This is a genomic window from Accumulibacter sp. (assembly GCF_029255145.1).
Lineage (GTDB): Bacteria > Pseudomonadota > Gammaproteobacteria > Burkholderiales > Rhodocyclaceae > Accumulibacter.
The window spans coordinates 1-46,425 of sequence record NZ_JAPUVQ010000107.1 but is presented as its reverse complement, the minus strand read 5'-3'; the positions used below and the strand labels follow the sequence as shown (position 1 = coordinate 46,425).

33 protein-coding genes and 2 riboswitches are annotated in these 46,425 nt (G+C 65.0%); of the genes, 11 read left to right on the top strand and 22 right to left on the bottom strand.

What is annotated here, in order from left to right; genetic code table 11:
- Positions 1 to 372 precede the first annotated feature (372 nt).
- From Q1L50_RS11120 to Q1L50_RS11110, 3 genes are all read right to left on the bottom strand, one after another.
- Complete coding sequence (locus Q1L50_RS11120; protein WP_300338597.1) at positions 373 to 960, bottom strand: Fe-Mn family superoxide dismutase; 588 nt, start codon at positions 958 to 960, stop codon at positions 373 to 375.
- Positions 961 to 1,446: 486 nt separating this feature from the next.
- Entirely contained in the window at positions 1,447 to 2,862 is a 1,416-nt protein-coding gene (pntB, locus tag Q1L50_RS11115; RefSeq protein ID WP_300338594.1) for a Re/Si-specific NAD(P)(+) transhydrogenase subunit beta, read from the bottom strand.
- Positions 2,863 to 2,874: 12 nt separating this feature from the next.
- On the bottom strand, positions 2,875 to 4,470 hold the full coding sequence (locus Q1L50_RS11110) for a Re/Si-specific NAD(P)(+) transhydrogenase subunit alpha (RefSeq protein WP_300338591.1): 1,596 nt from the start codon (positions 4,468 to 4,470) through the stop codon (positions 2,875 to 2,877).
- A gap of 636 nt (positions 4,471 to 5,106) precedes the next feature.
- Here Q1L50_RS11110 and gltB point away from each other — a divergent pair.
- The 4 genes from gltB (at position 5,107) to glmS (ending at position 14,636) form a co-directional block, all read left to right on the top strand.
- Positions 5,107 to 9,771 (top strand): glutamate synthase large subunit, encoded by a 4,665-nt coding sequence (gltB, locus tag Q1L50_RS11105; RefSeq protein ID WP_300338602.1) that lies wholly within the window; start codon positions 5,107 to 5,109, stop codon positions 9,769 to 9,771.
- Between the two features lie 2 nt (positions 9,772 to 9,773).
- Entirely contained in the window at positions 9,774 to 11,216 is a 1,443-nt protein-coding gene (locus tag Q1L50_RS11100) for a glutamate synthase subunit beta (protein ID WP_300338588.1), read from the top strand.
- Between the two features lie 224 nt (positions 11,217 to 11,440).
- On the top strand, positions 11,441 to 12,799 hold the full coding sequence (glmU, locus tag Q1L50_RS11095) for a bifunctional UDP-N-acetylglucosamine diphosphorylase/glucosamine-1-phosphate N-acetyltransferase GlmU (protein WP_300338586.1): 1,359 nt from the start codon (positions 11,441 to 11,443) through the stop codon (positions 12,797 to 12,799).
- 7 nt (positions 12,800 to 12,806) lie between these two features.
- Entirely contained in the window at positions 12,807 to 14,636 is a 1,830-nt protein-coding gene (gene glmS, locus Q1L50_RS11090) for a glutamine--fructose-6-phosphate transaminase (isomerizing) (protein WP_300338584.1), read from the top strand.
- 59 nt (positions 14,637 to 14,695) lie between these two features.
- Here glmS and Q1L50_RS11085 read toward each other — a convergent pair whose 3' ends face one another.
- The 6 genes from Q1L50_RS11085 to metH all read right to left on the bottom strand — a co-directional run bounded on the left by Q1L50_RS11085 (position 14,696) and on the right by metH (position 26,666).
- Positions 14,696 to 15,349, bottom strand: a complete 654-nt coding sequence (locus Q1L50_RS11085; RefSeq protein WP_300338582.1) for a DsbA family oxidoreductase — start codon at positions 15,347 to 15,349, stop codon at positions 14,696 to 14,698.
- A 136-nt stretch (positions 15,350 to 15,485) separates the two neighbouring features.
- A complete protein-coding gene (locus tag Q1L50_RS11080; RefSeq protein WP_300338579.1) occupies positions 15,486 to 16,181 on the bottom strand; it encodes a hypothetical protein in 696 nt (231 codons plus the stop codon).
- Positions 16,182 to 17,404: 1,223 nt separating this feature from the next.
- Positions 17,405 to 19,822, bottom strand: coding sequence for a serine protease (locus Q1L50_RS11075; protein ID WP_300338576.1), 2,418 nt, complete (start codon positions 19,820 to 19,822; stop codon positions 17,405 to 17,407).
- A complete protein-coding gene (locus Q1L50_RS11070; RefSeq protein WP_300338573.1) occupies positions 19,819 to 21,642 on the bottom strand; it encodes a serine protease in 1,824 nt (607 codons plus the stop codon). The genes Q1L50_RS11075 and Q1L50_RS11070 overlap by 4 nt, the downstream gene beginning before the upstream one ends.
- A gap of 187 nt (positions 21,643 to 21,829) precedes the next feature.
- Positions 21,830 to 22,927 (bottom strand): UDP-N-acetylmuramate dehydrogenase, encoded by a 1,098-nt coding sequence (gene murB / locus Q1L50_RS11065; protein ID WP_300338571.1) that lies wholly within the window; start codon positions 22,925 to 22,927, stop codon positions 21,830 to 21,832.
- Positions 22,928 to 22,952: 25 nt separating this feature from the next.
- Positions 22,953 to 26,666 (bottom strand): methionine synthase, encoded by a 3,714-nt coding sequence (gene metH / locus Q1L50_RS11060; RefSeq protein WP_300338568.1) that lies wholly within the window; start codon positions 26,664 to 26,666, stop codon positions 22,953 to 22,955.
- A 68-nt stretch (positions 26,667 to 26,734) separates the two neighbouring features.
- Positions 26,735 to 26,816, bottom strand: a riboswitch (SAM riboswitch).
- A 216-nt stretch (positions 26,817 to 27,032) separates the two neighbouring features.
- Here metH and Q1L50_RS11055 point away from each other — a divergent pair.
- Entirely contained in the window at positions 27,033 to 27,941 is a 909-nt protein-coding gene (locus Q1L50_RS11055) for a DMT family transporter (RefSeq protein ID WP_300338565.1), read from the top strand.
- Between the two features lie 89 nt (positions 27,942 to 28,030).
- On the opposite strand, the gene Q1L50_RS11050 is transcribed toward Q1L50_RS11055, so the two are convergent.
- The 10 genes from Q1L50_RS11050 to rapZ form a co-directional block, all read right to left on the bottom strand.
- Positions 28,031 to 29,230 (bottom strand): hypothetical protein, encoded by a 1,200-nt coding sequence (locus Q1L50_RS11050; protein WP_300338562.1) that lies wholly within the window; start codon positions 29,228 to 29,230, stop codon positions 28,031 to 28,033.
- Between the two features lie 62 nt (positions 29,231 to 29,292).
- Positions 29,293 to 30,018, bottom strand: coding sequence for a hypothetical protein (locus tag Q1L50_RS11045; protein WP_300338559.1), 726 nt, complete (start codon positions 30,016 to 30,018; stop codon positions 29,293 to 29,295).
- Positions 30,018 to 30,560, bottom strand: a complete 543-nt coding sequence (locus tag Q1L50_RS11040; RefSeq protein ID WP_300338556.1) for a hypothetical protein — start codon at positions 30,558 to 30,560, stop codon at positions 30,018 to 30,020. Before Q1L50_RS11040 ends, Q1L50_RS11045 begins: the two co-directional genes overlap by 1 nt.
- Complete coding sequence (locus tag Q1L50_RS11035) at positions 30,557 to 30,835, bottom strand: DnaJ domain-containing protein (protein ID WP_300338553.1); 279 nt, start codon at positions 30,833 to 30,835, stop codon at positions 30,557 to 30,559. Before Q1L50_RS11035 ends, Q1L50_RS11040 begins: the two co-directional genes overlap by 4 nt.
- Before the next feature lie 90 nt (positions 30,836 to 30,925).
- Positions 30,926 to 31,312 carry a TfoX/Sxy family protein gene (locus tag Q1L50_RS11030; protein ID WP_300338550.1) on the bottom strand — a complete coding sequence of 129 codons (387 nt, stop codon included), beginning with the start codon at positions 31,310 to 31,312 and terminating at the stop codon, positions 30,926 to 30,928.
- Between the two features lie 10 nt (positions 31,313 to 31,322).
- Positions 31,323 to 32,162 (bottom strand): methylenetetrahydrofolate reductase [NAD(P)H], encoded by an 840-nt coding sequence (metF, locus tag Q1L50_RS11025; protein WP_300338547.1) that lies wholly within the window; start codon positions 32,160 to 32,162, stop codon positions 31,323 to 31,325.
- A gap of 7 nt (positions 32,163 to 32,169) precedes the next feature.
- Positions 32,170 to 32,526 carry a phage holin family protein gene (locus tag Q1L50_RS11020; protein ID WP_300338545.1) on the bottom strand — a complete coding sequence of 119 codons (357 nt, stop codon included), beginning with the start codon at positions 32,524 to 32,526 and terminating at the stop codon, positions 32,170 to 32,172.
- Positions 32,527 to 32,550: 24 nt separating this feature from the next.
- The gene (gene ahcY, locus Q1L50_RS11015) at positions 32,551 to 33,960 is read right to left on the bottom strand and encodes an adenosylhomocysteinase (protein WP_300338600.1); all 1,410 of its coding nucleotides are present in this window, start codon (positions 33,958 to 33,960) and stop codon (positions 32,551 to 32,553) included.
- 105 nt (positions 33,961 to 34,065) lie between these two features.
- Positions 34,066 to 34,138: riboswitch (S-adenosyl-L-homocysteine riboswitch) on the bottom strand.
- A gap of 87 nt (positions 34,139 to 34,225) precedes the next feature.
- Positions 34,226 to 34,600 carry a NusG domain II-containing protein gene (locus Q1L50_RS11010; protein WP_300338544.1) on the bottom strand — a complete coding sequence of 125 codons (375 nt, stop codon included), beginning with the start codon at positions 34,598 to 34,600 and terminating at the stop codon, positions 34,226 to 34,228.
- A complete protein-coding gene (gene rapZ, locus Q1L50_RS11005) occupies positions 34,600 to 35,484 on the bottom strand; it encodes an RNase adapter RapZ (RefSeq protein ID WP_300338541.1) in 885 nt (294 codons plus the stop codon). The genes Q1L50_RS11010 and rapZ overlap by 1 nt, the downstream gene beginning before the upstream one ends.
- Positions 35,485 to 35,567: 83 nt before the next feature.
- Between rapZ and Q1L50_RS11000 the strand changes: the two genes are divergently transcribed.
- The 3 genes from Q1L50_RS11000 (at position 35,568) to Q1L50_RS10990 (ending at position 39,205) form a co-directional block, all read left to right on the top strand.
- Entirely contained in the window at positions 35,568 to 36,758 is a 1,191-nt protein-coding gene (locus tag Q1L50_RS11000; RefSeq protein WP_300338540.1) for a M20 aminoacylase family protein, read from the top strand.
- A 304-nt stretch (positions 36,759 to 37,062) separates the two neighbouring features.
- Positions 37,063 to 37,743 carry a response regulator transcription factor gene (locus Q1L50_RS10995; RefSeq protein WP_300338538.1) on the top strand — a complete coding sequence of 227 codons (681 nt, stop codon included), beginning with the start codon at positions 37,063 to 37,065 and terminating at the stop codon, positions 37,741 to 37,743.
- Positions 37,712 to 39,205, top strand: a complete 1,494-nt coding sequence (locus Q1L50_RS10990; protein WP_300338535.1) for a sensor histidine kinase — start codon at positions 37,712 to 37,714, stop codon at positions 39,203 to 39,205. Before Q1L50_RS10995 ends, Q1L50_RS10990 begins: the two co-directional genes overlap by 32 nt.
- Before the next feature lie 76 nt (positions 39,206 to 39,281).
- On the opposite strand, the gene Q1L50_RS10985 is transcribed toward Q1L50_RS10990, so the two are convergent.
- Positions 39,282 to 40,193 (bottom strand): LysR substrate-binding domain-containing protein, encoded by a 912-nt coding sequence (locus Q1L50_RS10985; RefSeq protein WP_300338533.1) that lies wholly within the window; start codon positions 40,191 to 40,193, stop codon positions 39,282 to 39,284.
- Positions 40,194 to 40,310: 117 nt separating this feature from the next.
- Here Q1L50_RS10985 and Q1L50_RS10980 point away from each other — a divergent pair, with 117 nt between their 5' ends.
- From Q1L50_RS10980 to tkt, 3 genes are all read left to right on the top strand, one after another.
- Positions 40,311 to 41,393, top strand: coding sequence for a class 1 fructose-bisphosphatase (locus Q1L50_RS10980; protein ID WP_300338531.1), 1,083 nt, complete (start codon positions 40,311 to 40,313; stop codon positions 41,391 to 41,393).
- Positions 41,394 to 41,466: 73 nt separating this feature from the next.
- The gene (locus Q1L50_RS10975; RefSeq protein ID WP_300338529.1) at positions 41,467 to 42,342 is read left to right on the top strand and encodes a phosphoribulokinase; all 876 of its coding nucleotides are present in this window, start codon (positions 41,467 to 41,469) and stop codon (positions 42,340 to 42,342) included.
- A 60-nt stretch (positions 42,343 to 42,402) separates the two neighbouring features.
- Positions 42,403 to 44,478 carry a transketolase gene (tkt, locus tag Q1L50_RS10970; RefSeq protein WP_300338526.1) on the top strand — a complete coding sequence of 692 codons (2,076 nt, stop codon included), beginning with the start codon at positions 42,403 to 42,405 and terminating at the stop codon, positions 44,476 to 44,478.
- A 49-nt stretch (positions 44,479 to 44,527) separates the two neighbouring features.
- On the opposite strand, the gene Q1L50_RS10965 is transcribed toward tkt, so the two are convergent.
- A complete protein-coding gene (locus Q1L50_RS10965) occupies positions 44,528 to 45,172 on the bottom strand; it encodes a LysE family translocator (RefSeq protein ID WP_300338524.1) in 645 nt (214 codons plus the stop codon).
- Positions 45,173 to 45,761: 589 nt separating this feature from the next.
- Positions 45,762 to 46,289 carry an ATP-binding protein gene (locus Q1L50_RS10960; protein ID WP_300338521.1) on the bottom strand — a complete coding sequence of 176 codons (528 nt, stop codon included), beginning with the start codon at positions 46,287 to 46,289 and terminating at the stop codon, positions 45,762 to 45,764.
- Positions 46,290 to 46,425: the final 136 nt, after the last annotated feature.

Here is a 46,425-nt window from a genome sequence, read left to right as displayed (position 1 = left end):
GAAGGGACCCTACTTTGTTCGTGCAACCGAAGAGCGGAGGATCGGGGGATTGCCCAATGGCTAGCCACCCCGGAGACGATCAGGACGCTACAGAGGAAGCTGTATGCCAAGGCCAAGCAGGAAAACGCTGATGTTTGGCACTCAAGAATTGAGTGCCCAAGCTCGACAGACTCAGTCGCGCTGGACAACAGTACACGAGGGACTGCGCATGCCTTGGCGTGAAGAACATCGGAAAGCCGTGTGCGGGAAAATCGCATGCACGGTTTGATGAGGGAGGGCAGGTGAAAGACTGTCCTCTACTCTACCTTTGTTCCCGCATTGTTCTGCGGCGAACGCCAAGAAGCAGGGGGGCAATCTGCCCCCCAACGCCGACTAGTCGGCGAAGTTTTGCTCGGCGAAGCTCCAGTTGGCGAGTTGGCTGAGGAAGGTCTCGACGAACTTGGGACGCATGTTGCGGTAGTCGATGTAGTAGGCATGTTCCCAGACGTCGATGCACAGCAATGCTTTGTCGCCGGTGGTCAGCGGTGTGCCAGCAGCACCCATATTGACGATATCCACCGAGCCGTCTGCTTTTTTCACCAGCCAGGTCCAGCCGGATCCGAAGTTGCCTACCGCCGACGCCTGGAACGCCTTGCCGAACTCGGCGCAGGAACCCCACCTGGCGTCGATGGCCGCGGCCAGCGCTCCGGTGGGCGCGCCGCCCCCGTTGGGCTTAAGGCAGTTCCAGAAGAAGCTGTGGTTCCAGACCTGGGCCGAGTTGTTGTACACCCCGCCCGCCGGCGCTTTCCTAATGATTGATTCGAGGTCAAGCGCCTCGTACTCGGTACCCTTGATCAGGTTGTTCAGGTTGGTGACATAAGCCTGGTGGTGCTTGCCATAGTGGTATTCCAGGGTCTCCCTGGACATGTGCGGCGCCAGGGCGTCAAGAGCAAAGGGGAGTTGCGGCAGCTGATGTTCCATTGGTGTTCTCCTTGAAGGTTGTTATAGCTTGCGATCGAGCGCAGCGAGCAGTTGCAGCAGCAACTGCGGCAAACGACTTTCGTGCTGGCGCCGAAGCTCCGGATTCTATTCGGGGCTTGCCCTGCTGGCAATGCCGCCCGCAGCCAGCGGGTCGCATCGCCTGTTTGGCGCGGCCAAGGTGGCGCAGGGTTTTTTCGTGGCGAGGACGCGTGATAGGTGGCAACCCTGACCGAAACGGTGACGGATTGCTACCACAACCGACAAGGCACATTCCCGGTCGCCCGCGAATACGGCTGGCCGACCATCCGCCACCGACCGTGCCGCGCGGCTTCACCCCCGAGTCGTGTCCTCTTGCGGCGATCAACCTGGGCCGAAGCAGGCCAGAACCAACGCGTGTTACCAGAGTTCGAGCTGTGCGTGGCTCGGCAGAAAAGACAACGCCCGCAGCTGCGGGCGTTGCGTCAGGCGGGGTCGCTTCCTCCGAGATCAGGCTTTCATCGCCATCAACACCTCGTCCAGCATCTTCTTCGCGTCGCCAAAGAGCATGCGGTTGTTTTCCTTGTAGAAGAGTGGATTGTCCACCCCGGCGTAACCCGAGGCCATGCTGCGCTTCATCACGATCGAGGTCTTTGCCTTCCATGCTTCGAGTACCGGCATGCCGGCAATCGGGCTGTTCGGATCGTCTTGCGCCCCCGGATTGACGATGTCGTTGGCGCCAATGACCATTGCCACATCGGTTTTCGGGAAGTCCTCGTTGAGCTCGTCCATTTCGAGAACGATGTCGTAGGGGACCTTGGCCTCGGCGAGCAGCACGTTCATGTGGCCTGGCATGCGGCCGGCGACCGGGTGGATGCCGAAACGGACGTTGACCCCCTTGTCGCGGAGCAGACGGGTGATCTCGTAGACCGTGTGCTGGGCCTGTGCGACCGCCATCCCATAGCCCGGAATGATGATCACGTTCTTGGCGTCGAGCAGCAGCTCGGCTGTTTCCTGCGCCAGGATCGGTTGCACTTCCCCTGCCGGTTGCCCATCGCCTGCTGTTGCCGGCGTACCTCCGGTCGTTCCGAAGCCGCCAGCGATGACGCTGATGAAGTGGCGATTCATCGCCGCGCACATGATGTACGAGAGGATCGCACCGCTCGATCCGACCAGCGCCCCGGTGACGATCAACAGGTCGTTGGAGAGCATGAAGCCGGTTGCAGCGGCAGCCCAGCCCGAGTAGCTGTTGAGCATCGAGACCACCACCGGCATGTCGGCGCCGCCGATGGCCATCACCATATGCACCCCGAAGGCCAGCGCAATGACGGTCATCACCAGCAGTGACAGCATTCCTTCGCCGACCGAATCGGCGTGCAGGAACATCCGCCCGAAGAAAATGACCACCAGCAGTCCGGCGAGGTTGATCCAGTGGCGTCCGGGCAACAACAGCGGATTGCCCGAGATCTTGCCGGACAGCTTGCCGAAAGCGACCACCGAGCCAGAAAAGGTCACTGCGCCAATCAGGATGCCGACGTAGATCTCGATCTCGTGGATCGATTTTTCGGTACCGGTCAGGTGCGAGGCTGCCACCGGGTCGATGTAGTTGGCGAAGCCGACAAACATCGCGGCCAGGCCGACCATGCTGTGCATCAGCGCGACCAGTTCGGGCATCTGGGTCATCTGGACGGTGCGCGCGGCATACAGGCCAACATTGGCGCCGATGACCATCGCGGTGATGATCCACGCGTAGGCGCTAGCGCTTACGTTCGGGCCAAAGACCGTCGCCAGAACGGCGATGGTCATGCCGATCATGCCGTAGAGATTGCCGCGTCGCGCCGTCTCCTGGTTGCTGAGCCCGCCAAGGCAGAGGATGAAAAGGATTGTCGCTCCAATATAGGAGGCGGTTGCCAAGCTTTGAGACATGTTGATCAACTCCTATTTGCGGAACATTGCCAGCATGCGCTGGGTGACGGCGAAACCACCGAACATGTTGATCGTCGCCAGGATCATGGCAATGATCGCCAGGACTCGAATCCAGCCGTCCGGCCGGTCGAGGCTTATCGCTTCCATCGGCGGTGCGATCTGCACCAGCGCACCAATGGCAATAATGCTGCTGATCGCATTGGTGACGCTCATCAGCGGGGTGTGCAGCGCTGGCTTGACGTTCCAGACCACCATGTAGCCGACGAAGCAGGCCAGCACGAAGACCGTGAAGTGGTTGAGGAAGGCCGCCGGAGCGCCGGCACCGATGAACCAGAAGAACAGTGCGGCGACGCCAAAGACGACGGCCGCCTTCTTGGCGGGCGACGGCGCGCTAGCCGCTCCGTGGCCATGCGACTTGGCTGCCGCAGGGGGGGCAGCCTTGGCGGCTGCGGGTTTGGCCGGCGCGGCGGACAGCTTGGGCGCCGGTGGCGGCCAGGTGATGGCTCCCTCCTTGACTACGGTCAGTCCGCGAATGGCTTCGTCGTCCATATTGACGTCGATGATGCCATCCTTGGTCTTGCACAGCTCTTCGGTCAGGCGAAACAGGTTGGTCGCGTACAGCGTCGACGACTGCTTCGCCAGACGGCTGACCAGGTCGGTGTAGCCGATGATGGTGACGCCGTGCTTGACGACGACCCGCCCCGGTTCGGTAAGCTCGCAGTTGCCGCCCTGCTCGGCCGCCATGTCGACGATGACGCTGCCGGCTTTCATCGACTGCACCATCTCGGCGGTGATCAGCTTCGGCGCGGGTTTGCCAGGGATCAGCGCGGTGGTGATGATGATGTCCGCATCACGGGCCTGCTTGGCGTACATCTCGCGCTGGGCTTTCTGGAAGCCTTCACTCATCACTTTGGCATAGCCGCCCCCACCGGAGCCCTCTTCCTCGTAATCGACCTTGACGAATTCGCCGCCCAGCGACACCACCTGGTCGGCCACTTCGGCACGGGTGTCATTGGCGCGGACTATGGCGCCCAGACTGGCGGCAGTGCCAATCGCGGCCAAACCGGCGACGCCGGCACCGGCGATGAAGACCTTGGCCGGCTGCACCTTGCCGGCAGCAGTGATCTGTCCGTTAAAGAAGCGGCCGAAGGCGTTGGCGGCCTCGATCACGGCGCGGTAGCCGGCGACGCCAGCCTGGGAGGTCAGCGCGTCCATCTTCTGCGCGCGGCTCAGCGTGCGCGGCAGCGCGTCGATGGCCAGCACGGTGACCTTGCGGTCGGCCAGTTGCTGCAGCAGATCGGGGTTCTGCGCCGGCCAGATGAAACTGATCAGGGTGGCGCCCTCGCGCAGCAGGCCGACCTCGTGTTCCGACGGCCCGCGGACCTTGAAGATGATGTCCGAACCCGACCACAGGGCGGCCGCTCCTTCGACAATTTCGGCGCCGGCCGCGCGGTAGGCGTCGTCGGAAGTGGTGGCAGCGTCACCCGCGCCGGATTCGACGAGAACCGCAAACCCCAGCTTTTTCAGCTTCTCGACGACCTCCGGTACGGTGGCGACGCGCTTTTCCCCGTCAGCAGTCTCTTTTGGAACTCCGATTGTTAGCGGCATTCAGTCCTCCATTACTTGTATCGTTCGTACCAATATTCAAAAAACCGGTCCGCAAGTCGCGGAACCCGCCTCCCAAAACCACACACCAACGCCAGTGTCGATCCCGAAAACGGTCGAGGAATTCCGCACTGGAATTCCTCGTTGCTGTACTGCGCAGATCAACCGCCCTGGCTTCGGCCTTGCCGGTGAGCTTCGCCGCCAAGGGCCTCGCGCCCGCAGCTTACCACAAGCGCAAAGCGGACTTCAGCACGGGCAGCGTGCTGCAGGCGTTCGAGTGGCAGAACACAGCGCGCACCGGACCAGGGTCGGCGGTCGATCCGGGCGGGCGGCGGTTCGCCAAGCGGCGAGCGAGACGGCACGCGTTTTGCTTGCCAACTGTCTTGCCCGGGGAGCGCGAGCGAGAGGGGGCCGCGGACGAGCATTGGACGCTCCCTTTCAGTGCTCGGCGGCGCCTTGGCGCACTCCCTTGGTGCAATGCAGCATCTTGAATAGCCGGGGGTTTCGGGGTATAGTCGCAGGCCCCCCAGAGTGGCCCGTCGACCGGCTTCGGCCCGGATGCCGCGACGTTTCCGGTGGCGGTCGTCCGGGTGCCATGCATGTTAGATTTGTGAGGATTCGCGAGTGATCGATTCGGCCATACCTGAAGCGCAGGGGCTTTATGACCCAGCCAACGAGCACGACGCCTGTGGCGTCGGTTTTGTCGCCCACATTCGGGGCAAGAAGAGTCACTCGATCATCGAGCAGGGCCTGCTGATCCTGAAGAACCTGGATCACCGCGGCGCGGTCGGCGCCGACCCGCTGATGGGCGACGGCGCCGGCATCCTGATCCAGATTCCGGACGACTACTTCCGTACCGAGATGGCCAAGCAGGGCGTGCAACTGCCGCCCGCCGGCGACTATGGCGTCGGCATGGTCTTCCTGCCGAAGGAGTCGGCGTCGCGCCTGGCCTGCCAGGAAGAGATCGAGCGCGCTGTGCGCCGGGAAGGGCAGGTGGTTCTCGGTTGGCGCGATGTGCCGGTCGACCACGGCTTGCCGATGTCGCCGGTGGTGCGCGCCCGAGAGCCGGTGATTCGCCAGATCTTCATCGGTCGCGGCGCGGACATCATGGTCACCGACGCTCTCGAGCGCAAGCTCTATGCGATTCGCCGCAGTGCGGCCAACGCCATTCTGGCGCTCGGGCTGAAGCACAGCAAGGAGTTCTACCAGCCGTCGATGTCGGCGCGGACGGTGGTCTACAAGGGCCTGCTGCTGGCTACGCAGGTCGGTGACTACTACACCGACCTCCAGGATCCGCGCTGCATTTCGGCCATGGCGCTGGTCCACCAGCGGTTTTCGACCAACACCTTCCCGACCTGGCAGCTCGCCCATCCGTACCGGATGATTGCGCATAACGGCGAGATCAACACCGTCCGCGGCAACTACAACTGGATGCGCGCACGCGAGAAAGGCACCTGGTCGCCGATGCTCGGTGCCGATCTGGAGAAGATCTGGCCGCTGATCTATCCAGGGCAGTCCGATTCGGCCGCATTCGACAACTCGCTCGAGTTGCTGGTGATGGGTGGCTATTCGCTGGCGCACGCGATGATGATGATGATTCCCGAAGCCTGGGAGTCGCACACCCTGATGGATCCCAAGCGCAGCGCTTTCTACAAGTACCACGCGGCGATGATCGAGCCGTGGGACGGTCCGGCGGCCGTGGCGTTCACCGATGGGCGGCAGATCGGCGCAACGCTCGACCGCAACGGCCTGCGCCCGGCGCGCTATCTGGTGACCGACGACGACCTGGTGGTGATGGCTTCGGAAGCGGGCGTGCTGCCGATTCCCGAAGAGCGGATCGTCAAGAAGTGGCGTCTGCAGCCGGGCAAGATGTTCCTGATCGACCTCGACCAGGGGCGGATCATCGAAGATCGCGAGCTCAAGGACACGCTGGCGCGCCTCAAGCCGTATCAGGACTGGCTGAGCCGGATCAACATCAAGCTCGACGACTTGGCGTTGCCGGCCAACGTTCCAACGAGCAGCTACTCGGCGTCGCTGCTCGATCGGCAACAGGCTTTCGGCTACAGCCAGGAAGACATCAAGTTCATTCTCGAACCGATGGCTCACTCCGGCGAGGAAGCGACGGGGTCGATGGGCAACGATTCGCCATTGGCCGTCCTGTCGAACCGCAGCAAGCCGCTGTTCAACTACTTCCGGCAGCTTTTCGCACAGGTCACCAATCCGCCGATCGACCCGATCCGCGAGCAGCTGGTGATGTCGCTGGTGTCGTTCATCGGCCCCAAACCGAATCTGCTCGGGATCAACGAGATCAATCCGCCGTACCGCCTGGAGGTGGCGCAGCCGGTGCTCGACTTCGACAGCATGGCGAAGCTGCGCCGGATCGCGAGCTACACCGGCAACAAGTTCCACTCGGCCGAGCTCGATATCTGCTATCCGCTGGCCTGGGGCAACGAAGGCGTCGAAGCCCGGCTGGCGTCGCTGTGCGCGGAAGCCGAGGACCACGTGCACCGCGGTTCGAGCATCCTGATCGTCTCGGACCGCAAGTTCGATGCCGAACACGTCGCCATCCCGGCCTTGCTGGCGACCTCGGCGGTCCATCAGCACCTGGTCACCAAGGGACTGCGCACCCGTGTCGGGCTGGTCGTCGAAACCGGCGCGGCGCGAGAAACGCATCATTTTGCGGTTCTCGCCGGATACGGTGCCGAAGCCGTGCACCCGTATCTGGCGCTGGAAACCCTGCAACAACTGGTCGGAGGCGACGCCGAGAAGGGCGACAAGGCGATCAAGCATTTCATCAAGGGCGTCGGCAAGGGACTGCTGAAAGTGATGTCCAAGATGGGCATCTCGACCTATATGTCCTACACCGGGGCGCAGATTTTCGAAGCCGTCGGTTTGCAGAAGAAGATGGTCGACAAGTACTTCACCGGCTCTTCGACGCAGGTCGAAGGGATCAGTGTCTTCGAGGTCATGGAAGAGGCGATTCGCCTGCACCGCCAGGCTTTCAGCGACGACCCGGTGTTGGCGACGATGCTCGACGCAGGCGGCGAGTACGCCTACCGGGTGCGTGGCGAAGAGCATATGTGGACGCCGGACGTGATCGCCAAGCTGCAGCATTCGACGCGCACCGGCAAGTACGAGACCTACAAGGAATACGCGGCCATCATCAACGATCAGACGCGGCGACACATGACCTTGCGCGGGCTGTTCGAGATTCGGCCCGCGGGGCCGGCTGTGCCGCTCGACGAAGTCGAGCCGGCGAAGGAGCTGGTGAAGCGCTTTGCCACCGGCGCGATGTCGCTGGGGTCGATTTCGACCGAGGCGCACAGCACCCTGGCGATCGCCATGAACCGTCTCGGCGGCAAGTCGAATACCGGCGAGGGTGGCGAGGACCCGGCGCGTTTCAAGGTCCTGAGTGGCAGCGAGAAGTTGTCCGACGTGATCGGCAAGACGCGCGTTGAACGTGACTACCAGTTGCAGACCGGCGACAGCCTGCGCTCGGCGATCAAGCAGGTCGCTTCCGGGCGCTTCGGGGTGACCACCGAGTACCTGGTCAACGCCGACCAGCTGCAGATCAAGATGGCGCAGGGCGCCAAGCCCGGCGAAGGCGGTCAGCTGCCCGGTCACAAGGTCTCCGAGTACATCGGTTTCCTGCGCCACTCGGTGCCGGGCGTGGGGCTCATTTCGCCGCCGCCGCACCACGACATCTATTCGATCGAAGACCTGGCGCAACTGATTCACGATCTGAAGAACACCAATCCGAAAGCGTCGGTCAGCGTCAAACTGGTCTCCGAAGTCGGTGTCGGAACGGTCGCTGCCGGGGTCACCAAGGCCAAGGCCGATCACCTGGTGATCGCCGGTCACGACGGCGGTACGGGCGCCAGCCCCCAGTCGTCGATCAAGCACGCCGGCTCGCCATGGGAACTCGGTCTCGCCGAGACCCAGCAGACGCTGGTCCTCAACCGCTTGCGCGGTCGCGTTCGGGTGCAGGTCGACGGGCAGATGAAGACCGGCCGCGACGTGCTGATCGGCGCGCTGCTCGGCGCCGACGAGTTCGGCTTTGCGACCGCGCCGCTGGTCGTCGAAGGCTGCATCATGATGCGCAAGTGCCACCTGAACACCTGCCCGGTGGGTGTCGCCACGCAGGATCCGGTGCTGCGCCGCCGTTTCTCGGGCCAGCCCGAACACGTGGTCAATTTCTTCTTCTTCGTCGCCGAGGAACTGCGCGAGCTGATGGCGCAGATCGGCATCCGCAGCTTCAATGAGCTGATCGGCCGTTGTGACCTGCTCGACATGCAGAAGGGGATCACCCACTGGAAGGCCAAGGGGCTCGACTACAGCCGCATCTTCGCTCGTCCGGAGAACCGGGCAGAGACGCCGGTGTTTCAATGCCAGACGCAGGATCATGGCCTGGACAAGGCGCTCGACCAGCAACTCATCGAACTCGCCAGACCGGCGCTCGAGAGCGGCGAGAAGGTGCATATCGAGCTGCCGGTACGGAATATCAACCGTACCGTCGGAGCGATGCTTTCGGGTCGGCTGGCCGAGTGCTACGGCCATGCGGGATTGCCGGACGGGACCATCGACATCCGCCTTACCGGGACTGCCGGGCAGAGTTTTGGCGCTTTCCTCGCGCGCGGCGTGAGCCTCGACCTGATCGGCGAGGCCAACGATTACGTCGGCAAGGGCCTGTCGGGTGGGCGAATCGTCGTTCGTCCGAACGCCGGCTTTCGCGGCGAGGCGCTGAACAACATCATCGTCGGCAATACCGTCCTCTACGGCGCGACCGAGGGTGAAGCCTACTTCGCGGGCGTTGCCGGCGAGCGTTTCGCCGTCCGCAACTCGGGCGCCACGGCGGTTGTCGAGGGGGTCGGCGACCATGGCTGCGAGTACATGACCGGCGGCACGGTGGTGGTGCTCGGGAAGACCGGCCGCAACTTTGCCGCCGGCATGTCTGGCGGGGTGGCCTACGTCTTCGACGAGGATGGAAGCTTCGAGTCACGCTGCAACATGGCGCAGGTGTCGCTCGAACCCGTCGAGGAGGAGTTCGCGGCGCGCCTGGGCAGCGACGCCGGCGACGACCTCGAAGGTCACGGCCAGGTGGACGTCCGGCATCTCGGGGTGATCGACGAAGTCCTGCTCAAGGGGCTGATCGAAAAGCACCACCGCTGGACCGGCAGCCTGCAGGCGCGGCGCCTGCTCGACGACTGGACGAAACATCGCGCACACTTCGTCAAGATCATGCCGCACGAGTACCGTCGGGCGCTCACCGAGATGGCGGCGCAAAAGCAACTGGAGGCAGCATAAGCATGGGTAAGCCGACTGGTTTCATCGAGTATCAGCGTCTGGCGGAGGTCTGCGAGCCCGCCGAGGCGCGTCTGAAGCATTACCGCGAGTTCATCGTCACCCTCAACGACGAACAGGCCAGCGTCCAGGGTGCGCGCTGCATGGATTGCGGCATCCCGTTCTGTAATACCGGCTGCCCGGTGAATAACATCATTCCCGACTGGAACGACCTGGTGTACCGGGGCCACTGGCAGCAGGCGCTGGCGGTCCTGCATTCGACCAACAACTTCCCCGATTTCACCGGCCGGATCTGTCCGGCGCCGTGCGAAGCGGCGTGCACGCTGAACATCAACACCGACCCGGTGGGGATCAAATCGATCGAGCACGCAATTGTCGACAAGGGGTGGGAAAAAGGCTGGATCGTCCCGCAACCGCCGAAAGTGAAGACCGGCAAGAATGTCGCCGTCGTCGGTTCGGGCCCGGCTGGGCTGGCTGCCGCGCAGCAACTGGCGCGGGTCGGTCACCGGATCGTGGTGCTCGAAAAGAACGATCGGATTGGCGGCCTGTTGCGCTACGGCATTCCTGACTTCAAGTTCGAAAAATCGCATATCGACCGCCGCATGGCGCAGATGGAAGTCGAGGGCGTCGAGTTTCGCGTCAACCAGGACGTCGGCGGTACCGGCGCCAACGCGCTCCCGGCCGAGCGCTTGCTGGCCGAGTTCGACGCGGTGATTCTCGCCGGCGGTGCCGAAGCGCCTCGCGATCTGAGCGTACCGGGTCGAGAACTCGATGGCGTCCATTTCGCGATGGACTTCCTGCCGCAACAGAACCGGGTCAACGCCGGCGACGCCGTCCCCGGGCAGATCCTGGCCACCGGTAAACGGGTGGTGGTGATCGGCGGTGGCGACACCGGGTCGGACTGCGTCGGCACCAGCAACCGCCACGGAGCGCTGTCGGTGACCCAGTTCGAGTTGATGCCGCAGCCGCCGGAACGCGAGAACAAGAGTCTGACCTGGCCCTACTGGCCGCTGAAAATGCGCACTTCGTCTTCGCACGAAGAGGGTTGCGTGCGCGATTTCGCCGTTTCGACCAAGGCATTCATCGGCGAAAACGGCAAGCTGAAGGGCTTGCAACTGGTCCGGGTGAACTGGGCAGACGGCCGGATGAGCGAAGTCCCGGGCAGCGAGGTCGAGATCGCCGCCGACCTCGTGCTGCTGGCCATGGGTTTCGTGGCGCCGGTGCGACAGGGACTGCTGGAGCAACTGGAGGTCGAACTCGACACCCGTGGCAACGTCCGGGCGACCACCGATGGCGACGGCTGTTACGCGACCAGCGTCGCCAAAGTGTTCGCTGCCGGTGACATGCGGCGTGGGCAGTCGCTGGTCGTCTGGGCGATCCGCGAAGGCCGGCAATGTGCGCGTGAAGTCGATGCCTTCCTGATGGGTAGTTCCGAGCTACCGCGCTGAGCGTGCGGTGCCTGCCGAAAAGGGTGCTGCGCCGTGACATTGTTGTCGCTTCCTCGGCGCCGATCCTGAAACAATACGGCGCAGTGCGGCCCGCTGCCGCGCCGCACGACAGGCGGCCGGACGCCGCCCGCCGGGCTGGCCCCGCAAGGGCTGCCGGTGGTACTGTCTTGCCCCGGGGCTGTACGACAGCGCCAGGCCCCTACCGTATGACTGGGTGTTAGCCAATGAATATCGTCATTCTCGCTGCTGGCCAGGGCAAGCGCATGCATTCGAACCTGCCCAAGGTTCTTCATCCGCTGGCCGGCAAGGCGCTGGTCTCGCATGTCATTGACGCCGCCCGCAGCCTGGCGCCACGGACCATCTGCCTGGTTTATGGACACGGCGGAGACGCGGTGCGGACCACCATCGACGCACCCGACCTGCGCTGGGCACTGCAGGAGCCGCAACTGGGAACCGGCCACGCGGTGCAGCAGGCGATGCCGCAGTTGTCCAACGCGCCGACGACGCTGGTTCTCTATGGCGACGTGCCGCTGATCCAGCCGGCGACGCTGCAGGCGCTGGTGCACGCCGCCCGCGACGCGCTGGCGATTCTCACCGTCGAACTGGCCGACCCGGGCGGCTATGGGCGAATCGTCCGCGACGCCACCAATCAGGTGGTGCGCATCGTCGAGCAGAAAGACGCCTCGGCCGAGGAACGAGCGATCCGCGAAGTCAATAGCGGCATCGTCGCGCTGCCGACTGCTCGCCTCGCCGAGTGGTTGAGCGGCCTGTCGAACGACAACGCGCAGCAGGAATACTACCTGACCGACATCGTCGGTCTGGCGGTCGCTGCCGGCGTACCGATCCGCACGGTGTCGGCGCAGGGTCAATGGGAAGTGCTGGGGGTCAATAGCAAGGCGCAGCTGGCCGAACTCGAACGCGTCGCGCAGCGCCGTACCGCCGATCGCCTGCTGGAACAGGGCGTTCGCCTGGCCGATCCGGCGCGGCTCGACGTGCGCGGCGAGATCTCTTGCGGACGCGACGTGTTCATCGACGTGAACTGCGTTTTCGAAGGCCGGGTGGTGCTCGAAGAAGCGGTCGAAGTCGGCCCCTGCTGCGTCCTGAGGAACGCCACGATCGGCGCCGGATCGCGCCTCGCCGCTTTCAGCCACATCGACGGCGCGGTGGTCGGGCCCGATGGCGTGATCGGTCCGTTTGCGCGACTGCGGCCCGGCACCGAGCTCGCCGCCGGCGTCCACGTCGGCAACTTCGTCGAACTCAAGAATGCCAAGGTCGCCGCGCAGTCGAAAGCCAATCATCTGGCCTATGTCGGCGACGCGATCATCGGCAGCCGGGTGAATATCGGTGCTGGCACGATCACCTGCAATTACGATGGCGCCAACAAGTTCAGGACGATCATCGAGGACGATGTCTTCATCGGTTCCGATACCCAGCTGGTCGCCCCGGTCACCGTCGGTCGCGGCGCAACCCTCGGTGCCGGAACGACGCTGACCAAGAACGCACCACCAGACACGCTGACCATCTCGCGTGCCCGGCAGGTTTCCATTTCCGGCTGGAAACGGCCACAAAAAGCGAACAAGTGAGCTGACCATGTGTGGCATCGTTGCTGCGGTCGCCGGCCGCAATATCGTCCCGGTTCTCCTCGAAGGTCTGCGCAAGCTCGAATACCGCGGCTACGACTCGGCCGGTCTGGCGCTGATCAATGGCGACGGTCTGCAGCGCCTGCGCTCGGTCGGCCGGGTCGCCGAGCTGACCGCGCAGGCCGACAGTTCGCAGGTCGCTGGCTTCACCGGCATCGCCCATACCCGTTGGGCAACGCACGGCGTGCCCAGCGAGCGGAATGCCCATCCGCACATCTCGGCGGGTCTGGCGGTCGTCCATAACGGCATCATCGAGAACCACGAGGCGCTGCGCACGCGCCTGAAAGCCGCCGGTTACGAATTCACCTCGGATACCGACACCGAAGTCGTCGCTCACCTGATCGCCCACGAACTGAAGGCCGCGCCCGACTTCCTGACCGCCGTTCGGCAGGCGCTGGCCCAATTGCAGGGTGCCTACGCGCTGGCCGTTCTGCGCGAGGCCGACCCGAGCCGGGTGGTGGTGGCGCGCGAAGGGTCGCCGCTGTTGCTGGGTCTGACCGACGACGGTTGCTATGCCGCTTCGGACGCTTCGGCCTTGCTGCAGGTGACGCGCCGGATCGTCTATCTGGAGAACGGCGACTGCGCCGAACTGATGCGCGACAGCTACCGCATCGCCCGCGTCGACGGCACGCCGGTCGAGCGCGCCGAGAGCGAATCGCAACTCTCGGCCGACGCGGTCGAACTCGGCCAGTACCGCCACTACATGCAGAAGGAGATTTTCGAGCAGCCGGTGGCGCTGGCCAACACCCTGGAGATGCTCGGCACGGCGCACAGCATCCAGCCCGGCCTGTTTGGTGCCAGCAGCGAAGAGGTCTTGCGGGACGTCAAACAGGTGCTGATCATCGCCTGCGGAACGAGCTATCACGCCGGTTTGGTGGCTCGTTACTGGCTTGAATCGATCGCCGGCATTCCGTGTTCGGTCGAAGTCGCCAGCGAATACCGCTACCGCGACTCGGTGCCCGATCCGCAGACCCTGGTGGTGACCATCTCGCAATCGGGTGAAACCGCCGACACCCTGGCTGCCCTGCAGCATGCCAAGTCGCTCGGCATGGCGCGCACGCTGTGTATCTGCAACGTCCCCGAATCGTCGCTGGTGCGCGAGAACACGCTGCGCTTCATCACCCGCGCCGGACCGGAAATCGGCGTCGCATCGACCAAGGCGTTCACCACCCAGCTCGCCGCACTCTATCTCCTGACCCTGGTCCTGGCCAAGCTGCGCAGTCGTCTGAGTGAGCAGGCCGAGGTCGCCGAGCTGCACGCCCTGCGGCACCTGCCGGTTGCGGTCAGCAAGATCCTCGAAATCGAGCCCGAGATCCGTGACTGGTCCGAGCGCTTCTCGATGAAACAGCACGCACTGTTCCTCGGGCGCGGCCGTCATTACCCGATTGCCATGGAAGGCGCGCTGAAGCTCAAGGAAATCTCGTACATCCACGCTGAAGCCTACCCGGCCGGCGAACTCAAGCATGGCCCGCTGGCGCTGGTCGACCGCGACATGCCGGTGATCGCCGTCGCGCCCAATGACGCGCTGATCGAAAAGCTCAAGTCCAATCTGCAGGAAGTACGCGCCCGCGGCGGCGAGCTCTACGTTTTCGCCGACGCCGACAGCGAAATGCAGGAGTCGGACGGCATTCACGTCCTGCATCTGCCCGAGCACTACGGCGCCTTGTCGGCGCTGCTGCACGTGGTGCCACTGCAACTGCTCGCCTACCACGTCGCGCTGGTCCGCGGCACCGACGTGGACAAGCCGCGCAACCTGGCCAAATCGGTGACCGTCGAGTAGGACGCTGGCGTTCGCGTGGCGAGAACGCCGCCCGCGGGCAGGTGCTTGCGGCAGCGCGGCTAGCGCATCGCCTGGATGATCGCCGCCGCCAGCACCTCGCCGCTTTGCGCACCGGAGACGGTCAAGCGGCGCTGGATGATGAGGAAGGGCACGCCGGTAACGCCCAAGGCGCCGACCTTGTCGGCCAGCGACCTGACCTGCCGCTCGCCCGCACCGCTCTCCAAATAGGCCAGCACCTCCTCCTTGCGATCACCGCAGGCGGCGGCGACCTCGGCCAGCGTTGTCAGCTCGCCGATATCCTCGCCACGCTGGAAGTGGGCCGCGAACAGCCGCTCGACCAGCGCGTCCACCGCAGCCTGCCGATGCCCGATCGCCTGCGCGCGATAGACCAGGCGGTGCGCCCGCAAGGTGTTCGGGCGGGTCACGATACGTTCGAAGTTGAATGCAAGTTCCACGTCGTTGCCGGCCTCCGCCACCGTGCGCTGCAGCCTGGCGACCTTGGCCGCACCGCCGAACTTGGCTTCCAGGAAGGCCCGATACGGTTCGCCTTCGGGCGGTGTCTCGGGGTTGAGGAAGAACGGCAGCCAGTTGACCTGGAAGCCTGTTCCGGGCCGCTGGTCCTCGACCCGCGCAAGTGCTTCCGCCAGACGGCGCTTGCCGATGAAACACCACGGGCAGACCAGGTCGGAAACGATGTCGATGGTGACGTTCATTGAGATTGGCGCCGGGTGGGTTGTCGAGTAGCTTGCCGAGTGGATGGTCGACCCGCCAGAGCGCAGGAGCGCCAGGGCGGCACCTTACTACAACCGGCTTGTTCAGCAGCACGCCACGCAGGCGGTTCGAGCGGCATCATCGCGGCATCGGCCGCGCGATGCCGGCGGCGACGAGTGCCGCAAGGTCTGGCTCGCAAAAACTCTCCGGGGTGGCGTCGAGCTCCGTGAGGCTACGCGGGAAAGCGAACAGGCACAGCGTGCTGCCACCGTACCCGGAGAGCCTGGCGACGTTCTTGGCGATCAGCTTGAAGGCGCGTTCGGCCGTCCGGTCCGGGTTGCTGTCGCGGCGGTCATCGCCAGCAAGGCGCTGCAGACGCGCGAGCGAGACGATCGACAGATGGAAGGGCGTGCCGGCGTCACCGGCGCTTGCCGCGAAGCTGAAACGCGACGGCTTGAGCCGGATATCGTCGTCGATGATGACTATCTGGATCGCCGCCGGGTCGCGTTGCCAGTCGAAGCGGCCAGCAAACGCGTCCAGCAGCGCGTGTGCATCGATCGCTCCGATCCAGGGCCGAAAGGGCGCGAGGTCGATTTTCGCGGCGCTTGTCCGGATCGCCGGGGCGAGTGTTCTTGCCAATCTGGCGACGAGCAGCGGCACGAAGCGTTGGTCGGTGATCTGGTCATGAACGTGAATGACGACGGCCGCTGGCTGCAGCAATCGCCCCGGGGCGTCGCTGGCGGCGTACGCCAGCACCGGGCAGCAGACCGCGGATAACAGCGCGATGGGGTTTCGCCACCAGCGGCAGCTCGCGGCAAGCGGCTTTGTGATCATAATCGGGTTCGTCCAGACTTTGCCAGGTGGGAAGCGCATGCAGGATAGCTATGGATTGACCATTACTCTGGTCGACCGGTCGATCTCTTCGGTTGCCGACAGTGTCGACCTTGCAGTCGAATGGGACCCATGGGCGGTCGATGAGAGCGGCCAAGCCTGCAGCGCCCTGTCCGCGCGCAACCAGCGCGTTGGCGAACGATTGCAGGCGCTGCTGCCCGCGCTGCGGTCGATTCCGGTGCAGACTGGGGACCTGGCCGACGTTGTCGGTACTGACGCCGATCCGGAGACGATGATACGACGCTTTCACCGCTACCGCGTGCTGGCCGGGCGCTGGTCGCGCGGCCCGCTCCTGATCCGGGTCTACGACCGCCTGCTGGTGGCCCACTTGACCATTGAGGCGGCCGCGGTGGAGAAGCTGGGCAACGATGCGGCAGCGGGTCTCGGCGAGGTGCTCGCCACGCTCTTGGCAGCGCTCGAATCGGCCACCGGGTTCCAGGTGTGGGACGAGCAAGGGCGACGGGTTCTCGCCGCCAGCGCTGCTGCACCGGTGCTGCTGGCGCAGCACGCACGCGGCCTGGCGATCTTTTCGCGCGCGCTTCGCAAGACCCGCAGGATGCGTTCACTGGGGGTGCCGAGCGCGCTCCTGATGACCTGCGGCACGCTGCTGATCGCCTTCCTGATCATCCGCGGTGCGTTCGCCCAGGGCACACTCGCTGCCCGGACCGATCCCGCGCGGCAGGAAACTTTCGTCACCGCCGTATTGCCGCCGCCTGTTTCCTCGTTCGGCGTTTTCACCGACCACGCGCTCGACGGCTGGATCGCCGAGTCGCCGCAGCAGCTTCGCCTGCCGGTGGGCCGGGCCGAGTACATCCGGGCGGCGCCGGGGGCCCGGTTCACGGTGCTGGCCACCAGCGACCGGGCTACGCCCTTTGTCCTGCGTTCGGCGTTCGAGGACCAGGGCGCTTTCCTGCGCCTTGGCGATCGCGGCGTGTCGTGGTCCGGGCTGTTGGCCGGCGTACCGCTGCTGCTGTGGTTGCGATTCGTTTGCTGGCCATGGGTGCGTGCCCGCGGCGAGCAGCGGCGATCGGTGCGCGAACAGATGACGCGACGGCTGATCTTGGTCGGCAAGCTGATCGGTCTCGGGGCGCTGCTCTTGCTGCTCGGATTATGGGCCCGAGCGGCGGCTGCCCGAACGCATCGACCAGCGCACGTGCCGCCGTGGCTCAATCCGGGAGCCGTGTGGCCAGCGACAGCCCGGCGCGCGTCGCTTGCGCCTTCAGCGTCCGCGCGGCGTTCGGGTCGATCGCTCGCAGCCGCGCGTACGGCGGCGCGGCAGCTGTTTCATTGCCCTCCATCAGGTAGGCCATGGTCAGGATTCCCAGGCCGGCTGGCTGGTCAGGCATTCGCGCCAGCACCGCCGTCGATTGTTCGCGGGCCTTGGCTGCCTGGCGCGAGCCCAGATACGACTGGGCGAGGTACAGCCGGCCATCCAGCGCCTCCGGGTTGAGGGCAACGGCTTTCTCAAGCGCCTCGATTGCGCGTCCGAGCTTGCCCTGGCGCATTCGGGTCTCGCCTAGATTGACCCAGGCGTTCACCAAATCCGGCGCCAGGCGCACCGCAGTCTCAAGCGCGTCAGCGGCTTCCGGCAACCGTCCCAGGCGCATCAAGGCGTAGCCCTTGCTGCTCCAGGCAACGGCATTGCTCGGCTCGGCTGCGACGGCACGCTCAAGGTAGCCGAGCGCGCCGGCGGTGTCGCCCGAATTGCCGAGCACCTTGGCGATGATGATCTGCAGGCGAGGCAGCTTCGGATCCTGTTTTTCCGCCCGTCGCAAGGTGGCCAGCGCCTCCGGCAGCTGGCCGACGGCGGCCAGGCTTTCCCCAAGAGAAGCGAGGTCGTCGGGAGTTGAGCTTTCGAGTTCGTCCACCTTGCCGAAGGCGATCACCGCCTCCGGATAATTCTTTTGCTCAATGCTGACGATGCCGTACACGCGCCAGGCGTGCGCCTCGCGTGGTGCCTCGCTGGTCGCCTGCCTGGCGTCTTCAAGTGCTGCCGCCGGTTGCCCCAGTCCGCGGCGCACGTTGGCGCGATTGGCGCGCGCTTCGACATTCCTCGGGTCAAACTGCAGGGCCTTGTCGTAGGCTTTTTCGGCGTCGGCCAGGCGGTCGAGGCGCGTCAGCGTGGTGCCCAGTCCGTTCCATGCCGGCGACAACTCAGGCGCCAGTTCGAGTGCCTTGCGGAAGGCCTCTTGCGCGGGACCGAGGCGCCCGCGTGCAAGCTCGCCGGATCCGATGGTGTGCCAGGTCTGTGCCTGCGACAAGGAGCTACCCTGCGGCACCGCGCCGGTCCTGGCATCGTCGCTCTTGCCCTGCTGCGCGAGCGAGCGGGCGAGCTTCTGCTGCAGTTCCGGATCCTGCTGGCCGAGCCGCAGCGCGACGCGGTAGGCACGGGCTGCGTCGGCATGGCGTCCGAGCGCGTCGTCGATCGCCCCGAGCATGCTCCAGCCACCGGCGTTGCCGGCGTCGAGCCGGACGGCGAGCAGGGCGACCTCGCGCGCTTCCTGGAGGCGACGCGCCTGCAGCAGCCAGTGCGCTTCGATCCGCCTGGGGGTCGCACCGCCCGGCATCAATTCGAGCGATCGGACCAAAGCCGCTCTTGCGGCGCTGCGATTTCCCTGGCCGTCGAGGAGCAGCGCTTTCTGGTCCCAGCCGTTGGCGTAATGGGGATCGAGTTCGAGGGCCGCGTCAAGCGCCGCAGCGGCTTCCTCGCGGCGGCCGGTTTCGCTCAACGCCCTGGCGAGGACGACGCGCGCGGGCGCCGAAGTCGGTTGTGATCCGATCCATCGGCGGGCGTGCGCTTCAAGCCCCTGCCAGTCGGCGGCTACGGTCAGCGCATCGCCGTCGGCGAGCCAGCGTGGTTCCGGGCCGGGGACCGCATTCGCGGGCGCAGGCAGCTGGCCCCGCACCTGCAACTGGTCGACACCGTCGGCCGAGAGCACCAGGTTGAGGCGCTGGCCGGTGCCGAGAATCGCCGTCGTCAGCCCGATCAACCGTCCCTCCAGGTCGAACAGGCCGCCGCCACTGGAGCCAGGCGAGACGGCGGCGCTGGTTACCAGCCGAGCATTGCCGTCTGCCATCTGCGTGGCGACGATCAGCCCGGCGCTGGCGCTGAGCCCGAAGCCCAGCGCGTTGCCTATGGCCAGCACCCGCTCGCCGACGACCAGCGAGTCGGCCTTGCGCAGCGCCCCGGGGCGGGCGCGCAAGCCGTCGACCGAGAGCAGGCAGACGTCGCGGGTCGCGTCACTACGCGTCCACCGGCTGGCGAGACCCGGCGCGCCGGCTTTGCCCTCATTGTCTACTGCTCCCGCCGCGCCCGTTGCCGCTGTCTCGACCCGGATCAGCGAGGATTCGCGGAGCACATGGCAGTTGGTTGCCACCTGTTCGGGCGCGACGACCACGCCGCTGCCCTGGGCAATTTCCGCCCCCTGGTCGTCGAAGGTGCGAACGGTGACCACTGCCGGCGAGACTCGCGCGAAGACCTGCTCCGGCGACAGCGCCGCGCCGGTAGCTGGCAAGGCGCCACCGAAGCACGCCAGCGCGAGCAGCATCGTCGAGAGAGCGCAGGCGGCAGTCGGCCCGGTCACCTGGCGCGCTCCTCGTAGGTGACGATCAGGGTGCTGTACACCTGGCGCGCGTATTCCGGATCGACCGTCCGCAGCTGCTCGTAGGCGCGGCGTGCGGCTTCGTCCTGGCCGTCTGCGTAAGAGGTCTCGGCGAGCGCCGCCCAGACCTTGCCCTGTCTGGGGTCGAGTTCCAGCGATTTCTCGAAGGACCTGATCGCCTCGGTTCTCTTGCCCAGGATGGCCAGCGCAAAACCGTTCACTCGCCAAGCCGCGGGATCGGCTGGCCGGCTGGCAAGCAGCCCGCTGGCAATGGCGACGGCCTCGGCCGCGCGGCCACCGTCCTTGAGTTGCACCGCCAGCCAGAATTTCGCCTCGGGATTTTCGGGATCGGCCTTCAAGGCGTTTTCCGCCGCCTCGATCGCCTCGGGGTGACGCCGCAGTTCGGACAACGCTATCGACAACGCGATCCAGGTCTGCGCGTCCCCCGGCAAGGCCCTGGCGATACTCTGGCGCAGCGCGGTAACCGCATCCACCGGCCGTCCCAGTTTGCGCAGCACGATCCCCTGCCAGTAATGGGCGGTCGCGCTTTCGGCTTCGCCCGCGGGAAGCTGGGTCAAGGCCTTGAACGCCCGCGCGGGCTGACCGGCCTGGAGTTGCCCGCGAATCAGTTGATAGCGAAAGCCGGGGATGTCCGGGTAGAGCCCCGAGAGGCGGCTCCAGATCGCCAGCGACGCGGCGACGTCGCCACGCTCCTCAGCCAGCGCGGCGAGGCCGGCGTAGGCGTAGAGCAGCCACGGATCGAGTTCGGTCGCACGACGACAGGCCACTTCGGCTTCGCCGGCTTTGCCTGCCGCGCGCAGCACCTGGGCGTACAGGAACCAGATCGACGCGTCCTGAGCGTCGCGCGCGACCAGTTTCTCGGCCAGCAGCAGCGCCTGCTCGACTTGCCCCTGCCTGAGCAGGGCAGTGCCGAGGCCGATGCCGCTCTCGGTCGAGTCCGGAGCCAGGCGCTGCAGCCCTTGCCAGGCATGCACCGCCTGCGCCGTGTCAGCAAGCTGTGCCGCTGCCTGCGCGGCAAAACGCCAGGCCTGGGGCGACTCGGGCGTCGTCGTGGTCCACCCGCTGGCGAGCGAATTCAGCTCTGTCCAGCGCCCGTCTCTTGCCAGCCTGGCAGCCTCTTCGTGACGCTGATTCTCCTCCCGATCGGCCGCCGCACGGGCCTCCATTTCGCCGATCCAGGCGGCGGGGGCCGCGAAGTTGACGTTCTGACCGCTGCGGTGCCGGTACTCGATGATCCCGAGCAGGCTGCCCGCCTCGTCGAGCAATGCGCCACCCTGCGAACCCGGCGAAACCGGTGCCGAAAACTGGATGTACGAACCCTCCGGAAATGACCTGACGCCGCCGACCAGCCCGTCCGAAATCCCGACCCCCAGGCCCAGCGCGTTCGAAACGGCAAACACCCGCAGCCCGGCAGGAGGAGCCTCCTGCCGGATCGCGAAGGGAGTGGCCGAAAGCGTCGCTTCCGGCGTCGCCAGGGCGCACAGGTTGCGTCTCGCATCGCGGACGACAAGCTGTGCGTCGAGGCGCTGCGAGGTCGAGGAGACCTTTAGCGACGCCGCGGTCGCCAGCCCTTCGCAGACCGTGAGCCAGCGGTTCTTCGCCACCAGGACCGCGCTGCGCAGATCGATCGCTACCCCGTCAGCGTTCAGCAGTTCAACCGTCCCGACCGCCGGTGCAGCGCGGGCATAAACCTCGGCAGGCGACAGCTCGGCCGCCGCCGGCCGCGCGCACGCCAGGGCGATGCAGATGATGCTCGACAGCACGGGCGAGAGGATTTTCATCGATGGTCTCGATAGCGGGAACGGCGACGGATGGCAAGCGACAGCAGGAGCAGACCGGTCTCGCATCAGCATCATAGTGCAGGACAATGATCTCGAGTCGGCAGAAGCCCGTCTTTCGCGGTGACAGCCGGAGGCAAGGTGGTCCACCGCGTCAGGATCATGATCGACCGGGTGCCTGGCGCCTTGCTCAGAGAAAGACCGGCTCGGGCGTCAGTTCGACGCCGAAGCGTTCGCGGACGTCGGTCTGGACGGCTCTCGCCAGGGCGCCTACTTCGGCGCCACTGGCGCCGCCGCGATTGACCAGCACCAGAGCCTGTTTTTCGTACATCCCCACCCGGCCGAGGTCGCGGCCCTTCCAGCCGCTGTGCTCGACCAGCCAGCCGGCAGCAAGCTTGACGCGACCATCGGCCTGCGGGTAACGCGGCAGCCCGGGATGGGCACTGGCCAGGCGCTCGGCGAGGGCTGCGCTGACCTGCGGATTGTGGAAGAAACTGCCGGCATTGGGGAGTGCAGCGGGGTCGGGCAGCTTGCGGCGGCGGACAGCGATCACCGCGTCGGCGACCTGGCGAGGAGTGGGGCCGGGATTCGAGCGCAAATTCGGCCGGAAATGCGCGTTCGGGACTGCCTGTGGATGCGGCTGGCGGATCTGTTGGCGGTCGGCTTCTGCTGCCAGTTCGCCGTAGCCGGTCAGCGGCTGCCAGGCTTTCGGCAGGCGGAAGGTGACCCGGGTGATCACGCGCTGGCCGTTCAGGTGCCAGCCCTCCTGCTTGAAGACGCTGTCCCGGTAGGCGAAGCGGCAGGCGGCGTGATCGAGCCGCAGCGTCTGGCCGGTCGCCAGGTCGACGGCTTCGAGCGACTGGAAGCGCTCGGCCACTTCCAGCCCGTAGGCGCCGATGTTCTGGATCGGCGCGGCGCCGACGGTGCCCGGAATCAGCGCCAGGTTCTCGAGTCCCGGCCAGCCCTGCGCCAGGGTCCACAGCACCAGTTGATGCCAGTTCTCACCGGCGCCAGCGCGCACGTACCAGGCGCTTTCGTCGTCGCCAATCAGCTCGCGGCCGCGAATCGCCATCCGCAGCAGCAGGCCGTCAAAGTCGCCGGTCAGCACCAGGTTGCTGCCGGCGCCGAGAACGAAGCGACGCCGCGCGTTCTCGCCGGCGAGCATCGCCAGTTGCCCGGCGTCGCGGATTTCCGCGTACAACGCGGCGCGGCCGGGAAGCGCCAGGGTCGTCCGCGTCGTCAGATCGACGTCACGTTCGACGAAATCGGGAAGCTGTCGCTCGCTCACCGCGTGGCGCCGCCCGTTCTTCGCTCTAGAGCAAGGGCGCCAGCCAGCGTTCGGCTTCGGCGGTGCTGAAGCCGGCGCGCGCTGCCCAATCATCGAGCTGGTCACGGGCGATCTTGCTGACCGCGAAATAGCGCGCCTGCGGGTGTGCCAGATAGAAGCCCGAGACCGCCGCCGCCGGCATCATGGCGAACGATTCGGTCAGTTCCATGCCGGCGTTGCCGGGGGCGTCGAGCAGCACGAACAGGGCGCCCTTGGCGGTATGGTCGGGGCAGGCCGGGTAGCCGGGGGCGGGCCGGGTGCCGCGATAGTCCTCGCGGATCAGCGCCTCGCAGTCCAGGCTTTCATCGCTGGCGTAGCCCCAGTAGTCGCGGCGCACCTGCGCGTGCAGCCATTCGGCACACGCTTCGGCGAGGCGGTCGGCGATCGACTTGAGGATGATCGCGTGGTAATCGTCGTTGGCGGCGGCGAATTCGGCGAGCCTGGTCTCGATCCCAAAGCCGGCGCCGACGGCAAAAGCACCGATCCAGTCCGGTGTGCCGCGGTCGGCGACGAAGTCGCTGAGGCAGTAATGCGGCTTGCCGGCGGGGCGCTCGTGCTGCTGCCGCAGGTTGTGCCAGCTCATCAGCTTGGTGCTGCGCGATTCGTCGGCGTAGATCTCGATATCGTCGCCGACAGCGTTGGCCGGGTACAGGCCGAAAACGGCGTTGGCGCTCAACCATTTCTCGTCGATGATCGTCGCCAGCATTTTCTGGGCGTCGGCGAAGACGCTGCGTGCGGCGCTGCCGACGATTTCATCGTCGAGAATCTTCGGGTAGCTGCCAGCCAGGTCCCAGGTCTGGAAGAACGGCCCCCAGTCGATATAGCCGGCGAGCGTCGCCAGGTCGACGTCGCGCAGCACGTGCAGCCCCGGCTTGTTCGGTGCTACCGGCCGGTACGACGGATCACCGTTGCAGGCGAAACGGTTGTCGCGCGCCGCGGCCAGGGTCACCAGCTTGATTCCTTTCTTGCTGGCGTGCTGGGTGCGCAGCTTCTCGTAGTCGGCAGCCAGCTCGGCCTTGAAGCTGGAGGCGTTGTCGATCGACAGCAGCCGGGTGACGACGCCGACGGCGCGCGAGGCGTCGGGAACGTAGACCACCGGTCCGGCGTAGCTGGGAGCGATCTTGATCGCGGTGTGCACGCGGCTGGTCGTCGCGCCGCCGATCAGCAGCGGTACCGGCACCGCGCTGTCCCCGTCGATACCGTCGGCAAAGCCGAGGCGTTGCATTTCGGCGGCGACATGGGTCATTTCCTCGAGCGACGGCGTGATCAGGCCTGACAGTCCCACCGCCTGCGCGCCGTGCTCGCGGGCGGCGTGCAGGATCCTGTCGCAGGAAACCATCACCCCGAGGTCGACGACGTCGTAGCCGTTACAGCCGAGGACCACGCCGACGATGTTCTTGCCGATGTCGTGCACGTCGCCCTTGACCGTGGCGATGACGATCTTGCCCTTGCTGCTGACGCCGGTGCGCAGCTTCTCGGCCTCGATATAGGGAATCAGGTGGGCGACTGCCTGTTTCATCACTCGCGCCGACTTGACCACCTGCGGCAGGAACATCTTACCGGCGCCGAAGAGGTCGCCGACGACGTTCATGCCGTTCATCAGCGGCCCTTCGATGACCGCCAGCGGTGGCTTGCCGGCCGCCGCCAGCGCCGCGCGGCATTCCTCGGTGTCGGCGACGACGTAGTCGTTGATTCCCTTGACCAGCGCATGCGTCAGGCGCTCGGCTACCGCCAGCTCGCGCCAGCGGAGGTCCGGGCCGGTATCCCTGGCCTTGCCCTCCTTGACGGTCTGCGCAAACTCGACCAGCGCTTCGCCGGCGTCCGGCCTGCGGTTGAGCACCACATCCTCGACCTTCTCGCGCAGGGCCGGGTCGAGATCGTCGTAAACGCCGAGCATGCCGGCATTGACGATACCCATCGACAGCCCGGCCTTGACCGCGTGGTACAGGAAAACGGTGTGGATCGCTTCACGCACCGCGTCGTTGCCGCGGAACGAGAACGAGACGTTGGAAACGCCGCCGGAGATCTGCGCGCCGGGCAGCCGGGCACGAATCCACGTACAGGCCTCGATGAAATCGACGGCGTAGTTGTCATGCTCTTCGATGCCGGTGGCGATGGCGAAGATGTTCGGGTCGAAGATGATGTCCTCGGCCGGGAAGTTGGCGTGTTCGGTGAGCAGACGGTACGCGCGCGCGCAGATTTCGGTCTTGCGGGCGAAGGTGTCGGCCTGCCCGCTTTCGTCGAAAGCCATCACCACCACCGCCGCGCCGTAGCGGCGCGCCAGCCGCGCCTGCCGCAGGAATTGTTCTTCGCCCTCCTTCATCGAGATCGAGTTCACGATCCCCTTGCCCTGGATGCATTTCAGTCCGGCTTCGATGACCTGCCACTTCGACGAGTCGATCATGATCGGCACGCGCGAGATGTCGGGTTCGCTGGCGATCAGCTTGAGGAAGCGGTCCATCGCCGCCCGCGAGTCGAGCATCGCCTCGTCCATGTTGATGTCGAGCACCTGCGCGCCGTTTTCCACCTGCTGACGGGCAACCACCAGGGCATCGTCGAAGCGGCCTTCGAGAATCATCCGGGCAAAGGCCTTCGAGCCGGTGACATTGGTCCGCTCGCCGACGTTGACGAACAGCGAGTCCTTGCCGACGTTGAACGGTTCGAGGCCCGATAGCCGGAGTTTGCATTCGAGCTTGGGGATGACGCGCGGCGCGACCCCGGCGACGCCCCCGGCGATCGCCGCGATGTGCTCCGGCGAGGTGCCGCAGCAACCGCCGACGATGTTCACGAAGCCCTTGCGGCCCCAGTCGGAGACTTCCGCGGCGAGTTGTTCGGGGGTTTCGTCGTAGCCACCGAAAGCATTCGGCAGACCGGCGTTGGGGTGCGCCGAGACGAAGCAGTCGCAGATCTGCGACAACTCCTCGACGTACTGGCGCAAGTCGGCGGCGCCGAGCGCGCAGTTGAGCCCGAAGCTGAGCGGCCGGATGTGGTTCAGCGAGTTCCAGAAAGCCTCGGCGGTCTGCCCGGACAAGGTGCGGCCGGAAGCGTCGGTGATCGTTCCGGAAATCATCACCGGCCAGCGGCGACCGACCTGCCCGAAATACTGCTCGACGGCAAAGAGCGCCGCCTTGGCGTTCAGCGTGTCGAAAACGGTCTCGACCAGGACGATGTCGGCGCCGCCCTCGCAAAGCCCGTGGACCGCTTCGAGGTAGGTCTCGACGAGTTCGTCGAAGCTGGTATTCCGATAGCCGGGGTCGTTGACGTCGGGCGAGATCGACGCGGTGCGCGAGGTCGGTCCGAGAACGCCGGCGACAAAGCGCGGCTTGGCCGGGTCGAGCGCGGTGAATTCGTCGCACACTGAGCGCGCCAGTTGCGCGCCAGCGAAGTTCAGCTCGTGAACGATCGCCTGCAGGTGGTAATCGGCCTGCGAAACGCTGGTCGAGTTAAAAGTGTTGGTTTCGACGATGTCGGCGCCCGCTGCCAGATACTCGGCATGGATCGCGCGGATCAGCTCGGGGCGGGTCAGCAGCAACAGGTCGTTGTTGCCTCTCAGGTCATGCGGGTGGTCGGCGAAGCGGCGGCCGCGGTAATCGGCCTCGCGCAGCCCGTGGCGCTGGATCATGGTGCCCATGGCGCCGTCGAGGACGAGGATGTTCCGTTCGAGGCAGGTCTTCAGTTCGGCGGTACGGTCAGGCTGCATGGGTATCCCTTGGTGGCTGGTCTGGCGCGGCTCTGCAAAAACAAAAAACCCGTCGGCGCAAAGCTCGACGGGTCTTGGTGTGGGCCTCGCTTTAGCGGAATTTTTAACGCGCCCGCAATCTGTTTACGTCAAATCGGCGCGAACCCGGCGCTCAGGCTCGGGCAGGGGCAAATTTACCTGCCCGGGACAGGCTTTGTCAAGCCAGCCGGGCACTCTGTACGGGACCGCAGGCGGCGTCGGCGGACGCCGGGCCTGTTGGCGGGTCGCCCGGTCAGCGAGCGGGTTTGCCGGCCGCGGGCTGTTGAAGTACAGTGGGCGCCCCTTATGCGTCGCCTGCGGCGTCCGCAACGTCTTGCTGGCCTTGCTATGTTTTGGAAACACTGGTCCTCCGAAACCCACGGCGTCGCGTTGGCGGTCGTGGCGGCTTTCGGCTTCTCGTTCAAGGCGATCTTCGTCAAGCTCGCCTATGCGGTCCCGCAGGCCGTGCCGGTCGACCCGGTCACCCTGCTGTCGCTACGGATGTTGTTTGCGCTGCCTTTCTTCCTGGCGATCGGCCTGCACGCCAGCCGCGCGGCGCCGCCGCTGCCGCGCCGCGACTGGTTGCAGCTCAGCGTCCTCGGGCTGCTGGGCTACTACGGTGCGAGTATCCTCGACTTCATCGGACTAGGCTATATCAGTGCTGGCCTCGAACGCCTGATCCTGTTTACCTACCCGACCTTGACGGTGATGATCGGTGTGCTGTTCATGGGCAAGACGCTGCAGCGGCGCGAAATCGGAGCCTTGCTGTTGTCGTATGCCGGAATCGGCCTGGTCTTCTTCCACGACCTCGAGTTCTCTGGAGAAACCGCTACGGTGCTGGTCGGTTCGGCCTTCATCTTTGCCTCGTCCTTGTCCTACGCGCTGTATTTGGCGGGGAGCGGGCCGATGATCCAGCGGCTCGGTTCGGCTCGCTTCACGGCGCTGGCGATGCTCGTCTCGACGCTGGCCACCGAGCTTCACTTCCTGGCCACGCAACCGTTGTCGACGCTGCGCCAGCCGCTGCCAATCTACGCTTACGGGGTGGCCATGGCACTGCTGTCCACGGTGCTGCCGGTGTTCCTGCAGTCGGCGGCGATCCGTCGGATTGGCGCAGCCCGTTCGGTGATGATCGGAACGTTGGGGCCGATGCTGACCATCGCTTTCGCCTGGTGGCTGCTCGACGAGCCGCTGTCCTTGAGCCAGATGGTGGGTGCTGCGCTGGTCCTGGCCGGGGTGTGGCTGATCTCGCGACACTGAGCCAGCGCCGCAGCGGCGGCGGCTGCCTGGTGGTCAGGCCAGCGCGTGGGCGCAGGTGGGGATTGGGCAGCGGGCGCACACGCGGCGGATCAGCGAACGACGCAGTTTTCCTTCAGGAAGGCCAGTGCGCGGTCGAGCGCGGTATCGGACGGGTCTGACAGGGCGCTTTCGACTTCCGGGAACAGTTCGTCCCACAGCGCTTCCAGGTCTTGCTGCAGTTGATAAGGGGCGAATGCCCGGATGAAGACCAGTACCGGCTGGCGCTGCAGGCCATCGGCCCGGACCTTGCGGATCACGTTTCTTGCGGCGACTTTGCTGAGTGCCGCCTTGGGCGGCGTGTCGGTCGCCAGACAGAGAAAGATCGTCAGCAGCGAATTGTCGTCGATCTTCCCGCCAGTGATCTTCTGCCAGTCCGCCGAGACGGCGGCGTCGAACTGGCTGGCATCCTCGGGACCGAAATCGCGCAAGTAGTACAGCGGCTCCAACTCCGGGATCAGCCGGTTCATCGCCTGCGAGGGATCGACGATTCTCGGCAGGTCCTCGCTTTCGACCTTCTTCAATTCGCGCCTGGCGACCGCCTGGTAAGACTCTGGCAGGGACTTGAAGACCTCGGCGATGCGCTTCCGGCCCTTGCCCGGGATTCCCTTCTTGCGTAGGGTGGCAAGAATGTCCACGAACTCGGCAGCATTGGGTAGCGCAGCGGTCGTGCTGCCGCTCAGATAAAGCAGCATGGCGGTGCGGATGAGTGATTCGACAGCGACCGTCGAAATCTCCGCTGCGGGCGTCCCGAGGCGTTCGGCAAACCACAGCGCGGCGGCTATCGTCACCTGATGCGCTTGCCGCTGCTCGCGGGCCTGCCGGTACTCGGCGTGGCTCTTGAGCGACCAGTCGGCGAGAAACGACCTCTGCGACTGCCTGACGAGGATCCCGAACGAGCTATCCTCGGGCATGGCCCAGAGGCTCTTGAGCAATTCCGAGCCGCCACGCGAATGCGACAGGAAGGTGTTGTCGCGCAGCGATCGCGCCGCTCGTTCGAGATCGCCGGCGCTGCTTTCTTCGAGGAACAGGCTGACCAGATTGACGATCCGGATGCGCGCTTCTTCGATATTCGGGCGCAGGTACTGGGTGCCGAAATACTCGGCGATCTGCACCATTCCCTTCGCTCCGTCGTTGCGGATGCTGGTGATGCTGTCGTCGCCGAGCACGCCGCTGCGGACGCCGAGAGCGAGTGCTCTTTCAAAAAATGGCCGGTCGTCGAAAACGGCGATCTGGCGGCGGTCATCAGGCATCGGTGGAAGGCTGTCCTGCCGGAAAGGTCGGGTCGGGGCCGATGGGGGCAGTCGTCGGCGCTCTACAGCGCGGACTCTTCCTCTGGCTCACCCGGGGGTCGCCGCTGCTCGTTGGCACGCCCCGCCGTTTCGGCCTCCTCGGGTTCCTCGTTCCGTGCTCGCGCCCGCAGGATCAGCAGCACCTCGCGGAAGATCTCCGGATGCTGGTAGCGGAGCGTCCAGGTCAGTTGCATCCAGTCCTGATCGCTGACTTCGCTGTGACTGAGGAATGGGCGATTGGCGTCGGGGTCGGAGAGCTCGTCCAGGCGCTCGTCGTCGGTCAGCTCGGCAGCCGCTTCGTCGCCGTCGTCGAAATAGCCGAAGGTGCCGGTGCGGAAGAAATACTCGACGATTTCGGCACGATCGCTCAGGTAATCGGCCAGCGTCTCGCAGCCGCCTTCGACTTCGCCGATCGCATCGAGAAACTCGCCTGGATCGCTATCGGCGCGGAAGATGACCGCATTGATGGTAGACCGCAGGCGCTCGTGACTGGCGTCGCCGTAGCGCCGTTCGAGAACGATCGCCCGGGCAAACTGTTCCGGCAAGACCAGCAGGCTGACCACCGATTCCTTCGAGGAATCGAAGTCGCGGAGAACGGCCAACAGGTCCTTGGCCGCGAAATCGTCAAGGGCAATGACCAGTGCGCCGTCGCCGTCGCTGTCGACCAGCGATGTCAGGGCCGCTTCGGCGCCGACGATATCGCCGACGCTGATCAGTTTCTCTGCTTTCACCAGGACCGGATGGCTCATCAGCTATCTCCAGAATAGCGGTCTTTGCGGTCGAATCCCTGTTCGGCAAGCCAGTCCGCGCCGGCTTCTTCGAGATCGACATCGGCGTCGGGATCCTCCTCGTCGAAGTCGTCGCGGGGCTGCCCCGGGCTCGGCTCGATGGAGGCGCTGGCGCGGCCGTGCAGGTACTCCAGACACGCCGTGACGACCAGGAAGCGCTCACCGTCAGGATCCTTGAGGACGATTTCCGCCAGTTCCGCGGCCCAGGGTTGCAGGTGAACGGTTTCCCGCAGCACTTCCCAGGGCGGCAGGTCTTCGGGTTCCTGTGCCAGCAGGTCACGCATCACCGCCGAGTTCGGGACCGAGAAGTCCATGCCATCGTGGAAGGCGACGGCCACCATTTCCGGATTGCACGCGATCATCGGCAGCAGATCGGGAAGCTGCTTGCGCTTCTGCCGCAGCCTTTTCGCCAGGACGTCGTGGCCCGCCGAGTCGGTCATCAGGTCGTCGAGTTCTGCCTCGTAGGCAGATTTCAGCTCTTCAAAGAATGGCGACAGCCTCAATGCAGTACTCCTTCCAGATAGTTGGTCCAGATCTCCCGAGCGGTTTCAAGCGGCTTCTCGAGCAGATTGCGGCGTCGATTCTCGTCATAGTCGTGCCGCCGGCTGGCGTCGGAAAGCGTTTCGTACGCTTCCTGTACGTCGCGAAAGCGGTCGGCAGCGTCGGGCGCGTCGTTGCGGTCGGGGTGAAGTTGCGAGGCCTTCCTGCGATAAGCCTGTTTCAGCTGTTCGCCGGACGTATCGCTCGGTACGCCCAGCACTGCGTAATAATCCTTCATGCGCCCTCGTCGAGTGGTCAGCGCCCGTAAACCGGCCAATTCTAGCCCGGACGGCGGGTGAACGGGGACGCCTTTATCGGCTTTCCGCGGCTACCGCTTGACCCCCGCCACCGCAGTCCGCGTGGCCGACTTCCCAGGCTGGCGATTGCGGGCCGCCGCGGCCAGCGCCGCGCGCGCCCACGGCTGCATCCCGGCCGGACTTTCCATCGCGTCTTCGGGGACCGTCCAGTAGTTCATCGTTTCGCTGCGGCCATCCTTGTACCGCACGCGGAAGGGTTCGCCGCCGACGGCGGCAAAGGTCGCCGCGCTCTGGGCGTCTGCCTTGAGGTAGAGAACGTCCCTGGCAACGATCGCAAAGAAGAGGTCGTCGCAGTAGAAGCCCCAGCCGCCAAACATCGCCTTGACCCGCAGCGTGCCAAGCGGCGCGAACAGTTCGAGGGCATAGCGGACGATTACCGGTAGCTCGCGCGCAGCCATGGTCAGCGGCTCATGACAGTCGGAGTCGCTGCCAGAGCGTGCTGGTCAGTGCGTCCTGGTTGAGCGTGTAGAAATGCAGCCCAGGCGCTCCGCTGGCCAGCAAACGTTCGCACAGTCCGGTCACCACGTCGAGCCCGAAAGCGCGGATCGATGCGCTATCGTCGGCGTAGCTTTCCAGCCGTTTCCGGATCCAGCGCGGTATTTCCGCGCCGCAGTTGTCCGAGAAGCGGGCCAGGCTGCTGTAGCTGCTGATTGGCATGATCCCCGGAACGATCGGCACGTCGATGCCGATCGTCTGGCACTGGTCGACGAAGTGCGCGTAGGCGTCGAAGTTGTAGAAATACTGCGTGATCGCCGAATTGGCGCCGGCGTCGAGCTTGCGCTTGAATGCCAGCAGGTCGTCCTGCGGGCTTCTGGCCTGCGGGTGGTATTCCGGGTAGGCAGCGACTTCGATGGTGAACCAGTCACCGGTCTCGGTGCGGATGAACTCGACCAGTTCGTTGGCGTAACGAAACGCCCCGGGTCTGGCCATCCCCGACGGCAGGTCGCCGCGCAGCGCAACCAGATGCCGGATTCCCTGCGCCCGATACTGTTCGAGGATGCTGCGGATGCTGTCGCGTGTCGACCCGATGCATGACAGGTGTGGTGCCGCCTGATGACCTTCGCGCTGGATCTCGAGCACGGTTTCGAGCGTGCGGTCGGGCGTCGAACCTCCGGCACCAAAGGTGACCGAGAAGAACCGCGGTTTGAGCAGTGCCATGCGCGCACGCGCGGCGCGTAGCTTTTCCGCGCCCTCGGGGGTCTGCGGTGGAAACAGTTCGAGACTGAAGGTAGGAATGTGGTCTGTCATCACGAGGCTATCTGTGGCCTTCCCGCCCGGCGAACAGCGAGGAAAGGATCGACGAGAAAATACTGTACAGCATGGCGCCGAAGACCCCCGGCCAGAAGCCGCTGACGACGAAGCCTTCAAGCAGCGAACCCGCCAGCCAGAACATCAGGCCGTTGAGGACGAAGAGGAAGAGTCCGAGCGTCAGCAGCGTGACCGGCAAGGTCAGCAGCACCAGCAGGGGACGCAGGACGGCGTTCACCAGCCCCAGCACCAGCGCCGCGGCCATCGCCGCCGCGAACGAAGCCACCTCTATCGATGATGGCATCAGGTAGGCGACGGCGAGTAGCGCACAGGCGTTGAGCAGCCAGAGCACGATCAGCCGCATCACGATTCCCCCGCGGCTGCTCGATCAGTAGCGATAGTGGTCCGGCTTGTAGGGACCGTCCTTGGGAACGCCGATGTAGGCAGCCTGTGCGTCGGACAACTCGCTGAGCTGTGCGTTGAGTTTCTTGAGTTGCAGGCGGGCGACCTTTTCGTCGAGATGCTTGGGCAGCGTGTAGACGCCGATCGGGTAGTCGGCGGTGCGCGTGAACAGCTCGATCTGGGCGATCGTCTGGTTGGCGAACGACGAACTCATCACGTAGGACGGGTGCCCGGTGCCGCAGCCCAGGTTGACCAGGCGACCCTTGGCCAGCAGGATGATCCGCTTGCCGTCGGGAAAGATCACATGGTCTACCTGTGGCTTGATTTCTTCCCACTGGTAGCCCTCGATCGCGGCGACGTCGATTTCATTGTCGAAGTGGCCGATGTTGCAGACGATCGCCTGGTCCTTCATCTTCGCCATGTGACCATGGTCGATCACATGATAGTTGCCGGTGCAGGTGACGAAGATGTCGGCCTTGTCGGCGGCGTAGTCCATGGTCACCACGCGGTAGCCTTCCATCGCTGCCTGCAGCGCGCAGATCGGGTCGACTTCGGTGACCCAGACCTGCGCCGAGAGCGCGCGCATGGCTTGCGCCGAACCCTTGCCGACGTCGCCGTAGCCGGCGATCAGGGCGACCTTGCCGGCGATCATCACGTCGGTGGCGCGCTTGATGCCGTCGACCAGCGACTCGCGACAGCCGTAGAGGTTGTCGAACTTTGACTTGGTGACCGAGTCGTTCACGTTGATCGCCGGGAACCTGAGATCGCCTCTGGCGTGCATCTGATAGAGGCGATGGACGCCGGTGGTGGTTTCCTCGGTGACGCCCTTGATCGCCGCCAGGCGCGCCGAGTACCAGCCGGGATCGCTGGCCAGCTTGGCCGTGATCGCGGCGAACAGGATGGTTTCCTCTTCCGAGGTCGGCTTGGCAAGCACCGACGGGTCGCTTTCAGCCTTGGCGCCAAGGTGCAGCAGCAGCGTCGCGTCACCGCCATCGTCGAGGATCATGTTGCTGAAGCCGCCGTCCGGCCAATCAAAAATCCGGTGCGTGTAATCCCAGTACTCCGCCAGCGACTCGCCCTTGACGGCGAAGACCGGCGTGCCCGACGCGGCAATCGCGGCGGCCGCGTGGTCCTGTGTCGAAAAGATGTTGCACGACGCCCAGCGCACTTCCGCGCCGAGGGCGGTCAGCGTCTCGATCAGCACGGCAGTCTGGATGGTCATGTGCAGCGAACCGGTAATGCGCGCTCCCTGCAGCGCCCTGGCGGCAGCGAATTCCTCGCGAATCGCCATCAGGCCAGGCATCTCGGTTTCGGCGATGCGGATTTCCTTGCGGCCCCAGTCGGCGAGGCCGAGGTCGGCAATTACGTAGTCTTGCGTTTGGCGAACAGTATCCAGCACGGCAGTTCTCCTTCAGAACTTTGCGCGGGATGGAAAGCGGTGTGTGCCTGCCGAAGGACTTCAGCCTGGGCCCACCCATCTTCCCATGCCCGGCATGGGTTGGTTGGATGAGCGCCGTTTGAGAAATCCGAGCCTGAAACTGTCGAACGACAGCCCTGCAGCGCCCCTCGGATTGAGCGTCGGATTATAACCCGGATTCCGCCATCCGTGCCGATCGCAAGCCGGCGCGTGATGTGGTGCCATCGCTGTCATCTGACCGCCCTCAATACGACAGCGAATCGTACCTGCGCTTGCTTCCCTGGACTTCGACGCTGACCTGGTTGGGAGCGCAGATGGCGATTTCTCCCGGGCGCGCCAGCCAGCCCTGGCGGACGCAGTACTGGCGGGGACCGGGATCGGACGCGACGCGTACCCGACGTTTGTCTACCACGACGGTGGTCGTGCCGAGCGGACCGGGAACGTCGATCCGGCCGTTGCGCGACAGGTCAAGTTCGGAGAACAATTCGCCACCACGCCTGACGATCGCTTTGTCGGCGACGCCCGCCTGCCAGGCCAGCGGAATGCTCAGCGCACAGAACAGCAGGCCAAGCGCCACCAGCAGCCAGTCGCCGGGCCTGAGCAGCCCGAGCCAGCGCATCAGGCGATGCCGAGAGCAGTCATCGCCGGCGGCGGCAATTCGCGGTGACGCACCAGTACCCGCGCGCAACTGCGAAACTCGCGTCCCAGACGCTCGGCCAGGTAGACCGAGCGATGCTGGCCGCCGGTGCAGCCGATCCCAACGGTCAGGTAATTGCGGCTGTCGCGAACGTAGGCGGGCAACCAGTCGCGAACGAAGCCGGCGATGTCGCCGCGCATGCGCAGCACTTCGGGCTCGGCCTCGAGAAAGGCGATCACCTGTGCGTCAAGGCCGGTCAGCGCGCGCAGATTCTGTTCGTAATACGGATTGGGGAGGCAGCGGACGTCGAAAACCAGGTCGGCGTCGAGCGGTATGCCATTCTTGAAACCGAACGATTCGAACAGCAGCGTCAGCCCGCCCTGCGGGGAGTCCGGGAAAGCATCGGTGGCAACGAACTGGCGTACCCATTCGCGCAGAGCGCTGGGCTTCAGGACGCTGGTATCCATGTGGTGACCGAGTGCCGCCAAGCCGGCCAGGCGAACGCGCTCTTCGGCGATCGCCTCGGTCAGCGTCAAGCGGTCGCTGGCCAACGGATGCCGACGGCGCGTTTCGGAGTAGCGCTTGATCAGCGTGGCGTCCTGGGCGTCGAGAAACAGGAACTGCAAGTCGACCCCCTTGGCGCGCAGTGCGTCAAGCTGCGGTGGCAGGGTGCACAAACTGTCGCCGCCGCGACTGTCGATCACTACCCCGACCTGGTCGTAGCCGAGCTGATCCAGTTGCGCGACCAGCGGCTGCAACAACTGTGACGGCAGGTTGTCGACGCAATAGTAATCAGCATCCTCCAGCACTTTGAGTGCAATCGATTTTCCGGAACCGGAGAGGCCGCTGATGAGAACGAGATGCATACCGCCAAGCATAACGGATGCCTGGCTCCACCAGCAAGTCAGTCTCGCTTACACTGAATGCCCCAGCTTATCAGGTCAGGTTCATGGCTGCTTTGAAGATCCCTTTTCTCGCCGATCTGGCGGCGATTCGGCGCGACATTCACGCGCATCCGGAGCTCGCTTTCAACGAGCTGCGAACCGCCGATCTGGTTGCCCGCGAGTTGAACAGCTGCGGTCTGCGGGTTCATCGCGGTCTGGCCAGGACCGGCGTCGTCGCCAGCTTGCGCAAGGGCACCAGTGGCCGCGCGATCGGGCTGCGCGCCGACATGGATGCGCTTCCCCTCGAAGAGAAGAACGACTTCGCGCACCGTTCGACCAACGCCGGACTGATGCATGCGTGTGGTCATGATGGCCATACCGCGATCCTGCTCGGCGCCGCGCGCTACATGGCGGAGCACCGCGATGTTCTCGATTTCGACGGCACGGTCCACTTCATTTTCCAGCCTGCCGAGGAATCCGAGGGCGGGGCAGCGGTGATGATTGCCGAAGGTCTGTTCGAGCAGTTTCCGATGGGTGCCGTCTTCGGCCTGCACAACTGGCCCGGCATCCCGGTCGGTGAAATGGCGGTGATGCCGGGTCCGGTGATGGCCGGAACCTGCGCCTTCGAAATTCTCGTGCGTGGACAAGGTTGCCATGCGGCAATGCCACACCAGGGTGTCGACACGCTGGTCGTCACCAGCCAGCTGGTGCTGGCGCTGCAGACGGTCGTCGCCCGCAACGTACACCCCTGCGAGTCGGCCGTGGTCAGCGTCACGCAGATTCACGCCGGTGAAGCGTGGAACATCATCCCCGACGACGCCGTTTTGCGCGGCACCATTCGCAGCTTCAATCCGGCTACGCAGTCGCTGGTCGAGCGTTCAGTCGAGCGGCTATGCAGCGGGATCGCCAGCGCCTTTGGCGCGCAGATCTCGGTGCGCTTTGATCATCGGTATCCGCCGACCGTCAATAGCGCCGCCGAAACCGAAATCTGCCGGGCCGTGGTGCGTGAGCTGCTCGGTCCCGACCGGCTGCGCGACAAGGAACTTCCCTCGATGGGCGCCGAAGATTTCGCGTACATGCTTGGCGAGAAGCCGGGTTGCTACGTTTGGCTGGGCAACGGCCCCGGCAGCGGCGGCTGCACCCTGCACAACCCGCATTACGACTTCAACGACGAGATCTTGTCGGTCGGCGTGAGTTATTGGGTGAAGCTGGCCGAACGCGCTCTTGGGCCCGAGTCCGACGACGACAGGGACTGAGCGATCCCTGGCCAACTCGCCACCGAGTCTTCTGCGCGATCCCGCGCCGACGCAAGAAGACGACCGGCGCAGCATGTTACACTCGTAAAGTTGGCAGTCTGTGCGCGGGAGCCGAATGCCCGCAGGCCCGGCACTGCTGACCACGAAAAAAAGATGGCGGGGAGTAGCCGGTGGGTAGCCGGATCCTCCCCGGGTTCTGGTCGGAACCAGAACTCCCAAGACCATAAAATGGAGAACAGCGTGCGTAGCCTAGGGGTTGGGGCTTACAGGCAGCTTACGTACGCCGGGCCGGGAAGGGAGAACGATGCGTATCCTCCTCGTTGAAGACGATCGAATCATTGCCGATGGCCTCTGCCGCTCACTGCGCAAGGCGGGTTACGCAGTCGATTGCGCGGCTAACGGCATTGATGCCGATACCGCCCTGATGACCAATGTGTACGATCTGGTGATCCTCGACCTGGGTTTGCCCAGACTGCCCGGACTGGACGTCTTGCGCCGCTTGCGCGCCCGCAAGTCGACAACGCCGGTGTTGATCCTGACCGCGCTTGATGGCATCGACGATCGGGTCAAGGGGCTTGATCTGGGCGCTGACGACTACATGGCCAAACCCTTCGAGCTGCCTGAACTGGAGGCGCGTGTGCGGGCGCTGAGCCGCCGCTCGTCGGGTACGGCACGGCTGATCGAGTGCGGCGCGCTGACTTTCGATCAGACCGATCGGTGTGCCTTGGTGAATGGCCAGATGCTCGATCTTTCCGCCCGCGAGCTTGGGCTGCTCGAGATCCTCCTGTCACGGACCAAGCGGCTGGTCAGCAAGGACCAACTCGTCGATCACCTCTGCGGCTGGGGGGAGGAGGTGAGTCACAACGCCATCGAGGTCTATATCCACCGCTTGCGCAAGAAGCTCGAAGCCACCGGCGTCAATATCACCACCGTGCGCGGTCTCGGATACTACCTTGAGAAACCTGCGGAAGAGACAAGACCCTGACGTTCAGCGCTCGCTGTTCGGCGAGATCCTGGACTGGATGCTGGCACCGCTGCTGTTCGTGTGGCCGATCAGCATTGCCTTCACCCATTATTTCGCCAACAGCGTCGCCAGCTACCCCTACGATCAGTCACTGCGCGAACATGTGTCGGCGATCTCGCGCCAGGTCGTTTTCGACAAGGGTTATCCGCAGTTGGCGCTGCCGGAAATGGCACAGGTCTTCCTGCGCTCCGACGAGATCGACAACGTCTATTTTCATTTGCTCGACGGTAACGGCGCGCTGATCGCCGGCGACCCGGAACTGCCGGCGCCGCAGCTTCCTGGCAGCGCGCTGAAGAATGAGCACGGCGAGATTCATTTCCGCGATGACGAGTACCGTGGGCAGGCGCTGCGCGTCGCCTACATGTACCTGTTCGGCAGCGCGGAGTCGGCCGACCGCTGGGTGCTGATCGAAGTAGGGGAAACGACCGAAAAACGCTCGCAGCTGGCCAACAAGATCATTGCCAGTGTGATCCTGCCCCAGTTCGTGATCATTCCCCTGGCCGTCGTTCTGGTGTGGTTCGGCCTGTCGCAGGGATTGCGCCCCTTGACCCGGCTGCGGAACCGCATTGAGGCGCGCCGTGAAGCCGACCTCTCGCCGATCTCGTTGGGTCGCGTCCCCGAGGAATTGCGGCCGCTGACCGAAGCATTCAACTCGATGCTGGCGCGCATGCAGCACAACGTCGACGCGCAGCGGCGCTTCATCGCCAATGCCGCCCACCAGATGCGGACGCCACTCACCGGCCTGAAGACGCAGGCGCAACTGGCGATGCGCGAGCGTGACCCGGCCGAGTTGCGGCATGCCCTCAGGCAGATTCTGACCGGTGTGGACCGCGCCTCGCACCTGGTCGACCAGTTACTGGCGCTGGCGCGCGCCGAGGCCAGTGGGCACTCGCCGCAAACGCTGGCAGTGCTCGATCTCGATCACATACTGCGCGAAATCGTCGAGACATGGGTCGTCCAGGCGCTCGAAAAGCGCATCGATCTGGGTTACGAGCCCGCCGGCGCAGTGCCCATCCTCGGCAATGCGTTTCTGTTGCGAGAAATGATCAACAATCTGCTGGACAACGCGCTGCGCTACACGCCCGCTGGCGGACGGGTTACCGCACGCGTAGTCACCCAGGGAGATTTCGCCCTGCTTGAGGTCGAAGACAGCGGCAGCGGAATTTCCGACGAAGACTCGCACAAGGTCTTCGACCGCTTCTACCGGGCCGAGGGAAGGGACGGCGAGGGGAGCGGGCTCGGCCTGGCGATCGTTCGTGAAATCGCCGAAGTCCATCAAGCCGCAGCCAGTCTGCGGCCGAACACGGTTGGCGCCAGCGGTGAGGAGCAGTCCGGCTGCATCGCCAGGATCGTCTTCCCGGTGCACCGCCTGCAACCCTCGCGCCTGCCACTCGCCGAGACGGTCCGCACCGGCTTTGCCTGACCGGGGAAAGCGTCGGCTGCCGGCGCGCTCGAGTCGCTTTCCAGCGGTATGCCGGAATGCTTCCCGGGGTCTTCGGTCAGGCCAGTTTGCGCAGGTAGGCCGGCGCAAATTCCAGAACGAAGTCCCAGAAAGCGGCCAGCGCGGGAGTCAGGTGCTTGCTGCGGTGGCGGACGATATGCCAGCGACGCATCACCGGCGTTCCTTCCACTTTCAGGATCCCCAGACGTCCGGCGCTCAGTTCGAGTCCGAGCGTGTGCTGGGAAATGAAGCTGATCCCCAGTCCCGCGACAACCGCCTGCTTGATCGCTTCGTTGCTGCCCATTTCCATGCCGATCCGTGGCTTGATCGAACGGTCGCGAAAGAACTCCTCCATCGCCGAGCGCGTTCCCGACCCCGCTTCGCGAACGATCAGCGTTTCGCTGGCGAGGTCTTCGACGGCGACGTTTGCACGCCGGGTCAAGGGATGCTCCGTGCTGGCGACGATTACCAGCGGGTGCGGTGCGAAAGCTACGGAAGTGGCGTCGAGCGTCGCGGGCGGACGGCCCATGATCGCCAGGTCCACCTCGTTGCCGGCCAGCAGGCGACTCACCGTGTCACGGTTGTCGATCAGCAGGCGGATGCGTACGTCGGCCTGCGTCTTGCGAAACTGCGCCAGCAGTCCCGGCGCGAAGTACTCGGCGGTGCTGGCGACGGCGACGGCGATGCGTCCGCCCTTCAAGCCCTTCAAGGCCAGCAGCGCCTCGTCGGCGTCTTTCAGCGACTGCAGAATCTGGCGTGCATGTTCGAGCAGAATCTCGCCCGCCTCGGTGAGGAAGACGCGTTTGCCGATGCGCTCGAACAGCAGCGCGCCGCAAACGTCTTCGAGTTGCTTGATCTGCAGCGAGATCGCCGCGTGCGTCAGATGCAGGTTCTCCGCGGCACGCGCAAACGACAGGTGGCCGGCGGCCACCGAAAAGATTTGCAACTGGCGGATCGTGGCGTTTCTCATTAATTAGCTTTTCTTAAACAAAACGAACAATACCTTTAACTAGAGTTTTTCGATCAGGCCGCTAGAATCAGGTTCGTACCGCGACTTACGAAACATTTCATCTTCTGGAGTAGCACCATGCTATGCGGACGCACCAACGTTAACAAGTTTCTGGTCGAGGAGCAGCGCCGCAATCCGGCGCTGGCTGGCGACTTCTCGATGCTGATCAGCGACATTGTGCGCTCGTGCAAGGCGATTGCGCAGGGCGTGTCGCGTGGATCGCTGGCCGACGTCCTTGGCGATGCCGGGCAGGAAAACGTTCAGGGCGAGGCGCAAAAGAAACTGGACGTGCTGGCCAACCAGGCGTTCCTTCGCCATTGCGAGTGGGGCGGTCACCTGGCGGCGATGGCTTCGGAGGAAATGGAAGACATCTATCCGATCCCGTCCGGGAACCTTCGCGGTCGCTACCTGCTGGTCTTCGACCCGCTCGACGGTTCTTCGAATATTGATGTCAACCTCTCGGTCGGCAGCATCTTTTCGGTCCTGCGCTGCCCCGAGCATGTTGGTGACGGGGGGCCTGGCGTGGCCGACTTCCTGCAGCCGGGGTCATCGCAGGTGGCCGCCGGCTACGCGCTGTACGGCCCGTCGACGATGCTGGTGCTGACCGTCGGCAACGGCACGCATGGGTTCACGCTCGATCGCAACATCGGCGAGTTTCTGCTGACCCATCCGAATCTCCGGATCTCGCCTGAAACGCGCGAGTTCGCGATCAACGCCTCGAACGAGCGCTTCTGGGAACCACCGATCCAGCGCTACGTCAGCGAGTGCCTGGCCGGCCAGGGCGGCGTCCGCGGCAAGGACTTCAACATGCGCTGGGTGGCGTCGATGGTCGCCGAAGTGCACCGCATCCTGATGCGCGGTGGCGTTTTCATGTATCCGCGTGACAGCAAGGACCTGTCCAAGCCGGGACGTCTGCGGCTGATGTACGAAGCCAACCCGATGGCATTGATCGTCGCCCAGGCCGGCGGTCTGGCGTCAACCGGTGGCGAGCGCATTGTCGATGTACAGCCGACCAGCCTGCATCAGCGGGTGCCGGTGGTTCTCGGGTCGCGCGACGAGGTCGAGCGCATCGAACGCTATCATCGCGAGCACGCCACCGGCGAGGACCAGCCATTCAGGTCGCCACTGTTCTCGACGCGAACCCTGTTCCGAGACGACTGACCGACACTACGCCGGCCGCAACTGTTTCTCTGACGCTCACGACTTCCACGGTAACGAAAAGGAGATACCCCGCATGTCGATAAAAAACCCGGTGGTCGCCATTACCGGCTCCTCAGGCGCCGGCACCACCTCCGTCACGCGCGCCTTCCAGCACATCTTCAGGCGCGAACAGCTTGATGCCGCGATCATCGAGGGCGACAGCTTTCACCGTTACGACCGCCAGGAGATGCGCGCCCAGATGATCGAGACCGGCCTGGCCGGCGACCACCATTTCAGCCACTTCGGACCCGAGGCCAATCTGCTCGCGGAACTCGAAGGATTGTTTCGCGAGTACGGCGAGACCGGCCGTGGTCGCAGTCGTCACTACGTGCACGACGACACCGAAGCCGAACTGTATGGCGCGCCGCCGGGAACCTTTACCGAGTGGACCGATCTTCCGGCAGGCACCGACCTGTTGTTCTACGAGGGTCTACACGCCGCCGCCACTACCGACCGGGTTGACGTCGGACGGTACGTGGACCTGTGCATCGGCGTCGTTCCGATCATCAATCTGGAATGGATTCAGAAGCTGCATCGCGACAAGGCGCAGCGCGGTTACTCGACCGAAGCGGTGGTCGACACCATCCTGCGACGGATGCCCGACTACATCAACTACATCTGCCCGCAGTTCTCCCGGACGCATGTCAATTTCCAGCGGGTGCCGACGGTCGACACTTCCAACCCGTTCATCGCGCAGGACATCCCGCAGCCCGACGAAAGCCTGCTGGTGATCCGTTTCGCCAATCCACACGGGATCGATTTTCCCTACCTGCTGAGCATGCTCGACAACTCGTTCATGTCGCGCCCGAACATCATCGTCTGTCCGGGCGGCAAGATGGGTCTGGCGATGCAGATCATCTTCACACCGATGATCATGCAACTGATGGACAAGAAGCGCCGCTCGCGCTAAAGCCGGGCAGCGGTTCGCTGCTCAAGGACTGTTTCCGTGCCCTGATTGAAGGAGGTCGCCGTGCCCACCGAATCCCGCAAGTTACGCCGCCGCTGCGCCAATGCACTGCGCTTTCTCGCCATCGATGCCGTCCAGGCGGCGAACTCTGGCCACCCGGGAATGCCGATGGGTATGGCCGATATTGCTGAAGTGCTCTGGCGCCACCACCTCAAGCACAATCCGGCCAACCCGAGCTGGGCCGACCGCGACCGTTTTGTGCTGTCCAATGGGCATGGGTCGATGCTGCTCTATGGCCTGCTGCACCTCAGCGGCTACGACCTGCCGATCGACGAGCTGAAGCGCTTTCGACAGCTCCATTCGAAGACGCCGGGACACCCTGAAGCCGGGCTCACGCCGGGGGTTGAAACGACCACCGGACCGCTCGGCCAGGGTCTTGCCAACGCGGTCGGCATGGCGCTCGCCGAGCGTCTGCTCGGCGAGACCTTCAACCGCAGCGGACACAAGGTCGTCGATCACTTCACCTACGCCTTCATCGGCGATGGCTGTCTGATGGAAGGCGTTTCGCACGAGGCGTGCTCGCTGGCCGGGCGGTTGTCGCTGTCGAAGCTGATCGTCTTCTACGACGACAACGACATCTCGATCGACGGCCACGTGCAGCCGTGGTTTGCCGACGACACGCCGCAGCGTTTCGAGGCCTACGGCTGGCGCGTGGTGCCGCACTGCGACGGTCACGATGCGGATTCGATCGAAGCCGCGATCCGCATCGCCAGGACGCAGACCGGCAAGCCGACACTGATCTGCTGCAAGACGATGATCGGCTTCGGTTCGCCGAACAAGGCCGGCACGCACGATGTGCACGGCGCGCCGCTGGGGGTCAGCGAGATCGCCGACACCCGCCGACAGCTCGACTGGCCGTTCGCGCCGTTCGAGATCCCGGCCGACGTTCGCGGCGGCTGGGACGCGCGCGCCCGGGGAGCCGCCGCCGAGAAGAGCTGGGCGGCGAAATTCGCTGCCTATCGCACCGCCTACCCCGAACTGGCCGCCGAGTTCGAGCGGCGGACGCTCGGCGAACTGCCTGCCGACTGGCACGACCGCGTCGCCGAGTTGCTCGATCAGCTGGCGGCACAGACCAGCGCCGTCGCCACCCGCAAGGCTTCGCAGAACGTTATCGAAGCGATCGCCCCGGCGCTGCCCGAACTGCTCGGTGGCTCGGCGGACCTGACCGGTTCCAATCTCACCAACTGGAGCGGCACGCGCCCCGCCAACCGCGAAGCCGGCGGCAACTACGTCAGCTACGGCGTCCGCGAATTCGGCATGACGGCGATCGCCAACGGTCTCGCGCTGCATGGCGGTTTCATTCCCTACACCGCAACTTTCCTGGTCTTTTCGGACTACGCCCGCAACGCGATTCGCCTCGCTGCCCTGATGAAGCTGCGGCAGTTGATGGTCTATACCCACGATTCGATCGGCCTCGGCGAAGACGGGCCGACACACCAGCCGATCGAGCACGCGGCATCCTTACGTTTGATCCCGGGCCTGGACGTGTGGCGCCCGGCCGACGCCGTCGAAACCGCCGTCGCCTGGACGCAAGCCCTCGAACGGCGAGATGGCCCATCGTGCTTCCTGCTGTCGCGGCAGAACCTGCCAGCGCTGGCACGCACCGCCGAGCAGATCGCCGCCATCAAGCTCGGCGGCTACGTCCTGCGCGAGGCGAGCAGCAGCGCCCCGGCCGTCGTGCTGGTCAGTACCGGTTCCGAACTCGGCCTCGCCGTCGAAGCGCAGGCCGCCCTCGAACAGGAAGGCATCGCCACCCGTGTCGTCGCCATGCCCTGCACGCGGCGCTTCGACCTGCAGCCGCTGGCGTACCGGCAGCAGGTGCTGCCGCCGGCCATCCCGATCGTCGCCGTCGAGGCCGGCCATCCCGACCTGTGGTGGAAGTACGTCGGCAGCAATGGTGCGGTGGTCGGCATCGACCGCTTCGGAGAATCCGCGCCGGCGCCGCAGCTCTACGAGTTCTTCGGCATCACGGTGGCGGCCATCGTCGCCGAAGCACGTCGCCTGGTCGGGCCGTCGCCGTCTGCGTCGGCAGGGGTCAGGAAGCGTTCTGCGGCCAGCGCGGCGAAAGCCGCCGGCTGAGAGCTGTGCTGCCTCGCCGCAGCGCGTGCGAGGGCTTCGCCGACGCCACTTACTCGGCGCTGCGCGACCCGCTCAGCGCCGCCAGCACCCCCAGCCCGATCAGCACGCTGCCGCTCAGGTAGCGGGCGACCCCGCGCGCGTCGTCGAGGCGGCTCAAGGCCGGCGACACGGCGCTTGCGGTCAGCACGTAGAGGCTGTCGGTGACGACCGCAATCAGCACGAACAGCGAACCGAAGAACACGCTCTGCCACAGCGCCGAAGCCGCCGGATCGATGAACTGCGGCAGGAAAGCGGCAAAGAACAAGGCCGTCTTCGGATTGAGCAGCGCGACGACAAAACCGTCGCGAAAGATCGGCGCCAGCGCGGCCTCGCCGAAAGTCGCCTCTTCCGCTGTCGAGCGCGCACCCAGCGCCTTGATTCCGAGATAGACCAGGTAGGCGGCGCCGGCGTACTTGACGACGGCGAACGCCAACGACGAGATTGCCAGCAGCGCGGCCAGACCGACCGCTGCGCCGATGGCGTTGCCCAGGTTGCCCATCGCCACGCCAGCGACCGAACACAGCCCGGCCCGCCTGCCCTGCGCCAGCGTGCGCGCGAGGATGTAAAAAACCCCCGGCCCGGGCGTCGCCGCGAGCACCAGGCTGGCCAGCAGGAAGGCGGGCAGCGAGGGGTTGCCGAACAGGGTTTCACTCATTGATCGCTCCCGAAATCATGCATTCTCTACGTCCCGTGCTACCAAGAAGACGGTCCCGAAAAAGGCTCCCAAGGCCGACGCCAGCCAGAAAACAATACTCTAAACCAAACACGCCAAAGGCATGATTGCGTTAGTGGACCAAAAAGAACGGGTGGCACGCTGGGCAGTGTTCCAGCCAGGATTCGTACCCCTTGGTACGGATGTAAGATTTCATGTGCTGCAACCTTTATGAAATTCCCCCGCAGGATTTGTCTCTATTGCGCGACGCCGTAGAGGCGAGAGTTGGTGACCTTGGCAATCACGCGGCTGGTTCGATGCGGGCGCCGACGCAAGATGGCGGAAGGGCCGCCCCGTTTCTTCGGCTCTCGCCTTGGCGTGTTTAATGAGCGTCCCGGTTCCGCTCTCGAAGAACCTCCCGGCATCTTTCAGAAGCACGCCTCGACGCCGAGCGTTTAGCCGCCGCTGTCGAGGCCGCGGTCGCGATCGTCGGGGCGCTTCCTGGCTCACTGCGCAAAGAGGGTCCGCTCACGCGCACGATGATGCAGCGGTGCTGAAGCCGGTCGAGCAGCGCATCGACGAGCGGCTTCTTCTAAAACAACTCGTACCAGCGGGGCAGATCGAGATTCGTCGTGATCAGCGTTGACAGCCCCAGGCTATAGCGCTGATCCATCAGGCGGAAGAACGCGTTGACCTGTTCCGGCTTCAGGTTGAGGTACCCCAGCTCATCGATGGCGATCAGCGGCATGCGGCACAACTGGTTGAGCAGCCCCACCGCAATCCCGGACTTGCCGGTCCCTGGCGGACCGATCAACAACACGTTCTCGCCCCGGCGCAGGAATTCCAGTCCGGCCAGCGCCATCACCTGCGCCTTGTTCACACTCGGCTGCCGCGCAAAAGGAAACGACTGCAAAGTCCAGGGCAAAGGCAAATGCGCCTGGCTCAGGCGATAAGCCAGACTCTTCTCGCGTCGGGCCGCGTCTTCCGCGCCGAGCAGACGGAAGACCACCTCCGGAACCGGCGTCCCCTGCCGCTCGGCCCGGTCGAGTTCCGCATCGAGCACCGCCGCCATCCCCGACCAGCGCATCTGCCCAAGCAAAGCCTTCAGACGCTCACGCATCATCACCTCCATCGTCCAGATTGAAGAAATCCCCCGCCACCTGCTGCAGGATCATGTGCTCCAGGCGACCCCTGTCGAACAGACCGAACTGCAGCGCCTGCGCCACGGCCGCCAGCAAAGGCTCCTTCGGATAGGT

Excerpts from the sequence above, each read along its gene's own strand:
- Q1L50_RS11120 (WP_300338597.1), bottom strand. The coding sequence starts at position 960 with ATGGAACATCAGCTGCCGCAACTCCCCTTTGCTCTTGACGCCCTGGCG.
- pntB (WP_300338594.1), bottom strand. The coding sequence starts at position 2,862 with ATGTCTCAAAGCTTGGCAACCGCCTCCTATATTGGAGCGACAATCCTT.
- Q1L50_RS11110 (WP_300338591.1), bottom strand. The coding sequence starts at position 4,470 with ATGCCGCTAACAATCGGAGTTCCAAAAGAGACTGCTGACGGGGAAAAG.
- Q1L50_RS11100 (WP_300338588.1), top strand. The coding sequence starts at position 9,774 with ATGGGTAAGCCGACTGGTTTCATCGAGTATCAGCGTCTGGCGGAGGTC.
- glmU (WP_300338586.1), top strand. The coding sequence starts at position 11,441 with ATGAATATCGTCATTCTCGCTGCTGGCCAGGGCAAGCGCATGCATTCG.
- glmS (WP_300338584.1), top strand. The coding sequence starts at position 12,807 with ATGTGTGGCATCGTTGCTGCGGTCGCCGGCCGCAATATCGTCCCGGTT.
- Q1L50_RS11085 (WP_300338582.1), bottom strand. The coding sequence starts at position 15,349 with ATGAACGTCACCATCGACATCGTTTCCGACCTGGTCTGCCCGTGGTGT.
- Q1L50_RS11080 (WP_300338579.1), bottom strand. The coding sequence starts at position 16,181 with ATGATCACAAAGCCGCTTGCCGCGAGCTGCCGCTGGTGGCGAAACCCC.
- Q1L50_RS11070 (WP_300338573.1), bottom strand. The coding sequence starts at position 21,642 with ATGAAAATCCTCTCGCCCGTGCTGTCGAGCATCATCTGCATCGCCCTG.
- metH (WP_300338568.1), bottom strand. The coding sequence starts at position 26,666 with ATGCAGCCTGACCGTACCGCCGAACTGAAGACCTGCCTCGAACGGAAC.
- Q1L50_RS11055 (WP_300338565.1), top strand. The coding sequence starts at position 27,033 with ATGTTTTGGAAACACTGGTCCTCCGAAACCCACGGCGTCGCGTTGGCG.
- Q1L50_RS11050 (WP_300338562.1), bottom strand. The coding sequence starts at position 29,230 with ATGCCTGATGACCGCCGCCAGATCGCCGTTTTCGACGACCGGCCATTT.
- Q1L50_RS11045 (WP_300338559.1), bottom strand. The coding sequence starts at position 30,018 with ATGAGCCATCCGGTCCTGGTGAAAGCAGAGAAACTGATCAGCGTCGGC.
- Q1L50_RS11035 (WP_300338553.1), bottom strand. The coding sequence starts at position 30,835 with ATGAAGGATTATTACGCAGTGCTGGGCGTACCGAGCGATACGTCCGGC.
- Q1L50_RS11030 (WP_300338550.1), bottom strand. The coding sequence starts at position 31,312 with ATGGCTGCGCGCGAGCTACCGGTAATCGTCCGCTATGCCCTCGAACTG.
- metF (WP_300338547.1), bottom strand. The coding sequence starts at position 32,162 with ATGACAGACCACATTCCTACCTTCAGTCTCGAACTGTTTCCACCGCAG.
- Q1L50_RS11020 (WP_300338545.1), bottom strand. The coding sequence starts at position 32,526 with ATGCGGCTGATCGTGCTCTGGCTGCTCAACGCCTGTGCGCTACTCGCC.
- Q1L50_RS11010 (WP_300338544.1), bottom strand. The coding sequence starts at position 34,600 with ATGCGCTGGCTCGGGCTGCTCAGGCCCGGCGACTGGCTGCTGGTGGCG.
- rapZ (WP_300338541.1), bottom strand. The coding sequence starts at position 35,484 with ATGCATCTCGTTCTCATCAGCGGCCTCTCCGGTTCCGGAAAATCGATT.
- Q1L50_RS11000 (WP_300338540.1), top strand. The coding sequence starts at position 35,568 with ATGGCTGCTTTGAAGATCCCTTTTCTCGCCGATCTGGCGGCGATTCGG.
- Q1L50_RS10995 (WP_300338538.1), top strand. The coding sequence starts at position 37,063 with ATGCGTATCCTCCTCGTTGAAGACGATCGAATCATTGCCGATGGCCTC.
- Q1L50_RS10985 (WP_300338533.1), bottom strand. The coding sequence starts at position 40,193 with ATGAGAAACGCCACGATCCGCCAGTTGCAAATCTTTTCGGTGGCCGCC.
- Q1L50_RS10980 (WP_300338531.1), top strand. The coding sequence starts at position 40,311 with ATGCTATGCGGACGCACCAACGTTAACAAGTTTCTGGTCGAGGAGCAG.
- Q1L50_RS10975 (WP_300338529.1), top strand. The coding sequence starts at position 41,467 with ATGTCGATAAAAAACCCGGTGGTCGCCATTACCGGCTCCTCAGGCGCC.
- Q1L50_RS10965 (WP_300338524.1), bottom strand. The coding sequence starts at position 45,172 with ATGAGTGAAACCCTGTTCGGCAACCCCTCGCTGCCCGCCTTCCTGCTG.
- Q1L50_RS10960 (WP_300338521.1), bottom strand. The coding sequence starts at position 46,289 with ATGCGTGAGCGTCTGAAGGCTTTGCTTGGGCAGATGCGCTGGTCGGGG.